Here is a 57,671-nt window from a genome sequence, read left to right on the forward strand (position 1 = left end):
ATCACCGGTGCCACACCGCACTGGCAGGCCAGCCACCGATCAGCCGCGTGAACAACGCATCAGGTCAATACACCTAGCCGAACAGCCCGGGCAGCGTGGCCTCGTGCGCGGCGCGCAGCTCGCTCAGCGGGATGCTGAACTCGCCCTGCACCTCGACGGCTTCCCCGTCGACGACGCCGATGCGGGCGGCGGGCATGCCGCGCGCCGAGCACATGTCGTTGAAGCGGACCTCCTCGCTGCGCGGAACCGCGACGAGCGCCCGTCCCTGCGACTCCGAGAAGAGGAAGACGAAGGGCGAGAGGCCGTCCGGCACGACCACGCGGGCCCCCTTGCCGCCCTTCAGGCAGGACTCCGCGAGGGCCTGGACCAGTCCGCCGTCGCTCAGGTCGTGCGCGGCGTCGATCATGCCGTCCCGCGAGGCGGCCACGAGGATCTCCGCGAGCAGCCGCTCCCGCTCCAGGTCGACGGCGGGGGGCAGGCCGCCCAGGTGACCGTGGGCCACCTGCGACCAGGCCGAACCCCCCAGCTCCTCCCTCGTCTCACCGAGCAGGTAGAGCAGGTACCCCTCGTCGGTGAAGCCGATGGGCGTACGGCGGCTCACGTCGTCGATGACGCCGAGCACCCCCACCACCGGCGTGGGGTGGATCGCGGTGTCGCCCGTCTGGTTGTACAGGGAGACGTTGCCGCCGGTCACCGGGGTGCCGAGTTCGAGGCAGGCGTCCGCCAGGCCGCGGCAGGCCTCCGCGAACTGCCACATCGCCGCCGGGTCCTCCGGCGAACCGAAGTTGAGGCAGTCGGTGACGGCGAGCGGACGGGCCCCCGTCGCGGCGACGTTGCGGTAGGACTCCGCCAGCGCGAGCTGCGCGCCCGCGTACGGGTCGAGCTTCGCGTAGCGGCCGTTGCCGTCGGTGGCGACGGCGACGCCCAGGCCCGTCTCGTCGTCGACGCGGATCATGCCGCCGTCCTCCGGCTGCGCGAGGACGGTGTCGCCGAGGACGTAGCGGTCGTACTGGTCGGTGATCCAGGACTTGGCGGCCTGGTTCGGCGACGCGATCAACGCGAGCGCGGCGGCCCGCAGCTCGTCGCCGTTCGCGGGCCGCGGCAGCGCGGCGGGGTCGTCGGCCTGCAGGCCGTCCTGCCAGGACGGACGCTCGTACGGGCGGTGGTAGACGGGGCCTTCGTGGGCGACAGTGCGGGGCGGCACGTCGACGATCTGCTCGCCGTGCCAGTAGATCTCCAGCCGGTCGCCTTCGGTGACCTCACCGATGACGGTGGCGATGACGTCCCACTTCTCGCAGATCTCGAGGAAGCGGTCGACCTTGTCCGGCTCGACGACGGCGCACATCCGCTCCTGCGACTCGCTCATCAGGATCTCCTCGGGGGAGAGCGAGGAGTCGCGCAGCGGCACCGTGTCCAGCTCCACGCGCATGCCGCCGCTGCCGGCGCTGGCCAGCTCGGAGGTGGCGCAGGAGAGTCCCGCGCCGCCGAGGTCCTGGATGCCCGCGACGAGGCGCTCGCGGAAGATCTCCAGGGTGCACTCGATGAGCAGCTTCTCCTGGAACGGGTCGCCGACCTGCACGGCGGGCCGCTTCGCCGGCCCCTCCTCGTCGAAGGTCTCCGACGCGAGGACGGAGACGCCGCCGATGCCGTCGCCGCCGGTGCGGGCGCCGTAGAGGATGACCTTGTTGCCCGTGCCGGACGCCTGCGCCAGGTGGATGTCCTCGTGCTTCATCACACCCACGCACAAGGCGTTGACCAGGGGATTCCCCTGGTAGCAGGAGTCGAAGACGGTCTCGCCCCCGATGTTGGGCAGGCCGAGGCAGTTGCCGTAGCCGCCGATGCCGGAGACGACACCGGGCAGCACCCTCCTGGTGTCGGGGTGGTCGGCGGCCCCGAAGCGCAGCGGGTCCATGACCGCGACGGGACGCGCGCCCATGGCGAGGATGTCGCGGACGATCCCGCCGATGCCGGTGGCCGCGCCCTGGTAGGGCTCGACGTAGCTGGGGTGGTTGTGCGACTCGACCTTGAAGGTGACCGCGTAGTCCTGGCCGATGTCGACGACGCCGGCGTTCTCGCCGATGCCGACGAGCAGCGCGTCCGACTCGGGTGCCTTCTCGCCGAACTGCTTCAGGTGCACCTTGCTGCTCTTGTACGAGCAGTGCTCCGACCACATCACCGAGTACATGGCCAGTTCGGCGCCCGTGGGCCGGCGCCCGAGGATGTCGCGGATCCGCGCGTACTCGTCCTCCTTGAGGCCGAGTTCGGCCCACGGCTGGTCCGTCCCGGGAGTGCCGGAGGCGTGCTCGACGGTGTCGAGGACGGGGCGCTGTGCGGGTGTCGTGCGCGTCATGCGGTGACCAGCCTCTTGAGTACCGAGGTGAAGAAGCCCAGCCCGTCGGTCGTCGGACCGGTGAGGGTCTCGACGGCGTGCTCGGGGTGCGGCATGAGGCCGACCACGTTCCCGGCCTCGTTGGTGATGCCGGCGATGTCGCGGCGCGAGCCGTTGGGGTTGCCGCCGGCGTAGCGGAAGACGACGCGGCCCTCGGCCTCCAGGGCGTCCAGCGTGCGCTCGTCGGCGACGTAGCCGCCCTCGCCGTTCTTGAGCGGGACGGTGATCTCCTGCCCCTGTTCGTAGTCGCCCGTCCAGGCGGTGTCCGCGCGCTCGACCCGGAGCCTCTGATCGCGGCAGACGAAGTGCAGGTGGTCGTTGCGGGTCAGGGCGCCGGGCAGCAGGTGCGACTCGCACAGCACCTGGAAGCCGTTGCAGATGCCCAGGACGGGCATGCCGGCACGCGCCTGCTCCAGCAGGGGCTCCATCACCGGGGAGAAACGGGCGATGGCGCCGCAGCGCAGGTAGTCGCCGTAGGAGAAGCCGCCGGGAAGCACGACGGCGTCGACCTGCCGCAGGTCCTTCTCGCGGTGCCACAGCGCGACGGGCTCGCCGCCCGCGAGGCGCACGGCCCGCTGAGCGTCCCTGTCGTCGAGCGAGCCGGGGAAGGTGACGACGCCGATGCGGCCGAGCCCCCCGCTCACGCCACGGCTCCCCGCGCGTCCCCGTAGGCGTCACCGGAGGTTCCGCCGTCCTCGACGCGGACGGTGAAGTTCTCGATCACGGTGTTCGCCAGGAACTTCTCCGCCAGTTCGTGGACGCGGGCAAGCGTCTCGTCCGAGACGGGCTCCGCCACCTCGAGTTCGAATCGCTTGCCCTGGCGGACGTCGGCGATGCCCTCGAAACCGAGACGGGGCAGTGCGCGTTGCACCGCCTGTCCCTGCGGATCGAGGATCTCCGGCTTCAGCATGACGTCGACTACGACGCGAGCCACAGGTACTCCCGGTGTGGTGGTGGTGCTCGAGGCGGGCGCCGCCGAGCGGTGCCTCACGCCTCTGTGAGTGCCGGCGCCCCCTCCGCACGTCGAACAACGCTCTGACGGCGCCGAACGACGTCAACTGCGCGGTGACGCCTCCGCAAGCCTACCGGTCCCGAGATTCTACGCGCGTTGATACGGGATGCCCGCGCTTTCCGTTCTCCCCGCCCTTCCGGGCGGACGAGTCGCAGCTCTGGGAAAAAAGCAGTGAAAAAAGTATGGTCGCGATTGCGGTCTGACACGCGAGTCGAAATACTCTCGCTTCACATTGCAAAGCATGCCGCTGTACAAAAGATAAAGACACCGACCCCAATCCTTCGGACCACTTACGTCCTCCCAGGGTCTTCGCATGCGGGCCCCGGAGAAGAGCCGAGTGATCCATTTCGCGATCCTGATGGAAGGTCCGATATCCGTGGCGCAACGCGTAGTGGTGACACTCTCCGACGATCTCGACGGCGGGGAAGCATCAGAAACGGTCTCCTTCGGACTCGACGGGAAGTCGTACGAGGTCGACCTGAACCTCGACAACGCGAAGAAACTGCGGGAAGACCTCGCACGCTTTGTGGAGGCCGGTCGCAAGCGGGCCAAATCGGGCAAGGCCTACCACCGCACCTCCGTGGCCCCCGACCCCCGCGCGGTACGGGCGTGGGCCGAATCGAACGGGTTCGAGGTGCCTGCCCGCGGCCGCATCCCGAAGAAGATCTACGACGCCTTCAACGCGTCCCACTGAACCGCGCCCGGCCCGTACGGCGGGCCGGGCGGCCCGACTTGCCATGCACCCCGGGTGATCCGCTAGAGTCTGGCGCACCGCGAAGGGAAACCTTCCGGACCACGCGGGTGTAGCTCAGTAGTAGAGCGCCCCCTTTCCAAGGGGGAGGCGCAGTGTGCGATTCCTGTCACCCGCTCTTTCTTCACCGGCCCCGGTATCCATCGGGTACAGTGAAGGACGCGCCACTCGGTGAAGCCGGGTGGAGGCACGCGGACGTAGCTCAGCTGGTAGAGCGCAACCTTGCCAAGGTTGAGGTCGCGAGTTCGAACCTCGTCGTCCGCTCCGTCAAAGAATAGGCTCCGGTTCCCACCGGGGCCTATTCGTCTTCCCGGACCTTCCGGTTCGGTTCCCCTCCGCTCCCGCCTCCTCCGGTTTCGCGGTCCGCCCCGCACCGCCCTTTGTGCGAACCGCATGGCCGTCCCATGACGTTCGTCATCCGCACTTGTGACAGCGCGCACGCCCCGGGGCCTGGTTCGCGCGGAAGGATGACTCCATGGATGCGATCGAGGTCGAAGGACTCAAACGGCGATACTCAAAAGGGTTCGAAGCCGTACGCGGAGTCTCCTTCTCCGTCCGGGAAGGGGAGATCTTCGCGCTGCTGGGGACGAACGGCGCAGGGAAGACCTCCACGGTCGAACTGCTGGAAGGACTGGCGAAGCCGAGCGGAGGGAAGGTCCGCGTGCTCGGCTTCGACCCCTACTCCGAACGTCGCGCCGTGCGGCCGCGTACGGGCGTGATGCTGCAGGAGGGCGGTTTCCCCTCCGAGTTGACCGTCACCGAGACGGTGCGCATGTGGGCGGGCTGCACGAGCGACGCGCGGCCCATCGCCGACGCGCTCGCCCAGGTCGGGCTCTCCGGACGGCGCGCTGACGTACGCGTGAAGCAGCTCTCCGGCGGTGAACGCAGGCGCCTGGACCTGGCGATGGCCCTCATAGGGCGTCCCGAGGTGCTCTTCCTGGACGAGCCGACCACCGGTATGGACCCGGAAGGACGCCGGGACACCTGGGAGCTGGTGCGCGAGCTGCGCGCCGCCGGCACCACCGTGCTGCTGACCACCCACTACCTGGAAGAGGCGGAGGCCCTCGCCGACCGGCTCGCCATCATGCGCGCCGGCCGCATCGTCACCGCCGGCACACACGAGCAGGTCGTCGCGGAGCGGCCGTCCCGCATCCGCTTCACGCTGCCGGAGGGCCTCACGCCGGCCGGGCTGCCGCCGACGCTGTCGCCCGCCGAACTGAACGGGAACCGCATCGAGATCCGCACGCCCAGCCTGCAGAGCGAGCTGACCGACCTGCTGATGTGGGCCCGCCAGAGCGGCGTCGAGCTGCAGAACCTCCACGCGCGCACCGCGACGCTGGAGGAGGTCTTCCTGGAGATCGCCCAGGAGCCGGAAGAGGACGACGCGGCGCCGGCGGAAGCCGGCCGCCACGCAGGCGACGGCGGGACGGCGCCGGAGCAGAAGGAGGTGGAGCGGGTATGACCGCGACACAGGCCGCCCCGGCGAACACGCCGGGCACCAAGATGAACACCTCGTCGGCCGCGCGGCGGATGGCCGCGCTCGGACGGGCCGAACTGACGCTGCTGTTCCGCAACAAGGCGGCGCTCTTCGTCGCGCTCGCCACCCCGATCCTGCTGACGCTCCTGATGCGCCAGACGGCCAGTGGCATGAACCTGGACGGCACCGGCCTCTCGCTGGGCACCGTCCTCGTCCCCGGCTCCATCGGCTACGTGCTGATCTTCGCCGTCTACGCCAACCTGACGGGCGCGTACGTGACCCGTCGCGAGGAGCTCGTCCTCAAGCGGCTGCGGACGGGCGAGGCGAGCGACAGCGAGATCCTTGCGGGCGCGGCGCTGCCGTCCGTGGTCCTGGGCGTGCTGCAGTGCGTCCTGCTGCTGGTCGGCGGGGCCGCCCTGATGGACCTCGGCGCACCCGAGCGTCCCGAACTCGTCGCCGCGGGTGTGATCCTGGGCATGGTGATGATGGTCGGACTGGCCGCGGTCTCCGCCACGTTCACGCGCACCACCGAGGCGTCGCAGATCACGACCTTCCCGGTGATCGCGATCTCGGCGGTGGGTTCCGGCATCGTGATCCCGCTCGACGTCTTCCCCGACACCCTCGGGGAGATCTGCTCGCTGCTGCCCGTCTCCCCGGTCATGGAGCTGGTGCGCGGCGGCTGGGCGGGCACGCTGGACGGTCCGGACTCGCTGAAGGCGCTGGGCGTCGCGGTGCTGTGGATCGTGCTGTCGATGCTGGCGGTACGCAAGTGGTTCCCTTGGGAGCCCAGGCGATAGACGGACGAGGCGGAGCCCGGAAGGCGCTCCGGTGAGGAGAGCCCGCAAGGTGATCGGCTGGTGGTTGAACCCCGGATACCGCCGGTGGCAGGAGCGCAGCAGCACCGAGCAGGTCGAAGCGTCGACGCGGTGGATGCTCATCGCGTACGCGTGGGTGATCCTGGCGGGCTTCGTCGCGCAGCTGCTGCCCAACACGGATCCCGGTCGCCTGACGTACTCCCTGGCCTGGGCGGTACTCGCGACGGGCCTGGTGCAGTGCCTGCTGTGTACGGCACTTCTGCACCAGGCCCTCGACAGCTACCTGGGCACGCGCCCCCTGCCCTGGTCCCGCTTCGGGGTGCCGGCGCTGCTGCTGGGGGCCGTCACCGCGCTCACGGTGGCACTCGTCGCCCTCGACGCCGTCGAGGGCGGGGTGACCGTGGGCCTGGCCCTGTACGGCGCCTTCGCACCCTTCGCGGTGACGTTCGGCATCACGGTGCCGCGCCGGACCGCGGCCCTGTTCCTCTGCGGCTACGTCGCCGTCACCGCGGGCTCGCTCGCCGCCGCCGGGCTGCCCTGGACGAACGTGCTGGCGGCGGCGGCGGTGATGGCCGCCGGCGGTCTGATCTCCGTCTTCACCGGCCGCTCGTCCGCCTGGTACATCGCCGTCATCCGGGAGCTGGAGGAGGCGCGCGGGGTGCAGGCGCGGCTGGCGGTCGCCGAGGAGCGGCTGCGCTTCAGCCGTGATCTGCACGACGTGATGGGGCAGAACCTCTCCGCGATAGCGCTCAAGAGCGAACTGGCGGCGCAGCTGGTGCGGCGCGGGGCGCCGGCGGACGCGTCGGTCGAGCAGATGTCGGAGGTCCAGAGCATCGCCCGTGCCTCGCAGTCCGAAGTCCGCGCGGTGGTGCGCGGATACCGGGACGCGGACCTCTCCACCGAACTCGCCGGTGCTCGCGGCATCCTGCGTGCCGCCGGAGTCGACTGCCGCGCCAAGAGCGACGACGCCCCGCTGCCCGGCCCCGTCCAGGCGGCGCTCGGCTGGGTCGTGCGCGAGGGCGCCACGAACGTGCTGCGGCACGCGGACGCCACGTGGTGCACGGTGTGGGTCGGCTCGGACGCGGACGGGAACAAGGCGCTGCTGGTGATGGAGAACGACGGCGTGCACCGCGCCGCTCGGGACCCGGAGAAGGGGCGTACCGGTTCGGGGCTCGCGGGCCTGCGGGAACGTCTCGCCGGGGTGGGAGGCACCTTGCGCTCCGCCGGGGACAGCGGGAAAGGTACGTTCCGGCTGACGGCGGAGGTCCCGATCGGCAGCCCTGCGGACGACGCCCAGGGCGCGGGCGGGAAGGAAACAGCAGAGTGAGCGCGGAGGATCTGCCGGTGTCCGGCTCCGGCGACGAGAGTGCGGCGGGCGGGGACACGCGTCCCATCCGCGTGCTTCTCGCCGACGACGAGCATCTGATCCGAGGGGCACTGGCCGCTCTGCTCGCGCTGGAGGGCGATCTGACCATCGTCGCCGAGGCTGCGTCCGGTCCCGAGGCGCTCGCGATGGCCCGGGCCCACGAACCGGACGTCGCGGTGCTCGACCTGCAGATGCCGGGCGCGGATGGTGTGAAGGTCGCGACCCAGCTCCGTGACTCGCTGCCGTCGTGCAGGATTATGATCGTCACCAGCCACGCGCGGCCCGGCCATCTCAAGCGGGCACTCGCCGTCGGCGTACGGGGCTTCGTACCGAAGACCGCGTCGGCGCAGCAGCTCGCGGAGATCATCCGGGCCGTCCACCGCGGAGTGCGGTACGTCGACCCGGAGCTGGCGGCGGACGCGATCAGCGCCGGAGACTCCCCGCTGACGGCACGGGAGGCGGAGCTGCTCGGCCTCGCCGCCGACGGCGCGCCCGTCGCCGAGATCGCGGAGCGGGCCTCGCTCACGGCGGGCACGGTGCGCAACTACCTGTCCGCGGCCACGGCGAAGCTGGGTGCCGAGAACCGGCACACGGCCGCGCGCATCGCGCGGGAGCGCGGCTGGCTGTAACGGCACAGACCGTACGCACCGGGCAATGCGGGGACGAACTCGGACGAGTTCGAACTGCGAGGCCGAAGAGGGCGCAACCGCAGCGGACTCGGATATCCCTCGCTATCCCTGAATATCCCTTGCAACCGCTGGTGCCAATTTCAAATTTCTGAGGTTTACTTGAGCTTACAGCTCAGGGAACTGGAAAACCCGACTGCCCAGTAACGAACTGGTCCAGTCCTTTGCCTTCCGTGGCATGAAGCTGTCGCGTTGCCTTGCAACAAACTGTCACGGATTCCTCTTCTGCGCCCCACCCCCGTGCTGGCATCTTCATCCTTGCGGAAGCGAGCCAGGCATTTACGGAGAGGTAAGCGTGCGCATAGATGCCCGCTTCGCTGCAGTTTACGGTGACGACCGAAAGCTCACCGAACGGGGGGAATCGCGCCCGACGACCAATCCGGGCCTTCCTGGCTTAGACCACTTTCGCGAACCACAGCCAGCCATGTCTTACACGCACAGGAGGAATTCCATGCTGGAAGCGAAGCTGAACCTTCAGATTCAGGACGAGCTCCACGAGGGCCACGACGGTGAGATCGCGGAAGAGGCCACCCCGGTTCTCGCCACCCCCGCCCTCGCCGGTGCCTTCGTCGGCGGCGCGGCCGTCGTGACCGGCGCCTACGCGGCCGGCAAGGCCGTCGGCTGACCTTCGCCCAACTGCCGGCCGAATTCCTGACCTGAGGCCGGAATCCCGTCGCAAGACTTCACCAAGAACAGGAGTGTGCGCATGAACGACATCACTTCGCACATCAACGAGTCGGCCGAGCTGGCCGCCGTCGACGCCGAGGGTGCCATCTTCGCGGACAACACCCCCGTGCTCGCCACCCCGGGTGCCTTCCTGGGCGGCGTCGCCATCGCTTCGGCGACGGTCGCGGCCTTCGAGGCGGGCCAGGGCTGATTTCAGCCCTCTCCTCGCTCACGCCGTCGTGCAGTACCCCCTTCTACAGGGCGGCGTGAAATAAGGGGACTCTCCTCCCGGTCGGCCGGCCGCAGAACCGGCCGACCGGATCCCCCGTTATCCGGTTCTTTTGATTTTTGACCACTCTGATTTTTCGCCATATCTGCCGCACCACGCCTCTTGCCAAATTCCCCACATTTCAGACCACCCCCGCACCCGGGACACCGGCACCGAGGAGACCGACGTGAAATCGCTTGCCAAAAAGCTGACCTCGACATTTCTCGGGCCGGTCCCGATCTCCCGTGACCGCACGCTCGCAATCTCCGAGCGCCTCACGGCAGTCACGTCACTCACCTCCAGCATCGAATACATCACCCACCAGCGGCAGATACGCCGCGGCGGGCTCAACGACTGGACGATCGCCCGCGGCATGCACGCCGCCTCCACACGGCCCACCCGGCGCATCCTGGACGCCGTGGGCCACCCCCGCACCACGCAGGCACTGCACATCGCCCGTATCGCGGCGGGCGCGGCGCTCCTCGCACCCGGCAACGCCCGCTGGCGAGGTGCCGCGAACATGTTCCTCGGGCTCAGCAACGCCGCCCTCTACCCGCGCCACCGCTACGGCACGGACGGCTCCGACCAGGTGTCGTCGTTCGTGCAGACGGCCGCGGGAATGGCCCGGCTCTCCACCCAACCCGCCGTGCAGGACGCCCTGTTGTGGTACGTGGCGCTGCAGGCGAACCTCTCCTACCTCGTCTCCGGCTGGGTGAAGCTGCTGGGGCAGCCGTGGCGTGACGGTTCCGCGCTCAACGGCATCATGCGCACGCGGACGTACGGGCACGAGGGCCTGTGGAAGCTCACCAACCGCTACCCCGTACCCTCCCGTTACCTCGCGCACGGCGTCCTCGCGCTGGAGTGCCTCTTCCCGGTGGCATACCTCAAGGGCGGAGCTCTCGCCCGCCCGATCATGGCCAGTGCGGCGGCGTTCCACGTGGCCAACGGCTACTTCATGGGCCTGGGCCGGTTCATCACCGCCTTCGAGGCGATGCACCCGATGGTCGCGTACACCAGCGCGCCCAAGTCGCACCCGGCGGTGGCCGGCCGCGACGACCGGGCGCTGACCGCGACCGCGTCGATGGCGGCCATCGGCATCACGATCGCCGGGTTCCTCGCCGCGATGCGCCGGATGCGGGCCACCGACCCCTGGCCGCACGGCCGCGCGCTCACCACCCGGCACGGCAACGAACTCCACTACAACGAGCGGGTCTCGGACAACGAGACGGCACCCGTCCTCGTCTTCGGCACCGGGATGACCTCCACCGCCGAGCACTTCGGCTGGATCACGGAGAAGCTCGTCGAGGACAGCGACTACGGCATCATCACCTACAGCCGCGCCGGCTACGGGCCCAGCAAGCACCGCAGCCCCGCCCCGTACAGCCTCCAGGAGTCCGTGGACGACCTGGTGGACCTGGTCCGCGGGGCCGTGGACGAGGGCCGGGACGTGTACCTCGTCGGCCACTCGCTCGGCGGTGAACTCGCCCGGCGCGCAGCGCGGGAGCTCGGCGACCGGGTCAACGGCGTCATCTACCTGGACAGTTCGCACCCGGAGGAGCTGAACCGCTCCAAGCAGCAGAAGGAGTCCGCGGAGCGCCTCAAGGACGGCCTGAACATGTTCACGCGCAGCCTGCGGGCGGGCATGGGCGCGATGCTGGTCCGCCCCCGCTGGGTGCACAACCTGCCCGCCGAGGTCCGCAGCCGCGCCTTCGCGCAGTACGCGGACAGCCGGCTGTGGCGCGCGGGCATGCGCGAATGGGACGCCACCGAGCGCGACTTCAAGTCCTTCGAGGGCGATCTGCCGTCCGTCGGTGGCCATGCGCTGGTGCTTTCGGCGCAGCGGACCGTCGACCGCGACCCGGAACAGCTGCTGATGCACAACGAACTGGCCGCCGCGCACCGGGGGGACGGGCGCATCGTCCGCAACTCCGTGCTGGAAGGCGCCGACCACGACACAATGCTCACCGACGCCCGGCTCGGTACCGACGTGGGGCGCCGCATCCTCGACTTCCTCCACGAGGTCGAAGCGAAGGAAGGCGGCGCGGGACGCAGCGGGTCCGGCGCCGAGGGGAACAAGTCCGAGGAGGCACGATGACCAGCTCGCAGACTCCCGCATCGCTGGCCGGAACGGCGGTCCGCACGGCCCGCGGCACCCGGTCCGTGCTCGCCCGCGCCTTCACCGGCCCGGGCGGCCTCACCCGCGCCGCCGGCGCCGCGATACTGCTGGGCACGCTCTCCGCGCAGCACCCGAACCCGCTGTTCAACAGGGCTCAGAAGATCGACATCTTCTCGGTGCTCTTCCCCAACTGGCGCTTCTTCGCGCCGACTCCGGCCCAGCACGACTACCACATCCTGTACCGGACCCTGGACCACGACGGGGAGACCTCTCCCTGGAAGATGGTCGAGGTCATCGTCGGCCGGAAGCTGCACCAGATGTTCTGGTTCCCGGGCCGGCGTCCCGAGAAGGCGATCTTCGACATCGTCACCGAGCTGATCACGCAGCTGGACAAGGGTTTCGGCGCGCTGAAGAAGCTCCCCTCCTACAAGATGCTCTGCGCGTTCCTGCGCCACCGGCTGCAGGAGGAGGGCAAGGCGGACGACGTGAAGGGCTTCCAGTTCACCCTCGTCCGAGCCACCGGATACGAGGAGAACGACCCCGAGGTCATCTTCGTCTCGCCCTACACCCCGATGGCCGTCGAGCCGGAACCCGCCGCGGCGGCACGCAGCTCCCGGCCGTCCTACGAATCGCACATACGGGACGACTCCCGCGAGGAAGTGCCCGTCCAGCCGGCCTGACCGAGCACAGACTGTCCGTCCCGCGAACCTGTGGGGACGGGTGAACCACAACCGGATTCCCGAAAGGGGTCACATGTCCACTGCATCGATCGTCATCGCCGTCATCGGCATCGTCATCGCCGGATACCTCGCTCTGAACCTCGCCAAGAAGAAGTAGCCCGCCGCCCCCAACGAGACCGAGAGGAGGCCCTGATGACTTCCGTGGACGACATCGGCTACGGACGCCAGTTCGGCGGCTTCTACGACAGGATCTTCCCCAGCGGTCCCTACACCGAGCCGACCGTCGCGAAGCTCGCCGCACTGCACCCCGCACCCGGCGAGCGGGCGCTCGAATTCGGCGTCGGCACCGGGCGGGTGGCGATTCCGCTGGCCCAGCGGGGCTTCCCCGTCACGGGTGTCGACTCGTCGCCCGAGATGCTGGAGCAGCTGAAGACGAAGGCGAAGGAGGCCGACGCGGACGTCGAGGCGGTGCACGGCGACATCCGCAAGTACACCGACGACGACCAGTACAAGCTCGTCTACTGCGTCTGCGCCACCTTCTCGATGCTGCTCGAGGCCGACGCCCAGCGCGATGCCATGCAGCGTGCGGCCGACCGCCTCGCGCCCGGCGGCAAGCTCGTGGTGGAGACCTCCAACGCGGGCGGTGTACGGGCGCTGCACGAAGGCCAGCAGCGCACCTCGTACTTCATCCCGTATCCCCAGCCGAACACAGGGCTGCAGACGTATTCCACCCTCCTCGACAACGGCTTGTGGCACGCTTCGCACATCTGGTTCGAGGACGGCAAGTCGTCCATCGGCTCCGAGCTGGCGAGGCTCACGACGCCGGACGAGGTGGACGCGTACGCCCAGGCCGCCGGCCTGCAGCCGGCGGACCGCTGGGCGGACTGGAAGGAGACCCCTTGGACCGAGGACTCCCCCATGTTCGTCAGCACCTACACCCGCAATTGAGGTGAGCGCCATGAGCACCCTGGAGGCGAAGGCGAGTTCCAGGACCCTCCACGTGGAGGGTCAGGACGACCGGATCGGACCGGCGCACGCGCGCAGGCGCGGCGGCGGACCCGGGCCGGCTGCCGTCTGGTATCTCGCACGGCGCCACAGGGCGCTCCTGGCCACCGGCATCGTCGTAGGGCTGATCGGCGTCACGGCGCAGCTCGCCCAGCCCTACGCGATCGGTGAACTGATCAAGCAGGCCGGGCAGAACAAGCCGCTCGCGGCCTCGATCATCCTTCTCGTCGTGCTGTTCTGCGTGGACGGGGCGTTCTCGGCACTGCAGTCGTACCTCATCGGCCGGGCCGGCGAGAACATCGTCTACGACGTGCGGATGCTGCTCACCAGACGGCTGCTGCGCGTCGACCTCACCGCGTACGGCAAGCAGCAGCAGGGCGACGTCCTCACCCGCACCGTCGCCGACACCTCGCTGGCGAAGATCGCACTCTCGCAGAGCCTCGCCCAACTGGTCATCAACGGCTTCACGGTGGCCGGCGGCGTCATCGTGATGTTCCTGATCGACGTGTGGATGATGCTGATCACCCTGGCCTGCCTCGGCATCGCCAGCGCGGTCTCCCTCTTCCTGGCGCGCAGCGTGCGCCGCGCCGCGATGGTCAACCGCGAGGACACCAGCCAGTACGGCTCGGACGTGCAGCGCGCGCTGTCGGCGCTGCCGACGGTGAAGGCGTCCCGCGCGGAGGACCGCGAGACGCACCGGATAGGCCTCCTGGCCTGGAAGGCCCGCAACTCGGGCGTGCGCGTCAACGGGCTCAACGCGCTGTTCATGCCGGCCATGAACGTGGGGACGCAGGCGGCGCTCGCCGTCGTCGTCGGCGTCGGCATGACGCGGGTGACCCGCGGCACGATGTCGATGGCCGACCTCACCGCGTTCGTGATGTACCTCTTCTACATGGTCTCCCCGCTCGTCCTTTTCTTCCTCGCCATCGGGCAGTTCCAGCAGGGGCGCGCCGCGATCCGCAGGGTCGACGAGCTCACCGTCCTCCCGCAGGAGGGCGGCGTCCTGGACAGGATGCGGCACAAGTCGAAGCCCGCTCCGGCCAAGAAGTCGCTGTCGGCGGACAAGGAGGCCGTGGAGTTCCGCGACGTCCGCTTCAGCTACAGCGCCGGGGACGACGCCGCGGAGACGCTCCGCGACGTGACCTTCTCGGTGGCGTCGCGCGGTATGACGGCCATCGTCGGCCCGTCAGGAGCGGGCAAGACCACGCTCTTCCAGCTCGTGGAGCGCTTCCACGCGCTGGACGGCGGAGCCATCCTCGTCGGCGGCAAGGACATAGAGACGATGCCGCTGAGCACGCTGCGCGGCCTGGTCGGGTACGTCCAGCAGGACACCGCCGCGATGCGCGGCACCATCCGCGAGAACGTCGTGTACGCCGAGCCGGACGCGAGCGACGAGCAGATCCGCGAAGTCCTCGAACTGGCGGGTCTCACCAAGGTCGTCGACGCGATGCCGGACGGCCTGGACACCGAACTCGGCGACCAGGGCAGCGGCCTCTCGGGCGGCCAGCGGCAGCGCCTGTGCATCGCGCGCGCACTGCTGCAGAAGCCCGCCGTGCTCCTCCTCGACGAGGCCACCTCCCACCTGGACTCCGACTCCGAGCGGGAGTTCCGCGAGACGCTCAGCAAGGTCTCCTCGCGCTGCGCCGTCATCGCGATCGCGCACCGTATCTCGACCGTCGTCGACGCGGACAAGATCGTCGTCATGGCCGACGGGCGGGTGCAGGACTCCGGCAAGCACGACGAACTGATGAAGCGGAGCGCGCTGTACCACCGGCTGGCCAACTCCCAGCTCCAGGCGGCGCACATGACGGAGCCCCCCGCGCAGGTGCCGGAGCCGGCGCACGCGGGCACCGTGAGCACCGTGGACACGGCGGAGAACACTCTGTGACACCCGATGTGGCCGTCGTCGGCACCGGCCCGAACGGCCTCGCCGCCGCGGTGACCATGGCACGGGCCGGACTGCGCGTCGAACTGTACGAAGCGGCCGAGACCGTCGGGGGCGGCCTGCGCGGCGAGGCGATCTTCGACAGCGGCATCCGCCACGACGTGTGCTCCGCCGTCCACCCGATGGCCGCCGCCTCGCCCTTCTTCCGCGAGTTCCAGCTCCCGGAGCGGGGCGTGGAACTGCTCAACCCGCCCGTCGCGTACGCGCACGCCCTCGACGACGGACGCGCCGGTCTGGCCTACGGCGATCTCGACACCACCTGCGAAGTCCTCGGAAAGGACGGGCCCGCCTGGCGCCGCCTGATGGCGCCGCTCCTCCAGCACAGCACCGGCCTGGTCGACTTCTTCATGAGCGGCCAGCGGTCCGTGCCGCGCGACCTCCTCGCGCCGCTGCTGCTCGCGGCGCGGCTGCCCGCGCACGGCACGCGGCTCGGCTCGCGGACCGGCTCGCCCGGCGGCCGCCTCCTCGGGGGCTTCCGCGAGGACGTCGCCCCGGCTCTGCTGGCGGGCGTCGCCGCGCACGCCGTCGGCAAGCTGCCGAGCCTGGCGTCCGCTTCGGTCGCGATGCTGCTCGGGCACCTCGCGCACGGTCCGGGCTGGCCCCTGCCCCGCGGCGGCAGCGAGCGCATCGCCGAGGTGATGGCCGACGACATCCGCGCGCACGGCGGGACGTTCCACACATCGACGCGCGTCACCGACCTGCGGCAGTTCGACGGCGTACGCGCTGTGTTGCTCGACACCGCACCCACACAGCTGCTGGAGATGGCGGGGGACCGGCTTCCCGCCGGCTACGCCCGGCACTTGAGGCGGTACCTGTACGGCCCCGGCGCCGCCAAGGCCGACTTCCTCGTCTCAGGGCCCGTCCCGTGGACCAACCCGGAGCTCGGACGGGCGGGAACCGTCCACCTGGGCGGGACGCGTGAAGCCGTCGCCCGCCAGGAAAACCTGACCGTACGGGGCGAACGCACAGACGAGCCCTTCGTCCTGCTCGTCGACCCCGCCGTCACCGACCCCGGGCGGGCACGTGACGGGAAGCGGCCCGTGTGGGCGTACGCCCATGTACCCAACGGCGATCCGCGCGACCCCGTCGAACTGCTGCGCACCCGCATCGAGAAGTACGCGCCCGGGTTCAGCGACACCGTCCTCGCGGCCCGCGGCATCCCCGCGAGCGAGTACGAGAAGTACAACGCGAACTACGTGGGCGGCGACATCGGAGCGGGCGCCATGACGCTCTACCAGTCGGTGGCCCGTCCGGTGCCCTACCTGGACCCGCACCGCACGCCGCTGCCGGGCGTCTTCCTCTGCTCGGCGTCCACACCGCCCGGCCCCGGTGTGCACGGCATGTCCGGGTATCTGGCCGCCCGCTCCGCGCTGCGGCACCGGTTCGGGCTGCGCGAGGCGCCGTCGCTGAGTCCCGGGCGGGCGTGACGGCGACGGGTCAGGCGGCCGGACCGAAGTCCGGCACCACCCCGTCTTTTCGGCGCCCGCCCCCGGCGCCTGGCGTCAGATCCAGCCGCGCTCGCGGGCCAGCAGCGCCGCCTGCGGACGGTTGCCCGCGCCGAGCAGCTGCATGAGGTCGGCGATGTAGCGCCGGTACGTACGGACCGAGACGCCCAGATCGCGGGCCCCCGCCTCGTCCTTGCCCCCGGAGCACATCGCCCGCAGGACCATCCGCTCCAGTTCGGACGGACCGTCCTCGCCTTCGGAGCGGCGCTCCCCCAGCAGGGCGCCGAGATCGTCCGACTCCGCCCATATCGACTCGAACATGGCGAGGATGTTGGAGACGAGCCCGCTCTCCTGCGCGAACAGCGCGCCGCGCGAGCTCTCTTCGGGGTGGACGGGCACGACGGCGGTGCGGCGGTCGTACATCTGGATCTTCGCCGTGGTGTGGCTGATCAGCCGCACCCGCGCCCCGTGCGACTCCAGTTCGCGCAGGTAGGAGACCGTCGGGGCGTGGTCCAGGGCCTTGCGGACGAGGACCGTGCGGACGCTCAGCCCCCTGCGCAGGCAGCGGAGCACCCGCGGCCGGTCCTGCTCGATGTCCTCCGGCCGGAGCGCGGTCGCCGGCTCCACCAGGGAGACCTCTTCGCGGGCGAAGAAGGCCAAGTCGTCGATCCGGTCACGGATCTTGGGCGGATCGGTGATCTGCTCGATGCCCACGACGGTCGGCGGCTGCTGGGCCGTGCTCTCCGGGCGGAGCGAGGCCACCAGCGGCTGGAGCTCGGTGACCTGCTGCAGTTTCTCGTGCAGTTCGTGGAGGCGGAGGTCCAGCAGGCGCGCCACCGCCACGTCCGGATCGGCGGCGGCCAGCCCGTCCTCGTCGGTGCCGCTCCCGGCCTCCTGCTGCGGCGTTCCGCCACCGCGCAGCAGCCCCAACTCGCGCAAACGGCCGAGCTCCTCGCGTGCCGCGTGCGGCGACAGCCGGAGCTGGTCTATCAGCCCGTCGATCCCGATCCCCGGCTCACGGAGGCACAGCCGGTATATCTGCTCCTGCTCCTCGGTGAGACCGAGATAGGACATCTCGTTGGTACTCAAGCTGGTCTCCCCCACTTCGGTCGCCTGCTGGGCCCGTGCAGTGGGTGGTCGTCAAAGCTTTGTGTCCCACGAGCCTGGACAGGAATCCGAGCATAGAAAAAACGAAGGCTTCCAACACCCCTCGGACCGGCAGCAATTCCTGGCCGGCCGTCGTGTGGGGCGCTTCTGCCCCCGTATGCACCCTCTCCATCGGAAGATTCGACTCCGGTGAGGCGGCTCTGTGTTTGGTTTATAGTGGAGCCGAGCCGCGGGGATCGAGCAGATCCGGTCGGCTCCTGCGGACGTAGCTCAGCTGGTAGAGCGCAACCTTGCCAAGGTTGAGGTCGCGAGTTCGAACCTCGTCGTCCGCTCGGCCGTGCACACGCGGTGTGCACACGGAGTAGGGGCCCCGGTCTACGGCCGGGGCCCCTACTCGTAGTCGCAGGAACGGCCTTGGGGCGGGGTGCCCTCAGGCCCAGTCGAGGCCCGTGAGCCGGGTGTAGGCCTCCACGTACTTCGCCCGTGTCTGCTCCACGATCTTCTCCGGCAGCGGCGGGGGCGGGAGTTGGCCGTTCCGGTCCCAGCCGGAATCAGACCCGGACAGCCAGTCGCGGACGAACTGCTTGTCGAACGACGGCTGCGGGCGGCCCGGCTGCCACTGGTCGGCCGGCCAGAAACGGGACGAGTCGGGGGTCAGGACCTCGTCGCCGAGGAACAGGCCGACGTGGTTCTCGGCCGGGACGCCGATGCCGTCGTCCCCGCCCGTACCGTGCCCGAACTCCAGCTTCGTGTCGGCGAGGATGATGCCGCGGTCAAGGGCCACGTCACGTGCCCGCTGGTAGACCGCGAGGGTCAACTGACGGAGCTGGGCGGCGGTCTCCGCACCCACCTCGCGCGCGACCTCCTCGTAGCTGACGTTCTCGTCGTGGTCGCCGACGGCGGCCTTCGTGGCGGGTGTGAAGATCGGGCCGGGCAACTCCGAACCGTCGGTGAGGCCTTCGGGGAGCGCGAGCCCGCAGACCGTGCGGGCCTGCTCGTACTCCGCGAGACCCGAGCCCGTGAGGTAACCGCGCGCGACGCACTCGACCGGGATCATGCGCAGCGAACGGCACACCGTCGTGCGCCCTTCCCAGTCGGCGGGTGCGCCGGCCGGAACCTCGGTGCTGATCACGTGGTTCGGCACGAGGTCCGCCAGCTGCTCGAACCACCACAGCGAGAGCTGGGTGAGGATCCGGCCCTTGTCGGGGATCTCGGTGGGAAGCACCCAGTCGTACGCCGAGACGCGGTCGCTGGCCACCATCACCAGATCGCCCGCCTCGTTCCGGTACAGGTCGCGCACCTTGCCGGTGTGCAGATGCAGCAGGCCCGGTACCTGCACTGGCTCGGGCTTCTCGACGAATCCGGACACTGCTCCTCCGGGGGTTGGCACGGCTCCGGATACCGATTGTCCCGTACGGGCCCCCGCACACACGCCGGGGCGGTCCGGTCAGGGAAGGGGCGTGCGGCCGCCGGGCCCAGCGAGCGCGCACCGGCCGCGCTTACCCGGCGTACGGGGCTGCGGGGCCGCGGGTGCGCACGGCTGGTTCGCACGGCCGGTGTGCGCGGGTGGTGCGCGTGGCCGCGGCGGTCAGCCGCTCTTGCACACGCGGTCCAGCAGGTTGGCCGTCGCCCGCTGCACGCGGGAGTCGACGTGGCCGGGCCGGTCCAGCGCGGGCGTCCAGGCGAAGGTGCCCGAGCAGAAGACCAGCGCGCCGGACGGCGCCCGGTACAGCGACGTCTCCTGGTGGCGGCGGGCACCGCCCGTGTCCTGGTACGGGGAGTGGGCGAGCAGGACGCGCTCGGTGTACTCCGGGAGGCTCGTACGGGGGAAGTAGCGGTCGGCCTCGCCGGCCACGAGGCCCGGGAGCTCGTCGCCGTCGCCCGCCCCCGTCGCCTCCCACAGCCAGTGCTCGCTGTTGCGCACGATCAGCGGGTACGGCTCCGGGACCTGGCCCGCGTACTGGACGCCCAGGACGTGCTGCTCCGGCTCGCCCCGGGAACGCCACTGGGCGGACCGGCCCGGGCCCCGGCGCTTGCGGCAGGTCAGCAGCCGGTCCGGCGACCCGCCGGGCAGCGGGTCCAAGTCCACCTGCCAGTACATGGTGTTGGCGGAGAGGAAGACGAGCGAGGTGCCGCCGTCACGGGCCCGTTCGACGGAGCGCCGCATGGGCACCGTCCAGTACTCGTCGTGCCCCGGGAAGATCACTCCGCGGTAGGCGGCGAGATCCACGCGGCCCGCGTGGACGTCGCGGGCGTCGGCGTACGCCAGGTCGTATCCGACGCGCTCGGCCCAGCGGATGAAGTCGTAGGCGTGGCCGATGTGCAGGGGGAGGCCGGCGCCCGCGTAGGGGCGGTCGAAGGAGACGGTGACGGCGGCGTCCTCCTCGCCGAGCAGGCGCCCGTCGTCGTCCCAGGCGTGGTAGAGGCTGGCGCCGTCGCGGCCGTTCTCGGGGAAGAGGTTGTAGGCCTGCCAGGTGAGGTCGGGGAGGACGACCAGCAGGTCCGCGGGGTCGCGGTCGCGGACGGTGAACGGGATGTGGGAGCGGTGCCGTCCGTCCGCGGTGGTGAGAACCGCCACATAGGCGCCTGTCGACCAGTGGGAGGGGACCTGGAGCCGCCACGAGAGCCACCAGTTGTGGCAGGAGACGGTGCGATCGGCGGTCAGGGGTGCGGGCTGCCGGATGCCGGAGAGACGGGGGCTGGTGGTGATCTTCGTCGCGCCGATGCCGCCGTAGTGGCCGACGCGGTACACGTCGACGGCGAAAGCCTGGGGAGGGTCGACAGTGATCCGGAAGTCCAGGGAGTCCCCCGGCGCGGTGCCGCCGTCGCTGCCGGCGAACCCCTTGATCTGGCAGTGCACGTCGTCGGCGGTCCTGGGGCGGCCCACCCCGGGCTGGCTGAGGGACTCGCCGGGGAGCAGGCCCTCCAGCCCCGTCTGGTCCACGTACCAGGGGACCATGCGGCCGTTGTCGAAGTACTGCTCACCGAACCGGAGCCAGGGGAGCGGCCCCTGGCCGAACGGGTCCGTGGCCGCGTGCGCGAGCGCCCCCGACTCCCAGCGCCGGATGTCTTCGGTCCCCACCTGTGACTCTCCCCAGTCCACATTTGTCGCCCCCGCGGCTTCAGCCCATCACATTACGCGAGCGCAGCATCACCCTTGGTCGCTCATTTGGCCGATACAAGCACTCGGTCTCGGACAGAGGTACTAGGTGGCCGGTCGTGCGAGACGTTCGCGCCGGAGCGGCAGCCAGGAGCGGCCGTCCCGGACGCAGGCGGGCCGCCGGGAACAGCTGCGGAAGAGGGGCGCCCGGGAACGGACGGTTCAGACGAGCCGCACCGGCTTCTCCGCTCGGACGCCGACCCTCGCGAGCCAGTTCCTCAGCGGCTGGACGTCGGCCTCCTCGACGAGCGCCAGCACGGGGCCGCTGAGATCCGCGGCGCGCTCACCGCCGACGAAGAGCGCCGGGCCGTCGAGCCAGTCCAGGCCTGCGACCGCACCGGCAGTGTCCACAGCCGCACAGCAGACGACCGCGGTGACGTGCTCCGTCATGACCTCGCGCCCGCCGCGGGGAGGCTGCAGCGGCAGCCCCATGGGCGCCGCCGCCCCCGTACCGCCCACGGCCGCGACGAGCGGGGCCACCAGCGCGGCCTCCCCCACGTTCTCCGCCTCCTCACGGGCGACCGCGGCCGCTATCCGGGCTGCCAGAGCCTCTCCGTCGGCCCCCTCGCTCCCGGACAGCCGCTCCATGACACGGGACAGCGTGGGCCCCGGGAGAGCTCCCGCGCCGTCCGACCCGGCCCGCCCGGCACCCCGGGCGCCGGGCCCGTCCAGCGCGTCGAGCTCGGTGAAGAGACGGGCGGCATGGGTACGCCATATGCGGTCCACGACCTCCTCCGGGTACTCCTGCCAGTCCACCGGAGACCAGCCGGGGCCGGATTCGGCCGGACCGCCGTGGAAGAGGCGGGCCGCCAGCAGCGAGATCGACTCGTCGACCGCGCCGGGGGAGTCGAGCAGGTCGCAGGCCGGCCGCTCCCCGAGGCGGGAGGTGAAGCCCCCCGCGAGGCTGTCCCGGTGCGAGAGCTCCGTCAGAGCGGAGACCACGCCGGCGTCCAGCCGGGCGGGCCACCGGCCGATGCGCCAGGCGGGCAGGGCGACGCGCGTCAGGAGGCGGTCCCAGCCGGCGTAGGCGAGACCGACCTGCTCCTGGGCGGACGTGCGCAGTGCGTGATCCACACCCTGTGCACGGTGGGCCGCCGCCGCGGCCACGCCGCGCTCCATCTCGGCGGCGTGCGGCACGCAGGCACGGAGCATGAGGCGGGCGCAGCCGCCCGCGAAGCGCAGGCCGAGGCGCCGCAGGACCCCAGCCGGCCCGGCCCCCGCGTCGGCGGGGTGCTCGGCCACGGCGACGGCGGCGTCGAGGCCGCGCACGAACCGCCGCGCAGCGGCTATGTCGGGATGCGCCGAGGGACCTGTACCCGCCACGACGGGGGCGAGCAGCGCCCGCAGCTCCGCGACCCGCATCCACCACAGGAAGGGCGACCCGATCACCAGGACGGGAGCCGGACGCCGGCGGACGCGGAGGGCCGTCCCGGCGCCACCGCCCGCACCGGAGCCCGCGCCCGCTGTCCCGTCGGCGTCGGCGGTGTGCGAGCGGTGGGTGCGGTCCTCCAGCCAGCTGTCGCAGTCTGGGGTGAGGGCGAGGGCCGACGGCGCGGGGACGTCCAGACGGTCGGCCAGCTCGCGCACCAGGTTGTACAGGTCGGGGGCGGAGCGTTCGTCGAGGGCGACCGTGGGCGCCACCGCCGGCCTGGCCCGCACGATCACGGCGCCGACCGCGGCCGCGACGCCGAGCACCGCCAGCGCCACGGCGGTCACCGCCCAGCGCACGCCCTGCCACTCCGGGCCGATGCTGCCCGTGCGCTCCCCTGCGAAGAGGACGACCGCCGCTGCCGCGGGCACCAGGGCGAGAGCGAGGGCCGCGCCGCGGATGCGGAGCACGGAGAGTGCGTGTGAGCGCGCCGAGCGCGCGCCTGCCTGCCGGCCCACCACGAACTGCTCACCCCCAGACAGTCTGCTCGGGCCTTCCGGCCCTCGGATCTCCCCACTGTGGCACCGCGCGATGACAGCGCAACGTGCGCGGGGCCAGTCGGGGAGGAGCCATACGGCTTGCGCGGAACCCTAGTTGGGGCCTCCGGACGCGTCAGCCGCTCCGCGGCGCGGTCACTCGATGGAATGGCTTTGGGCAGAGCTCTTGCGTTGTCGAGGGTGAGCGAGGTGTCCCTTATGCGGCTAAAGCCCCGGGTGCCGCATGGGCTGCCGCGGCCCACGGGAGCGGCGTACCGCGGCCCGGCAGCCACGGACGCTGCGGCGTCGGGGGCCGAAGGCGACAGGAGCACCCGGGGCACTCGTGGTCGGCGTCCGCCTCACCCCCGCACCAGCACCGACCCCGCCACGGAGCCGCAAGCGCCGTCAGCCTGCTCCGCTGCCTCCGCTGCGGTCTACTCCGCGGCCTTCGCCGCGGCGCCTACTCCGCGGCCTTCGCCGCGATGTCCCTGCGGTGGTGCGAGCCGTCGAGGCCGATACGCCCGACGGCGGCGTAGGCGCGCTCACGCGCCTCCCTGAGCCCGTCGCCCGTCGCGGTGACGGAGAGGACGCGTCCTCCCGCGCTCACCACGCGGTTCCCGGCGTCGCGCTTCGTCCCGGCGTGCAGCACGTACGCGCCGGGTGCGTCCCGTTCGGCCACCTCTTCGAGACCTTCGACGACGTCGCCGGTGCGCGGCGCCGACGGGTAGTCCCTGGCCGCCACGACGACGGTGACCGCCGCCTCGTCGCTCCACCGCAGCGGCGGGAACTCCGCCAGCCGCCCGGTGGCCGCCGCGTACAGCAGACCCGCGAGCGGAGTGCGGAGCCTGGCCAGCACGGCCTGCGTCTCCGGGTCGCCGAAGCGCGCGTTGAACTCGATGACGCGCAGCCCGCGCGAGGTGAGGGCGAGCCCGGCGTAGAGCAGCCCCGAGAAAGGCGTCCCCCGCCGGCGCATCTCGTCGACCGTCGGCTGGAGGACCGACTGCTCGATCTCCCGCACGAGGCCGGGGTCCGCCCACGGCAGCGGCGAATAGGCGCCCATTCCGCCGGTGTTGGGGCCCTCGTCGCCGTCGTAGGCCCGCTTGAAGTCCTGCGCGGGCTGGAGCGGGACCACGCTCTCGCCGTCCGTGACGGCGAACAGCGAGACCTCCGGACCGTCGAGGAACTCCTCCACGACGACCCGTTCGCAGGCGCGGGCGTGTGCGCGGGCCTCCTCGACGTCGCCGGTCACGACGACGCCCTTGCCGGCGGCGAGTCCGTCGTCCTTGACGACGTACGGCGGGCCGAACGCATCGAGCGCGGCGTCGGCCTCCTCGGGGGTGGTGCAGACGTGGCTGCGTGCCGTGGGCACGCCCGCCGCGGCCATCACGTCCTTCGCGAAGGCCTTCGACCCCTCCAGCCGTGCGGCCTCGGCCGACGGGCCGAACACGGCGATGCCCCTCGCGCGTACGGCGTCCGCGACGCCGGCGACCAGGGGGGCCTCCGGCCCGATGACGACGAGATCCGCCTTCACCTGCGGCGTCTCCGCGAGAACCGAGACGGCCGCGCCGTCCAGGGCGTCGACCGCGTGGAGCGTCGCGACCTCGGCGATCCCGGCGTTGCCGGGCGCGCAGTGCAGGGCGGTGACCTCGGGGTCGAGCGAAAGAGAGCGGCACAGGGCGTGTTCGCGGGCGCCGCCGCCGATGACCAGAATCCTCACGGGAGCAGCCTAGACGGGGCGGAACCGTCCCCTGTCCGCACCCTGTCGCGCCCGGTGCCGGGACGCGCCTTCGAGGGACAGCGCCCCTCTGTGAACTCTTTCGGGTGAGAGACGGACGACCGCCGAATCCGCCCAGGTGCTGAACAGTGCCCCTGTACCGGGCAGTTCGGAAGGAAAGCGGCATTGCGTGCCCACGCGTGGCGGTAGGAAGATCCCCCGAGCGTTCCGAAGGCGGAGTGCCGGGGGGAGGCGTGATGTCGGGTGGCCTGATGCGGGGTGCTGTGGGGAGTGGCGCGGTGAGTCAGCCGGAGATGCGGTGCGAGGGCGCCTGCCGGAAGGGGCGGGCAGAGCGTGCGGTCGCGGAGGGCCGCGGCTTCCCCCTCGGCGATTGGAACGACCCCGCCCGGCGGCTCGACGAGCTCTACGCGTGGGTGGAGCAGCGTGCCCTGCACCTCGCCGACTCGTATCTCGCCGACCGCGTCCGCAAGCGCCGCGGGGCCCGGCTCCTACGGGCGGGAGCGGCGCTCGGGGCGACGGCGGGCGCGGTCGTGCCGGTGCTCGCACTCACCGGGACGCTGCCCGGAACGGCTGCGGCCTGGGGCTATCTCGCGCTGCTGGGGGCGGCCGTCTGCCTCGGCGCCGACCGCTGCTCCGGGCTGACGACGGGCTGGATGCGGGACGTCGCGACGGCGCAGGCCGTCCAACGGCGGCTGGAGACGCTGCAGTACGACTGGGCGTCGGAGGCGATCCGCGAGGTGCTCGGCCCGACGGAGGGCAGCGCGGGGGACGCCGCGGACCGCGGCCTCGCCCTGCTGCGCCGCTTCACGGAGGACGTCTCGGAGATCGTGCGCGCCGAGACGGCCGACTGGATGCTCGAATCGGGTGCGGGCCGCTTACCCCTGCGGCCGCAGTGGGCGGCAGCCCGCCCCTCGCGCTCGCACGAGGCGTGCCGCCAGCCGCAGAGCGGCCGCTCCCCGTTCGCGCGCGGCCCCCGCCCGGCCATGCCGCGCCAGCGCCCACCGGAGGATCCGCACTGACGCGGCCGGGCTCCGGCCCGCACGGGCCGTGGCCTGAACTCGGCTGTCCCGCAAGGCCGGTTCGAGAGCACCTCCTCGCAAGTCCCGGAGGCCCGGTTCCGGAACCCGGGACACCCGGAACTGCCGGACACCCGGGGCTGCCGGACACTCGGGACTGCCGTGCGCCGGAGGCCGCTCAGCTGAAGACGATCATGGAGCCCTGCGCCAGGCTCCGCGTCGCCGCCGCGTGCAGTCCCAGCCACACGTGCCGCTCCCGCGCGAACGGCCCCTGCCCGTAGTCGACCGGGGAGTCCGCGGGCTCCTCGAGGTCGGTGGGGCGCGACGGCGCGGGCGGCGTGGGCGGAGGGTTGGCGGCGTCGATGCCCAGGCACGGCGCCACGGACTCCAGTTCGCGCAGCAGCCCGTGGCTGGACCCGAGCGGACCGCCGCCCTCCAGCAACTCCTCGTCCGCGAGCGGCGCGTTGAAGTCGACGGGGACGTAGGCGCCCGCGTGGTCGTAGTGCCACACGAGGTGCGACTGCTGCGCCGTGGCCTCGAACATCTCCAGCAACTGCTCGTAGTCGCCGCCGAGTTCGTCGACGGGCGTGACCTCCAGCCCGCACAGCTGCAGCAGGTGGGCGCGACGGAGGAAGTGCAGCGCCTCGTAGTCGAAGCCGGCGACGGGGGCGACCTCGCCGGAGAGGCCCGGCATGTAGTTGTAGACGGGCACGGGAGGCAGGCCCGCGTCCGTCAGCACCTTGTCGTACGCAGCGATCTCCTCGGCGAACGGATTGTCCGTGCTGTGGCACAGCACGTCGACGAGGGGGACCAGCCAGAGATCACATGCCAAGGGGTGCTCCCATCCACGGCTCGGGGTCGCAACAGCGTAGTGCCCGGTGTTGATGCCCCGTCGCGGCAGGCTCCGCACGTCTCGAGAGGGTCACGGTGCCAGCGGGATCGCCGGTCCGTCGGCCAGCGCCAGCGCGTGCCGGTGGTATTCGGCCACGATGCGCCGCGCCTCGATCGCGTCGCGCTGCTCCACCGCGTCGACGAGTTCCCGGTAGCCGGACCAGAGCCGCGTGGCGATCTCTCCCCCGCGGCGCAGGCAGGGCACGCAGAAGACCCAGCACTGGGTGCGGAGCCGGTCGAGGAAGTCCAGGATGTACGGGTTGCCCGCGAGGGCGCCCAACTCCCGCCAGTAGCGCAGGTCGTAGCCGATCAGCACGTCGAGGTCCCCGGATCGCGCGGCCCGTACCGCGGCTTCGGCCCGGCGGCGCACGGACGCGAGCGCCGCCGGGTCCATCTCGTACTCCCGGTGCGGCCCTGCCGCGCCGCCCGCCGCCGCCTCCGCCGTCCGTACGGCCTCCGCCTCGACGAAGCCGTGGAAGAGCCCGTCCATCACGATCATCCGCGCGTGCACCATGGCGCGGTAGTCGTCGATCGTGAACCGGTGGACGCGGAAGCCGCGGTGCTGCTCGACGTCGAGCAGACCCTGCGCCGCCAGATCGACCATCGCCTCACGCACGGGCGTCGCGGAGACGCCGTACTGCTCGGCGATCTCCTTGACCGTGAAGTGGCTCCCGGCCGGCAGGCGCGCGGCCAGGATCTCGTCGCGCAAGGCGGAGGCCAACTGCGCACGCAGGGTGCTGCGTTTGATCATCAGCGTGGACTCTGTCCCCTCAGCCGCGCGCGGACGCGCCGGCTTCCGCGGTATGGGCGTCCGCGACGCTCAGGGCCTCGTCCAGCACGGCCAGGCCCTCCTTGGCCTCGGACTCGCTGATGTTGCACGGCGGCACCACGTGGGTGCGGTTCATGTTGACGAACGGCCACAGGCCGCCGCGCTTGCACGCCGCCGCGAACTCGGCCATGGGCGCGTTGTCCGGCCCGCTCGCGTTGTACGGCACCAGCGGCTCGCGCGTCGCCTTGTCACGTACGAGGTCGAGCGCCCAGAAGGTGCCCATGCCGCGCACCTCGCCGACCGACGGGTGGCGCTCCGCGATCTCCCGCAGGGCGGGGCCGATGACGCTCTCGCCGATGCGGGCGGAGTTCTCCACGATGCCCTCCTCGGCCATCGTGTTGATCGTCGCCACGGCCGAGCCGCAGGCCAGGGGGTGACCGGAGTAGGTCAGCCCGCCCGGGTAGGGCCGCCTGTCGAACCTCGCGGCGATCTCCCCGTTGATCGCGACGCCGCCGAGCGGGACGTAGCCGGAGTTGACGCCCTTCGCGAAGGTGATCAGGTCGGGCGTGACGCCGAAGTGGTCGGCGGCGAACCAGGCGCCAGAGCGGCCGAATCCGGCCATCACCTCGTCGAGGATGAAGACGATGCCGTGGCGGTCGCAGATATCGCGGACGCCGGCGAGGTAGCCGGGCGGCGGCACGAGCACGCCCGCGGTCCCGGCGATGGTCTCCAGGATGATCGCCGCGATCGTGCCGGGTCCCTCGTAGGCGATGGTCTCCTCGAGGTGGGCGAGCGCGCGCTGGCTCTCCTGCTCCTCGGTCTCGGCGTAGAAGTGCGAGCGGTACAAGTGCGGACCGAAGAAGTGCACCGCGCCTGCCGCGCCGGTGTCGTTGGCCCAGCGCCGCGGGTCGCCCGTCAGGTGGATCGCGGCCGCGGTGTGGCCGTGGTACGAGCGGTAGGCGCTCATCACCTTGGGGCGGCCGGTGTGCAGCTTGGCCATGCGTACGGCGTTCTCCACCGCCTCGGCGCCGCCGTTGGTCCAGAAGATCTTGTCGAGGTCGCCGGGCGTGCGCTCCGCCACGAGCCGCGCGGCCTCCGCCCGTACGTCGACGGCGAAGCCGGGCGCCATCGTGCACATGCGGCCGGCCTGCTCCTGGATCGCGGCGACGACCTTGGGGTGCTGGTGCCCGATGTTGGTGTTGACCAGCTGGGACGAGAAGTCCAGGTAGCGGTTGCCGTCGTAGTCCCAGAAGTACGAGCCCTCACCTCCCGCCACGGGGAGGGGCTCGATCAGCCCCTGCGCCGACCACGAGTGGAAGACGTGTGCGCGGTCTGCGGCCCGTACGGCCTCGCCGGCAGCCGGGTCGGGAACGGTTGTACGCGGGGACGTGCTGGTCACGTGCAGGCTCCTCAGCTTCGGGATCACCCTTGGGGGAGGGCGCCGGGTGGGACGGCCCACAGCCTAGGGATGAGTTTTCGCCCCGTCTTCCCCGGGACCGAACTATGTGGTTTTCCACCAGAACTGCGGGGCTCCCTACCCGTGCGGCCAGGTGCGATCGCGTAACAGATCAGCGACGAGCAGGCCGGAACTTTACTCCCCGCGTAGAGTCCGGACGGCGGGAGGGCAGGGGGCTGCGAGCCTCCCGGCAGGCGATGGGGGAGAGGTAGGCGCGATGGAACGGCTCAGTGCCGGCGACCCGCGATCGATCGGCGGCTTCCGGCTGCTGGGGACATTGGGCGAGGGCGGCATGGGGCGGGTCTACCTGGCCCGTTCCAAGCGCGGCCGGACCGTCGCCGTGAAGGTCGTCAAGGGCGAACTCGCCCGGCAGCCCGACTTCCGCCGCCGTTTCGCACAGGAGATCACCGCCGCCCGCAGGGTGGGCGAGGCGTGGACGGCGCCGGTCCTGGAGGCCGACACCGAGGCGGAGACCCCCTGGGTCGCCACGGGGTACATCGCCGGACCGTCGCTGGCGCAGGTGGTCGACGAGCAGTACGGCCCGCTGCCGGCGAAGTCGGTGTCCGCGCTCGCCTCCGGGCTGGTGCGGGCGCTGCGGGACATCCACAACGCGGGGCTCGTCCATCGCGACCTCAAGCCGTCCAACATCCTCATCACCATCGACGGCCCGCGCGTCATCGACTTCGGCATCGCCCGCGCCCTGGACTCCGCCGTGCAGTCGGCGGGCGGGCTGACCAGCACCGGCGCGCTGGTGGGGTCGCCCGGCTTCATGTCACCGGAGCAGGTGCGGGGGCAGCAGGTCACACCCGCCAGCGACATCTTCTGCCTGGGCGCCGTGCTCGCGTACGCGGCGACGGGACGGATGCCCTTCGGCACCGCCGACAGCGGCGTGCACGCGCTCCTCTTCCGCATCGCCTCCGAGGAGCCCGATCTCACCGGGCTGTCGGGCGAGTTGCACGACATGGTCGCCGCGTGCCTCACCAAGGACGCGGCGCACCGCCCCTCCCTGGAGGAGCTGGCGAAGCGCACGGAGGACGAACTGGCCGGCGCCTGGCTGCCGGGCGAGGTCCTCGCCCAGCTCGGACGCCATGCCGTCCAGCTGCTGGACAGCGAGGACCCGGACACCGAGACCGGCGCCATCCCCGTGGCCGACGCCGCCGCGGGCACCACGGCGGCGCCTGCGTCCTCGCACACGCCTCCCGCCCCGTCCTCCGCCGTCCCGGCACCGCAGGGTGTCTACGGGCCGTCCACACCGCCGCCCGGCGCGTACGGCCCGCCCGCGAGCGCTCCGTACCACCCGCAGCCGCAGCCCCCGCACTGGCAACAGCAGCCGGGGCCGGGAGCGTTCCAGCAGAACAACGGCGTTCCCGCCGCCGGGCCGGGGACTCCCCCGCCGCCGGGGCCGGGGCAGCGCCGCGCGGTGTCGCCGCGCAAGCTGGGCAACGCCGTCACCGTCTTCCTCGGCTTGTCGGTGGTCTCCGACGTCATCGGGATGTTCGTGAACAGCATGGTGAGCGCGGCGCTGGAGGACGACGGACGCTTCGAGGGCGGCTCGGGGAGCCTGGAGGGCGTGGACGGGTTCGTCGCCCTCAAGAGCGCCTCGGTGACGCTGGAGGTCTTCGACGCCTTCGTCGTCATCCCCCTCATCGTGCTGTGGACGATGTGGTTCTGGCGGGCCCGTGTGAACGCGGAGATCTTCGCCCCCGGACGCGTCCGCTACGCGGCGGGCACGGCGGCGGCGGCGTGGTTCCTGCCGGTGGCCAACCTGTTCATTCCCAAGCAGGTGCTCAACGACGTCTGGGCGGCGAGCAACCAGACCCCGCAGTGGTACGGGCAAGGGCCGGGTCCCGCCCCGCGGCGCGCCCTCGTCCAGTGGTGGTGGCTGCTGTGGCTGTGCTGCCTCTTCGCGGGCGTGGCGGCCAGTTATGACAGCTGGTACAACATGGGCGACCTGGACGGCGCTCAGAACATACTCGGACTGGTGCTGCTCGCGGAGTTCGTCAGCGTCCCGGCGGCGGTCCTCGCGATCATCCTCGTCAACCGTCTCACCGCCCTCCAGGACAGGCGAATCTCCGGCCGGCTCTGACCGCGGGGGGCCTCCCCTCCACCCCCGCCCCCGCCTCGTCTCGTCCCGGTCCGGTCCGGCACCTCTGCGTCCCGGTCCCGTCGCGCGCGCCGTCTGCCGTCCCGTCGGCTCGTACCTCGGGCTCTCGTGAACCACGCCCGCGTCTACCGGCGTTCGCGTGCTCCGGTGGGACGGCGCCCCCGTACACCCCGCGAACAGGGGGGACCTGACGCGGAATTCACATCGGGCAGAGCGCCACACGGCCGTCCAACCCCGGACAGCGCCCCCTCCGCGACCATCAAACGGGAACCGGTGCGCAGCCCGACCGTGACCTTCGTAATCGACAGTGAGGAGGGACCGATGGACCGGCCGCAGATTCCACGTGGGGGAAGAACATGGCACAGCTGGCGGCGGACGACCCGCGTTCAGTGGGCGGTTACCGGCTGTTGAGCAAGCTCGGCGCCGGCGGCATGGGCAGCGTGTACCTGGCACGGTCGGGGGGCGGGCGCACCGTCGCGGTGAAGCTCATCAAGGCCGAACTCGCCGCCGAGTCCGAGTTCCGCTCGCGCTTCCGGCTCGAGGTCGAAGCGGCACGGCGCGTGGGGGAGCGCTGGACCGCACCCGTGCTGGACGCCGACACCGAGGCCGAGACGCCGTGGGTGGCCACCGGTTACATCGCCGGTCCCTCCCTGGAGCAGGTGATCTCCAGCCGCGTCCAGCAGGGCCACGGACCGCTCCCGGAGAACTCCGTCCGCACCCTCGCCTACGGCCTCGCCAGCGCCCTGCTCGACATCCACGGCGCGGGCGTCGTCCACCGCGACCTGAAGCCCTCCAACGTGCTCGTGACGATCGACGGCCCGCGCGTCATCGACTTCGGCATCGTCCGCGCCCTGGACGCGCTTCCGGACTCGACGGTGACCAGCACGGGCGTCGTCGTGGGCTCCCCGAGCTACATGTCGCCGGAGCAGATCCGCGCGCAGCAGGTGACGCCCGCCAGCGACGTGTTCTGCATGGGCTCCGTGCTCGCCTTCGCGGCGACGGGGCGGCCGCCGTTCGGCAGCACGAGCGGCGGCATGCACGCGGTGATGTTCAACATCGCCACCGAGGACCCCGACCTGGAGGGCATCGAGGAACCGCTGCGCGGGCTGATCGCCTCCTGCCTGGCCAAGGACCCCGCGGACCGGCCCGCGCCCGAGGACGTCATCGCGGGCGTGCAGCCCATCTCGACCGGCACCGCCGCCGCGCCGTGGCTCCCGGCCACGCTCATCGCCGAACTGGGGCGGCACGCCGTCCAGTTGCTCGACACGGACACCCCGCCCTCCGGTTCGGGAGCCCCCTCGGGCGTCCCCGATGCGGAGAGCGGGCAGAGCGGGTCGACGTCCGCGCCCCGTGTACTCCCCGAGGACCCGACCTCGGCACTCCCGCAGCCCGCCCGGCAGCAGGCCCCCGCGCCGTCGACGGCCTCACGGTCCCGCCGGCGCTACGCCGCCGCGGGCGCGGCCGCCGTGATCGTCGCCGGTGCCGCCTTCTTCGCGTCGGGCGCCGAACTCCCCCTGGTAGGCGAGGACGAGCCGAACCAGACCTCCGGGTCCTCGGACATCCCCGACAGCTACGTGGGCACCTGGAGCGGGCCCGTCGTACGGGACGGCGAACCCACGGGCCAGTACCGGCGGTTCACCATCTCCCGGGGCAAGATCGGAGAGGTCGTCGCCAACAGCTTCAGCCTCGGCACGGACTACGAGTGCAAGAGCGACGCGAAGCTCGTGTCCGTCGGCAAGTCGCTGGAGCTGGACACCAGGGTCATCAAGAGCGTCGGCAGGAAGTGCTCCGCGCTGGGCTCGCACACCGTCACCAGCAACTCCGACTCGACGCTGACGTGGCAGGCGGCGGGCCGCAGCGCGACGCTCAAGCGCGTCGAGCAGCCGGAGAAGCTGCCCGAGGAGTACGTCGGCACGTGGCAGCGGCAGCTTCCCGGCGGCGGCACGCAGCGGGTCACCATCGAGCAGTTGCGGGAGGGCAGCCCCATGTCGGTGGCCATGGTCTCCGAGAGCAGCACGCTGCACTGCGAGGCGAAGGCGGACATCTTCTCCGTGGGCGGCGACGGCGAGCCCGTGCGGCTCGGCCCGCCCCTCGTCGACAAGGAGGCCTCGTCCGGCGAGTGCCGGACCGGGCCGCCGTCGACGCTGAGCGTCGAGGACGGCAGCATGCGCCGCGCGTTCGCCGAGGGCGACACGGAGTTCGACTACACCCCCGCCCAGTGACGGCGGAGCGGACGGACGGCGTGCTCGGCACCCGGTCCGCCCGCGCCGCCGCCCGCTCCGGCTACTTCGTCTCCAGGTCCCGGCGCCGGAAGCCCGCCAGCCCCACGGCCAGCAGCACGGCCGCGGTGGCGGAGAGCAGCAGCACCGGCGTCCAGTCCATGTCCTCGGACGGCAGCCGGGGCACGTGGCCGAAGGGCGAGAGGTCGTTCATCCAGCCGGGAAGCCGCAGGATCTGGCCCAGGTATCCGGCGAGGAAGGCGTATACGGGCACGCTCCAGGCCGCGGCGGCCGCCCGCGGGACCCAGCCGTAGATCAGCGCCGTCACCCCGGCCGTGACCCACAGGGCCGGTGCATAGGCCAGCGCGGCCGCGGTGAGCGACAGCACCAGGCCGCGGTCGCCCGTGGAGGCCGCCCCCGTCAGGCCGAAGCCCAGCCCCGCCAGCAGCAGCGTGAGAGTGCCGCCGAGCAGTGCGACGGCGAGGTGGCTCCACATCCACCGCACGCGGGACAGCCCCGTCGACAGCAGCGGTTCGGCCCGTCCCGCGCTCTCCTCCGCGCGGGGCCGCAGCGAGGCGATGACCACGAACACGGCCGCCAGCACCGCGAGGACGATCATGACGGTGGAGGCGAACGACTCCACGAAGCCTGTGCCGCCCGCCTCGGCCAGCGCCTCCTTCACCACGTCGACGCCTTCGAGCATCTCCTCCACGTCGCCCAGGAGCGAGCCGTACATCGCCCCCAGCAGCAACGCCCCGCAGCAGAAACCGGCCAGCATGCCGCGCTGGAGCCGCAGCGCGAAGCCCAGCGGACGGACGAGCGCCGCGGAGGCGGTCCGGCGTCCGGGGCGCGGCCTGCGCAGGCCCGCTCCCACGTCACGCCGGCCGCTGAGCACGTACGCCCCGGCGGCGGCGGCGGACGCGGCGCCGAACATCAGCAGCAGCGGCCACCACCGGTCGCCGGCGAACGGGTAGCTGCGCTGCGCCCACCCGATGGGAGAGGCCCAGGAGAGCGTGCCGTCGCCCACGTCCCCGGCCGCCCGCAGCACGAACGCCAGGCCGATCACGCCGATCGCCATGCCGGAGCCGCCGCGCGCGTGCTCGCTGATCTGCGCCGTCACCGCCGCGACCGCGGCGAAGAAGACGCCCAGGCCGCCGAAGACGGCCCCGTAGAGCAGCGCCCCCTGCCACGTCGTCCCGTCGGCGCCGGACCCGCCGAGGGTGAGGCCGAGCAGCGCGGCCAGCAGCACGTCGGCGATCACCGCGACGGTGAGGGCCGCCGTCAGCGCCGCGTGCCGGCCCACGACGGCCGAGCGGAGCAGCTCCGCCCGCCCGGTCTCCTCCTCGGTGCGCGTGTGCCGTACGACGATCAGGACGCTCATCAGGGCCACCAGCACGCCGTAGAAGCCGAGCACCTGATGGCTGAGCATGGCGCCCGCCTCGTAGCCGCCGTCGAGGTAGTGACGCGGTCCGGTCATGGCGAGCCCGGCCGGGCTCGCCATCGTCTTCGCGAGGGAGGCACGGGCTTCGGCGCCGCCGTAGAGCCCGGTCAGCTCGCTGAGCGTGGAGACGTGGGCGAGCAGCAGCGCGGCGACCCAGACGGGCACGCGGACGCGGTCGCGCCGCAGCATGAAGCGGAGCAGCGTCCCCGTACCCGCGAGCGCGCCGCCGTCCGCGCCGGCGGAGGCGGGGGCCGACGTCCCGGCCTGTGGTGTGTCTTCGACGGGCGGCCGTGCGCCGCCCGCCTCGGTTCCGGTGCTCATCGGGCCGTACCCCCGGCCCCGTTGAGGGCGGCCAGCTCGTCGCCGTAGTGCCGCAGCATCAGCTCCTCGAGCGTGGGCGGATGGCTGGTGAGGCTGCGCACGCCGGCGCCGGAGAGGTGGCGTACGGCCGCGTCGAGGTGCTCGCCGTCGACGGCGAAGTGCACGCGGCCGCCCTCGGTGCGCAGGCCGTGGACCCCGGGCAGCTCCCCGAGACCTTCGACGGGCCGGGCGGTCTCCGCCTCGATGGTGGTGCGCGTGAGGTGGCGCAGGTCGCTGAGCGTCCCGGACTGGACGATCCGGCCGAGCCTGATGATGCTCACGCGGTCGCACAGCTTCTCCACCTGGGCGAGGATGTGGCTCGACAGCAGCACCGTCTTCCCCGCGGCCCTGGCCTGGAGCACGACGTCCTGGAAGACGACCTCCATGAGCGGGTCGAGGCCCGCCGTCGGTTCGTCGAGGAGCAGCAGCTCCGCGTCCGACGCGAGCGCGGCGACGATGGCCACCTTCTGGCGGTTGCCCTTGGAGTAGGCGCGCCCCTTCTTCGTCGGGTCGAGGTCGAAGCGCTCGATCAGTTCGTCGCGGCGGGCGGGGTCGATGCCGCCGCGGAGCCGGGCGAGCAGGTCGATGGCCTCGCCGCCGGTCAGCCCGGGCCACAGTTCGACGTCTCCGGGCACGTAGGCGAGGCGGCGGTGCAGGCTGACGGCGTCGTCCCACGGGTCGTGCCCGAGGAGCCGTGCCGTGCCGGCGTCCGCGCGGAGCAGGCCGAGCAGCACGCGGATGGCCGTCGACTTCCCGGCGCCGTTGGGACCCAGGAATCCGTGGACCTCGCCTCTCCCGACGGAGAGGTCCAGCCCGTCGAGGGCGCGTGTGCGCCCGAAGGTCTTCACGAGACCGGAGACGGAGATGGCGGTGGTGGCTGTGTCCATACTCGCGAAGCTACGCTTCTTTCAGAAATTTGTGAAGTTGCAGAAGCGATAGGATCTGCCCAGGCGACTGAGCAGGGAGAACAGGGAGAAGCTGACCGGTGACCGCAGAGCGACCAGAGCACGGGCCCGGGAGAACGGCCGCACCCGGGGCGGGGACGGGCGGCCGGTCCTCCGCGGGGCGGTCCTCGGACGAGGGGCCACCGGCCACGGTGCGGCAGGAAGCGGAGCGGCAGGCCATGGAGCAGCAGGAAGCGGAGCGGCAGGACGAGCGGAATGTGGAGCCGCCGGCCGAGGAGCAGCGGTCGGACGAGCTGCGCCAGTACGACGAGGTCGCCTCGGCGTTCGTGGAGCGCTTCGCCGCCGACATGACCGAGGCGGGGATGCAGCGCATGGCCGCGCGGATCTTCGCCTGCCTGCTCAGCTCCGAGGACGGCTCCCTGAGCTCGGCGCAGCTCGCGGAGCGGCTGCGCGTCAGCCCGGCCGCGGTCTCGGGGGCGGTCCGCTACCTCTCCCAGGTCCACATGGTCAGCCGGGAGCGCGAACCGGGCTCCCGACGCGAGCTCTACCGCGTGCACGAGAACGTCTGGCACGAGGCGCTCGTCGACCGGGACCGGATCCTCGGCCGCTGGGCGAAGACGCTGCGTACGGGCGAGGCGAGCATCGGCCCGGACACCCCCGCGGGCCGCCGCATCCGCGAGACCTGCGACTTCCTGGAGTTCATGCAGCAGGAGCTGTCGCAGATGCTGGAGCGCTGGCGCGCGCACCGCGCGTCCCGGGACGCGCACGAGGCACCCCGGGACGGGTGAGCGATGAGCGGGCCTGCCGGGCGTCCGGTCAGACGTCCTTGGCCCGGCTGAAGAACTCCTCGAAGGTGAGGACGCCGTCCGTGTCGGCGTCCCGGGTCCTGAGGATCGCCTCGGCGAGCCCGACCGTGTACTCGCGGTCGCCCAGCTCCACCATGGCCTGCTGGAACTCCACCGCGGTGACGAATCCGTCGCCGTCACGGTCGAACTTTTCGAAGGTCTTGCGTGCTGCTTCTTCGTCGGCCACGAGACGTTCCTCCGCTGGTCGGGTTATAGGCCCGTTCAGACTAGACGGCGCCCTCCGCGGCCCGGATGCGAACTCCCTTCCGAGACCCGCCCCTACGGCACGTGCCCTCCAGGCCCCCGCCGGCGCGGGCCCTACCGCGGCCGGCCGACCGGCAGCACGAGGCTCCACGCCCGCGCCAGCGCCGTCCATGTACGGACCCTCACCGGGCCGCCCACCAGCGCGTCCGCGCGGTAGTGGAAGTCCGGCCCGGAGACCGTCACCGCCCTCGCCCGCACCCGGACCGGCCCGGAGCGGTCCTCGCGCGGCCGCACCGTCACCTGCGCGAGTCCGGCGTGCGCGCCCGCCCCGGGTTGCACCGACACCTCCATGACCGGCTCGTCGAGGTCGGCCAGCAGCACGCCGTCCGCCTCGACCCGCAGCCGCTGCGGCGGCACCGGCACGTCACCGCGCACCCCGCGGCCCACGCGCACCGCCCGCACCGAGCGCGAGAGCGAACGGCGGGTACGGGAGAGTCCCGGCAGGCCGGAGAGGGCCTGGACCACCGGTGCTCCCTGCCCGGCCCGGTCGCCGGCCTTCTCCCCGCGGGCCCTCTCCCCGCCGGGAGAGCCGCGGCCGCCCGGCCCCGGGCCGCCGCGCTCCGCCGGCCTGCCGGGGATGCGCAGGTCGCCCAGTACGACGCCCCCGCTGTCGTCCGTCAGCAGTCCGAGCCGGCGCGGCGCACCGTCCAGGACCGTACGGGCAGCCGAGACCGCGTCCGGGGGCACGCCCAGGCCGCAGGCGAGACGCACCCGCTCGGCGGCGCCCACCGGCACCACCGACAGGGCCACGTCGTCCAACTCGCGTTCGCGGTGCAGCAGTCGGACCGCCCGGAGCAGCGCTCTGTCGTCGCCCACCACCACGGGACGCCGGCTGCCCCGGCGTACGAGCGCCCGCTCCGCCTCCTCGGGCGTCTCGGGCAGGCACACCTTCACACCGGGCGCTCGCGCGCTCAGCACGTCACGCGCGATGCGCACGGACTCCCCGTCCCACAGCCGGGCGGCGGGGTCGATGACCACGAGCAGCGGGAGCTGCGAGGTCCCCGTGGGGTCTGGAGCCGACACCTTGTTCCTCTCTCAGGTAACCTCTCGGTGCAAGAGCCCCTGTCGCTGTTGCGCCAGGGGCTGTATCTATCTGGGGCACCGGTCCGCGGCTCTTGCGATGGCAAAACCGCCACGCACGTGGGACATGCCCCGCCCGGAAGGGGTGTACGCCTGTGCCCGCACTCGTGCTGCTCGGTGCTCAGTGGGGTGACGAGGGCAAGGGGAAAGCGACCGACCTCCTCGGAGGCTCGGTGGACTACGTGGTGCGCTACCAGGGCGGCAACAACGCCGGCCACACGGTCGTCGTGGGCGACCAGAAGTACGCGCTGCACCTGCTCCCTTCGGGCATCCTCTCCCCGGGGTGCACCCCCGTCATCGGCAACGGCGTCGTCGTCGACCCTTCGGTCCTGCTCTCCGAGCTGAGCGGGCTGGAAGAGCGCGGCGTCGACACCTCCAAGCTGCTGCTCAGCGGAAACGCCCACCTGATCACGCCGTACCACACCGAGGTCGACAAGGTGACGGAACGGTTCCTCGGCAAGCGGAAGATCGGCACGACGGGCCGCGGCATCGGCCCCGCATACGCCGACAAGATCAACCGGGTGGGCATCCGCGTCCAGGACCTCTTCGACGAGTCGATCCTCACGCAGAAGGTCGAGGCCGCCCTCGACTTCAAGAACCAGGTGCTCGCGAAGCTCTACAACCGGCGCGCGATCCGCACCGAGCAGATCGTCGAGGAGCTCCTCGGCTACGCGGACGCGCTGCGCGGCTACGTCGCCGACACCACGCTGATCCTGAACGACGCCGTCGACGAGGGCAAGGTCGTCCTGTTCGAGGGCGGGCAGGGCACGCTGCTCGACGTCGACCACGGCACGTATCCCTTCGTCACCTCCTCCAACCCCACGGCGGGCGGCGCGTGCACGGGAGCGGGCGTCGGCCCGACGAAGATCAGCCGGGTCATCGGCATCCTGAAGGCGTACACGACCCGCGTCGGCGCGGGCCCCTTCCCGACGGAGCTGCTCGACGCCGACGGCGAGGCACTGCGCACCATCGGCGGCGAACGCGGCGTCACCACCGGCCGCGACCGCCGCTGCGGCTGGTTCGACGCCGTCATCGCCCGGTACGCGACCCGCGTCAACGGCCTCACCGACTTCTTCCTCACCAAGCTCGACGTCCTGACGGGGTGGGAGCGCATCCCCGTCTGCGTCGGCTACGAGGTCGACGGCCGGCGGATCGACGAACTCCCGTACAGCCAGAGCGACTTCCACCACGCCAAGCCCGTGTACGAGTACCTGCCGGGCTGGTCGGAGGACATCACCAAGGTGAAGACCTTCGACGACCTGCCGAAGAACGCGCAGGGCTACGTCAAGGCGCTGGAGGAGATGTCCGGAGCACCCGTCTCGGCGATCGGGGTGGGCCCGGGCCGGGACGAGACGATCCAGATCAACTCCTTCCTCTGACCGGGAGGTTCAGCGCCCCGGCACCCGGTCCGGGGTGCCGGGGCGCAGGTCCCCGACCACCACGCCCATGTCCCCGACTTCGAGGAAGGACGGTGCCGCAGTGGCGGCGAACTCCCCCCTTGTCGACGCCCTCGGCCTCCAGCCCCACCCCGAGGGCGGCTGGTTCCGTGAGACGTGGCGCAGCGGCGTCCCGACGCACCCCGAGGGGTACGACGGCGAGCGGGCGAGCGCGACGGCCATCTACTTCCTGCTCGGCCCCGGGGAGGAGTCGCGCTGGCACGTGGTGCGCTCCGCGGAGATCTGGCTCTGGCACTCCGGGTCGCCGCTGCACCTCCAGCTCGGCAGGGACGGTGCCGTGCCCGACGACGCCCCCGCCACCGTGACGCTCGGCCCGGACGTCGCAAGCGGCCACGTACCGCAGGCAGTCGTGCCCCCGGGCGTCTGGCAGCGCGCCCGTCCCACGGACGGGGACGGGGAGACGCTGGTCAGCTGCGTGGTCTCACCGGGGTTCGACTTCGCCGACTTCCGCATGCTGCCCTGACGGCGGCCGGCCGGGGCGAGGCGTCCCGGCTGCCGCGTCCTGGAGCGGCCGCGTCAGACGGGTCTCCGCGCCACCGCGTCGGCCAGCACCCCGAACGCGGGGCTGCCCGGCACGAAGGGCGCGTAATGCCCCACTCCCGGCAGCAGGTTGAGGCGCACGCCCCAGTCGTTCGCGTAGCGGCGCGACAGCTCCACCGGCACCACGTCGTCGGCGGTGCCGTGCAGGATCTCGACGGGAACGCGCGGCGGCAGCCTCATCGGATCGGCCTCCGGAAGGCGGCGGGCCAGCTCTCCCTCGCCGCCGAGGAATCCGGCCACCGCACCGTCGCTGAGGCGCAGCGCGTGAGCACGCTCCAGGTCGGCGACGGGCGAGACAGCGACGATCCGGCTCCCGGCCCGCTCCGCTGCCGAAGCGGCCCACAGTGCCAGCTGGCCTCCCGCCGAATGCCCCAGCAGCACAGCGGGCGGGCCCAGCGCCTCCAGCGCGGCGGCCACGTCCTCCGCGGTGACGGGCCACCCGCCGCCGCCCCCCGTGCGCCGGTACTCGACGAGTTCGACCCGGACCCCGCGCTCCGCCAGAGCGGCGGCGAACGGCGAGAGGTGACTCCTGTCGTACGCTTCGCGCCAGAAGCCGCCGTGCAGCACCGTCACGCGCGGCCCCGGCCCGCCCGTCCCGTAGAAGTCGACCACCTGGGACGGGTGTTCGCCGTACGCGACGGTGCGTTCCGGCGGAACCGGCCGCAGCGACAGCAGTGCCCGCTCCTCCGCACCGCTCAACCCCTCAACTCCTCAACTCCGCGGCTTTCCGGCCGCTTTCGGCTCCTCGCCCGCTCACCGCTCGCCTTCGACTGCCCGCACGGCCTCCCCCAGCGCGGCCGCCGCGCGCTCCGCGTCGCCGAACGACGTGTAGAGCGGGGTGAATCCGAAGCGCAGCACGCCCGGCCGGCGGAAGTCGCCGAGGACGCCGCGCTCGTGGAGCGCCGCCATCACCCGCTCCGCGTCGGCCCTCAGCTCCCCCTCACAGAGCAACGAGACCTGGCTGCCCCGCAGTTCGTGAGACTCCGGGGTCAGCGAGGTGACTCTGCCCTCCGGAACGTGGGCACGAACCCGCGTCAGGAAGAAGTCCGTCAGGGCGAGGCTCTTGGCGCGTACCGCCGCCATGTCGACGCCCTCCCAGACCCGCAGCGCCTCCTCCAGGGCGAGCATGGAGAGGATGTCGGGAGTGCCGACCCTGCCGCGTGACGCCCCTTCGGCCGGCTCGTAGCCGGACGCCATGGCGAACGGGTCCCGGTGGGAGGTCCAGCCCGGCAGCGGGGAGTCGAAACGGGGCTGCAGCTCCCGCCGCACGTACAGGAACGCAGGCGCGCCGGGCCCGCCGTTGAGGTACTTGTACGTGCAGCCGACCGCGAAGTCGGCGCCTTGCGCGTCCAGTTCGACGGGCAGCGCCCCCACGCTGTGGCAGACGTCCCATACGATGCGGCCGCCCGCGCGGTGCACGCCGACGGTGGCGGCAGCGGGGTCGTGCAACTCCCCCGTCCGGTAGTCGACATGGTTGACGAGGGCGGCGGCGGTCGCGGGACCCGCGGCCTCCGCCATCTGCGCCGCGGGCACTGCGCGCACCTGCGAACCCGTCATGCGTGCCGCGGACTCCGCGATGTAGCCGTCGGTCGGGAACGTGGCCGCGTCGACCAGGATCTCCGTGCGGGCGGGCTGCCCGGCGGGGGTGTCCTCCCGCGCGACGCGCACCGCGGCGACCAGGGATTTGAAGACGTTGACGCTCGTGGAGTCACCCACGACCACCTGCCCCGGGGCGGCGCCGAGGAGAGGGGCGATGCGGTCGCCCGTCCGCTCCGGCGCGTTCCACCAGTCCGACTCGGACCACGAGCGGATGAGCAGGCGCCCCCACTCGCGCTCCACCACGTCCGCCAGCCGATCCGGAACCGAACGCGGCAGCGCGCCGAGGGAGTTGCCGTCCAGGTAGACGGTGCCCTCCTCCAGGGCGAAAAGCTTCCTGCAGGCGGCGAGTTCGTCCGCGGCGTCGAGGACCGCTGCTTCGAGTTGTCCTGCCTCCGGCTCAGACACGGCTGCGGGCCGTCCACAGCTCCGGGAAGACGTTCTTGGCGGCGCGCTTCTCCAGCCACGCCACGCCCGCCGATCCGCCCGTGCCGACCTTGGAGCCCATCGCCCGCCGGGTGGCGACCAGATGGTCGTTGCGCCATCGCCAGACGAGTTCGGCGACCTCCGTCAACGCCTCGCCGAGCCGCACCACTTCGCCCTCGGGGCGCTGCGCGTAGGCGTCGGCCCAGACGGTCTCCACCTGGGCGTCGGGCTGGTAGAGCTTCGAGACGTCCCGGTCGAGGACGTCGGCGGGGATCTCCTCACCGCGCCGCGCGAGGAACCTCAGCACCTCGTCGTAGAGGCTCGGTTCGTGCAGCGCCTTCTCCAACTCGGCGTGCACGCGCGGCGCACCGCGGTGCGGCACGAGCATGGACGCCGACTTCTCGCCCAGCAGGAACTCCATCCGCCGGTACATGGCCGACTGGAAACCGGAGCCCTCACCGAGCGCGGAGCGGTAGGAGTTGAACTGCGCGGGCGTCAGATGCGCCAGCGGCTCCCAGGACGCGTTCAGCGACGACAGTTCGTACGTGGACCGCTTCAGCGCGGCCATCGCGCCCGGCAGGTCGTCCTGCCTGAGGCACTGCGCGGCGGTCTGCCACTCGTGGACGATGAGCGTGAACCACAGCTCCATGACCTGCGTGGTGACGAGGAAGGCCATCTCACCCGGGTCGTCGGAGAGCGGGTGCTGGAGGTGGGTGAGGACGTCGGCCTGGACGTAGTCCTCGTAGGGCGTCGTGCCCTCGAAATCGAGATGTGGGGCCTGCGTGCCGGCCTCGGGGTCGTCGACGGCGTGGGACATCGCTGTCTCCTCAACGTGGTGTCCGGGTAGCGGTCCGCTCCTTATCTGTAGGCAATGGAGCCCCGGTCCCCTCAGGCCCGCCACCGGACGCGGTCGTACGGGCCTGACAACATCATCGGTGAGGCGGCCCGCCGCGACAAGGGCAGCTGGTCAGCGCCGTTGTCATATGCCACCGCCCCCTCCGGAAGACTCCCCGGGGGAGCCCTCCGGACGGGGGTGGAGCGGGCTGGGCCCTTCGGTCCGCCTGCACCCCGGGCCCGCTCCGTCGCGGCCCGGGCGCGGCCTCAGGAGAGGGTGGCCGCCGCGGTGGGCGAGCTCTCCTTGAGGAAGGTCGAGCAGCGCTCGTACTCCTCCTGCTCGCCGATCGCGTGCGCCGCCCGCGCGAGCGCGTGCAGCGCCCGCAGGAAGCCCCGGTTCGGCTCGTGCTCGAACGGCACGGGTCCGTGGCCCTTCCATCCGCTGCGGCGCAGCGCGTCCAGGCCGCGGTGGTAGCCGGTACGCGCGTAGGCGTACGACTCGACGACACGTCCCGCCTCGAAGGCGTCGTCCGCGAGCAGCGCCCACGCCAGCGAGGACGTGGGGTACTTCGCGGCGACCTCCACGGGCGCCGTGCCGGAGGCCAGCAGTTCACGCGGCTCCGGGTCGTCGGGCAGGTGAGTCGGGGGCGGGCCCCCGAGCAGGTTCTCGTGGATGCTCATGTTTTCCAGTCTGCCTTGTGTGTCGGGGCGCAGCTGCCGTACGGGGACAGACCGCGGGCAGCGGCAGGGCCGGACACGCCCCGCGGTGCGGACGGTCCGGCCCCGGCTCTCTGCTGCGCTGCTGGTCTGCCCCTGTGCGGGCAGCGCGGGGGGTGCTACTTGAGGCGGGTACCGGTCGAGCGCAGGTTCGCGCACGCCTTCTGCACGCGCTCCGCCATGCCCTTCTCGGCCGCCTTGCCCCAGCTGCGGGGGTCGTAGGTCTTCTTGTCGCCGACCTCGCCGTCGATCTTCAGCACGCCGTCGTAGTTGCGGAACATGTGGTCCGCGACCGGGCGCGAGAAGGCGTACTGGGTGTCGGTGTCGAGGTTCATCTTCACCACGCCGTTCTCCAGCGCGGTGGCGATCTCCGTGTCCGTGGAGCCGGAACCGCCGTGGAAGACGAAGTCGAACGGGCTCTGCTTGCCGAACTTGGCGCCGACGCCGTCCTGCAGGTCCTTCAGCAGCTCGGGGCGGAGCACGACGTTGCCGGGCTTGTACACGCCGTGCACGTTGCCGAACGAGGCGGCCAGCAGGTAGCGGCCCTTCTCGCCCAGGCCCAGAGCCTCGGCGGTGCGCAGCGCGTCGTCGACCGTGGTGTACAGGTCGTCGTTGATCTCGTGGCTGACGCCGTCCTCCTCGCCGCCGGTCGGGGTGATCTCGACCTCGAGGATGATCTTCGCCGCCGCGGCCTCGGCGAGGAGCTCCTCGCCGATCTCCAGGTTGTCCTTGAGCGTCTCGGCCGAGCCGTCCCACATGTGGGACTGGAAGAGGGGGTTCTGCCCGGCGGCAACCCGCTCCTTGGAGACGGCGAGCAGCGGACGCACGTAACCGTCCAGCTTGTTCTTCGGGCAGTGGTCCGTGTGCAGAGCGATGTTGACCGGGTACTTCTCGGCGACGATGTGCGCGAACTCGGCCAGCGCCACGGCACCGCTGACCATGTCCTTGCTGTACTGCCCGCCCAGGAACTCCGCACCGCCGGTGGAGATCTGGACGATGCCGTCGCTCTCCGCCTCCGCGAAACCACGGAGCGCCGCGTGCAGGGTCTGCGTCGAGGTGACGTTGATGGCGGGGTAGGCGAACTTGCCCGCCTTGGCCCGGTCGAACATCTCGTTGTAGACCTCAGGGGTCGCGATGGGCATCTGTCCGCTCCTTGGGGTACGTGATCGGCTCTTGTGGAGAGTTCGGGTCGGTCAACGGAACGACGTCATCGTCGCTCCCCATCCTCCCAGACGGGCGCCCGTGCCAGGCGTGCGGTTCACGAGTGCACGAAAGCCCTGCGCCGTACGGCGGACCGTGTGCGCGGTTTCACGTGGAACACGTCCCAACACCCGGCTCCCGTCCGGTGATTGAGCTACGGGAGCAGCACGCCCGGCCCTCGCCGCACCGGAGGCGGACCCGCGCGGGCCCCGGGCCCGCCCGTCACAGGGCCCCGGACGGACGCCCGGTCGAGGGCACCCGGCGGGCGTCCGTGAGGCCGGCGCGGGGCCCGTCACGCCAGTTCGAGGTCCGTCAGCCCGAACGCGTACAGGTACGGCAGCCCCGCCTCCGCGATCGCCGCGGCAGCGCCCCGCTCCACGATCGTCGCCACCGCGACGACCTCGGCGCCCGCCTCGCGGGCCGCCTCGACAGCCGTCAGCGGGGACCCGCCTGTGGTGGAGGTGTCCTCCACGATCAGCACCCGCCGTCCGCGGACGTCCGGACCCTCGATGCGCCGCTGCAGGCCGTGCGCCTTGCCCGCCTTCCGCACCACGAACGCGTCCAGTCGGCGGCCCCGGGCCGCCGCGGCGTGCAGCATCGCCGAGGCCACCGGGTCGGCGCCGAGGGTGAGGCCGCCTACGGCGTCGAAGTCGAGTTCCGCGGTCAGGTCGAGCATGACCTGGCCGGCCAGCGGGGCGGCGTCACCGTCGAGGGTGATGCGCCGCAGATCGATGTAGAAGTCAGCCTCCTGCCCGGAGGAGAGCGTGACCTTGCCGTGTACGACGGCCTTGTCCTTGACCTGCTGGAGCAGCGCCGCACGCGCACCCGTGGGGGAGGCGAGGGGGGACGCTCCGGGAGAGGAGGATGCAGTGCTCATGGCCCCCGAGCCTAAGCGGAGGGGACCGCGCCGCGATGGCTGGGCGGGCGCCGCGCGCGACGGCACGCGCGCGGCGGGCCCGCGCACGGGCCTACGGTGCGGGCTGCCAGCTCCAGGTCGTGGAGACCTCCAGCGGCTGGATGGGCGTCACGAGGTGGGGGTGCGTGTTGAGCCCGTTGGGCGGCCCCGTCTGGGGCTCGACGCAGACCGCGTCGGGCTGCTCGTCGTACACGACGACCCACTCCGCACGGCTGGCCACGTTCAGCTGCAGCTTCTTCGGCCACGTCAGCGTCACGTCGACGCCCTGCGGCATGCCGAAGCAGTCGTCCCACGGGCCGGGCCGGGGCTCGATGCGCTTGCCCGTCGGCAGATGGTCGACTCCACGCTCCTCCTGCCACTCGGGGCTGAAGTCGATGCGCACGTCGCCGCTGCCGTCGCCGAGGTTGCGCAGGAACCACGGGTGCCAGCCCGCCTGCGCGGGGAAGCTCGCGTCGGACGCCTCCACGCCGAGCGTGAGGGTGAGCGAGTCCCCCTTCTCCGACAGCTCGACGACCTGGGTCACCAGGCCCTCCCAGGGCCACGGGTCGGACAGCCGGTAGGTGAAGGCCGCGGAGCGCTCGTCCTGCCGCGCCGTCTTCCAGACGCCTTCGCGCACGGTGCCGTGGATCGCGTGCGGACCGCTGTCCAGAGGGAGTTGGTACAGCTCGCCGCCGCTGCGGAAGCGGCCGTGCTCCGTGCGCCCGCACCACGGGACCATCACGAACGAGCCGTACCTCTTGCCCTGCCGGAGCAGTTCCGTACCGCTGACCTTGAGAGACGCGAGGCGGCAGCCCCGGTGCGGTTCTACCGTCAGCTCGGCGTTGCCCGCGCGGAGCGTGACGTCTGCGTCAGTGGTGGCGGTATGAGTCATGACGCGACCATAAACCTCGCCACTTCCCCTCACCGCTCGACCTGGCCAGGCCGCAGGCGTGACAGCGGCGGCCCGCGGACCGGCCGGCGCCCGGCCGCCGCGGCGGCGGCCGGTGAGCGGCCCGGCTTCAGCGACGGCGGCGCAGGGCCCGGCCGATGAAGACGGCCCCCGCGACGACGGCCGCGGCAGCCGGTGCGACCCAGCGGACGGCCGCCGAGTTGGCGATCGGCTCGGGCACGGGGACGGGGGCGTAGCGCCCGCGGGGCGGCGCGTGGTCGACCTCCTCGGCGCTGCGGCCGATCATGGTGCGGCGCGCGTGCGCGGCCTCCGCCTCGGCGGCCGCTTTCGCCTCCGCGTCGGTCACGTCGGTCTCCTCGCCCGCGTCCTCGTCGTACAGCGGATCCAGCGACGACGGCGGCACCTCCGCCTCGAAGACGCCGCCGCGCTCCGGGCCGTCCGCGTCGGACGGCTCGCCCGGGGCGGCGTCCTCACCGGACTTCTCCCCGGTCCCGTCCTCGGGCCTGTCCTCGGCCTTCTTCCCGGAAGCGCCGGCCGTGCCGTCCTTGCCGCCGGGCTTGCTGCCTTCCTTGCCGCCCTTGCCGCCCTTGCCGCCGGCGCCGGGCTCGGCGGCGCCGTCGCCGGACGCCGCTTCGGAGGAGTCCGGGGCGGGGTTGGGGATGCCGGGGATGACGCGCTCGTTGTCGTCCGGCTCTCCGATGCCGCCGGCCTGCGGGGTCTCGGCCGGTGAGGTCTCGGCCTGCGGGGTCTCGGCCTCGGCGGCGGGGGCGGCCGGGGAGTCCAGCGCCTGCGGCTCGTCCTGCTCGATGCTCTCGGCGAGCGCCTTGCCGAACCGTTCCAGCAGCCGCTGTCCCGCGGAGGCGGCCGTCTTGTCCTCGAACTCGGCGATGCGGCCGTCGGCCTTGACCGTCCCGGTGAAGACGAGCCTGGTGCCCTCGCCGTCCTTGGCACGGCGGGGCACGACGGTGAGCTTCAGCCGCACCGAGCCGCTGCCGCGCGCCTCCGTCCCGCTGCCCTCGACGGCGAACTCCTCGCCCTTCGGGGTGACGGTCAGGCTGCCGCGGTACGTGATCGTGGAGTTGCCGATCCGGAGCCGCAGCCGGCCCTCCGCCGCACCCGAGCCGGAGGCCCCGGCGGTGCCTCCCTCCGGTGCGTCGATCTGCAGTCCGGGGACGCAGCCCGCGACGCGATCGGGCTCGGCGAGAGCCGCGCGTACCGAACCGACGGAAAACGGAACGTTCACCTCGTGCTCCATAGTCGGGAGCCTACCCACCACACCCCGTACATGTGACCGGTCGATCGCATATCTCCGCGCGCCGCACCCTCCCGTACCACCCGGGGCGCGGGGCGGTTCGCGTCATCCGTAGCGCGGTCGGGTCAGCGTCGAGGGCGGAAGTCCGTCCACGCGTCCGCGCGGTGCGCGCAGGAGCGGCGGATCGGCGGCGCCCGTCCGGGAGCTGACGGCCCGTGGCCTCGGCAGCCGCGCATCTCCGCCGGGGGAGCGCCGGGCCAGGACGAAGCCCCAGTCCCGCGGGGCCGAGACGGCGTACGGGGAGGTGCGCAGACCGGCTGAGCGAAGGGTCGCCTCCACCGTCCAGTACGTCTCCGGGTGCGCGGCGGCGGCGCCCGCGTGGACGGCGAACCGTCCCTGCGGGGCCAGTGCCCGGCGGACCAGCCCGTAGAACTCCTGCGAATACAGCTTCGCGTCGACGCCCTGGCCGGGGGCGGGCAGATCGGTGACGACGACGTCGTAGGCAGCCGGACCGCTGCCCGCGCCGTGTGCGTGCTCGCGCAGGCGCAGGAAGGCGTCACCCCCGCGCACCCGCACCCTCGGGTCGTCGAAGGCGCCGTCGTTGAGCCCCCGGAGACCGGGATCGGTGCGCGCCAACCGCACGACACCGGGGTCCGCTTCGAGGACCGTCACCTTCTCCACGCCTTCGTGGCGCAGCACTTCGCGCAGCGCCAGCCCGTCTCCCCCGCCGAGGAGGAGCACCCGCGCGTTGGGCCCGCCCGCCATGGCCGGTCCGACGAGGGCCGAGTGGTAGCGGTAGCCGTCCGCGGAGCACACCCGCAGGCGCCCGTCCAGGAACAGCTGCAGCGGCTTGCCGCCGCGGCGGTGCGCGGTCGGATCGGCGTCGCCCGTCAGCACGGCCTCCTGGGTGCCGGTTCGGACGGCGACGCGCAGGTCCTCCCCGTACACCGCCCGGCGTGCCTCCCGCTCGAAGACGCCCACGAACGCGGTCCCGGCGACGAGGAGCACGATCACGGCACCGTTCACGGCGAGCAGCCCCCACCGCATACGCACCCCCACGTCGTGCCGGAAGAGCCACAGGACGACGACCCCGCCCGCCGAGGCGTTGACGACGCCCGTCAGCAGAGCCCCCGTCAACTGTCCGAAGAACGGCAGCAGAAGGAAGGGGAAGAGCAGTCCGCCCACGAGCGCGCCCACGTAGTCGGCGGCGAAGAGGTCGGCGAGGGCTCCGCCCGCGTCCTGGCGGCGGATGCGCTGGATGAGGGTCATCAGGAGCGGCATCTCGGCGCCGATCAGCACGCCGATGGCGAGGGAGAAGCCGACGAGCGCCGTCCAGGCGCCGCCGAGCCAGGCGAAGCTGGCGTAGAGCGCCATCGCCGAACCGCCCCCGACGACGGCCAGCACGGCCTCGACGAGGACGAACCCGGTCGCCGCGCGGCACCGCAGCCGCTTCGCCAGCAGCGACCCGATGCCCATCGCGAAGACCATGACGGACAGCACGACGGACGCGTGGGTCACCGAGTCGCCCGCCAAGTAGGAGGCGAGCGCGACGAGTTCGAGCTCGTAGACGAGTCCGCAGGCCGCGCAGACGAACACGGAGGCCAGTACGAGTCCGCGTCCCAGCCCGGCGGGCACGGGCAGCCGCACGTCGTCGGCTGGTTCGAGGAGGCGGTCGCTCATGCCGTGAACGTTACGTGACGGTGCGAACACTCTCCGGAACGCACGCGAGCGTCTCCGCGGCGCTCCCCGCGCGGCGATGCGCACGAGAGGAGGGGCGGCGGCACGGCTTCGGCGGCCGGTCCCAACTCTCAGGCCGGGGCGGGACGTCGGGACGCGCGGACACCCGCGGGGAGCACCGTGTGCGCGGTGACGCCGCGGCCGGACTCCGGTGCCTGCGCCGACGCGCGGGCGGGCACCCCGACCCGGGTCCGGGTGGAGACCAGGGTGCCCTCCTGCGGGTAGGAGTGCCACGTACGCCAGTGGACCTGCCCTGACTGCCGCCGCACCAGCAGCGCGGTGAAGGCGTCGGGCGAGCCGGGGAACGTACCGGCAAGGCCGTTGGGGTGGTCCGAGACCAGCGCGAGCAGTTCCTGCGCACGGCCGGCGAAGGACGCGGGCGTCAACTTCTCGACGTTGGCGGCGAATTCGTACTCCCACGCGCCGACGCGTTTCGAGACGCCCAGCGGCAGCGGCGTACTGCTGCCCGGCATGCAGGCGACGGTCTCCGAGCAGCTTCCGCCGTCATCCTCGAGCAGCACCTGATGCGAGGCGCCGAGGAGGCGCAACTGCACTGCGGCGCCGTCGAGTTCGAGCTCCCTGACGGCCAGCGCCGGCAGGGGTTCCCGTCCGAGGACCCACGCGAGGTCGCCGGAACGGGTGTCGGTGTACGGGGTGGAGAGAGTGGTGAGCATGGGTCGGCTCCGCAAGCACACGGTGGAGGAGCGAGCCGGCACGCCCCCGGGACACAGCCAGGGTCGGCTTCGCCGGCTCGAACCCACGCCAGCTTTCAGTGATACTGAATCACCGAATCATGAAATGTGTACTTCCACAGACTTTTCGATGCCTACCTCCGGGTTTCCATCCCCCCGAGTGCCGGACAGTTCAGATGTTCAACTGCCGTACGGCGACCGGGAGGACGGAACCCGAGGCTCCGAGTGCTCCGCCCCGGCGGGGCTCAGCTGCCGCCGCCACCGCCGCAGCCGCCACCGCCGCCGCCACCGCACGAGGAGGACGAGCCGCAGGAAGAGCCCCCGCCGTCAGACGACGAACCGCCGCCGCAGGACGACGAACCGACCTCTCCCGCACCGGCCCACCACCCGCCGTCACCGGACGACGAAGAGCCCGTGGCCCCGCGGCGGCGCCGGCTCGAGGCCGGGCGCGTACCGCCGCCCCTCCTCGACGCGGCGATGGCCGCGAAGGTCACAGCGGCCAGGATCATGACAAAGAAGATCAACACGATGACCAGCGTCACGTCGGGTCCCCCATCTTTAAGCAGTGCGGCCCCCCGCACCGTCAGTTGCACACAGACGTCCCCTGACGCCCGCGGATAGTCGCCGTCTCCGGCGTGACGGGCTCCTGCCCGGGCTTTCCGGCCCCCAAAGCAGAGTTGAGGAAGTTCAGAGCCTTGTCGCGGGGCATCGGCCCCTGGCCTGCTCAGAGGGGCCGTTCAGGGGCCGTCCGCGCCTCACTGGGCCGCCTGTGGGCCGTGATCTCCCGGATGCAAACGACGTGCTTCTAGATCACACGGCGCCGTATCCGCCACACCACCACACCGATCAGGATCGCAGCGACGGCGACGAACAGGGTCGCCTCGATGAACTGGAACGTCCAGAACCGGTCGGCCGGGTGGTAGACCCTGAACTGCTGGATGTCCCGTGCGTGCAGGAACTGGTTGAGGTTGGTGCCTGCCCGGTTGGCGGCGGCCTCCAGGTCGTAGTACTTGGTCACGCTCAGCCTGCGCCCGGTGGCGTCTGCATAGCCGTGTTCGATCACCCAGTCAGCGAAGCCGGACATGGGCCGGTGCCCCGCCTGGTCCTTCGAGCCGCCGACGGGGACCGGCTCCCTGGTGGTGAGCGGCGTGGCGTACGCGGGACGGGCCAGCAGCGCCACCGACATCCGGGTGGCGAGGAACGCACCGAACGCGACGCCGAACGCGGGCAGGCCGCGCCGCAGGATCGCCCCGGCGGCGGTGGCGAGGCCGAACGCGAACAGCGCGTACGCCACCGGAACAAGTCCCTCCAGGTCGAAGGCGTCGTACTGGAAGCGCCCTTCCCACGCGTCGAACGGCTGGCGGAACCAGGTGAGCACCGCGGTGAACATCCCGGTGAGCGCGACGGTGACGCCGGCCAGTGCCGCGAGCTTGGCCACCAGCCAGCGCATCCGCGGCACGGCCTGCGTCCAGGCGAGCTGCCAGGTGCCGTCCTCCAGTTCGCGCGCGAGCAGTGGCGCACCGAGGAACGCACCGATGACGACGGGGACCAGATAGAAGGCCGCCAGGAGGTTCTCGACGTACCCGTACTCCTCGTCGAGCCGACGGAAGGAGGCCTCGCAGGCTTCGTTGATACCGGCCTCTCCCGCACACCGGGCGGGATCGCCGGGGAACAGGTCGTGGGCCTGTGTCCCGAGTATGAGCAGGGCAAGGCCGAACATGCCGACAAGCAGACCCAGGACGCATACCTCGGTCCGGTGCTGGCGCCAGATCAACCACGTCATGCCGCCCTCCCCGACGCGACCGCGGCGCTCGGCTCGGACGGCCGGCGCAGGTACGCCAGCACCAGCTCCTCCAGCGCGATCGGCTGAGCCTGCCACCCGGGCGCTGCCGGGATCGCGCCGTCGCGTACCAGCAGGGTCGTGTGCCGGTCGCTGTGGACGGCCTCCACGACGGCGCCGGCCCGGTCGGGGTCGGTGGCCGTGCGCGGGCCGACGAGCAGCCGATGCTCGTCGAGAAGGGTGTCGATGTCACCGGTGAGCGTGACCCGGCCGTGGTTGAGCACGATCAAGTGGTCGCACACGCGCTCCAACTCGTGCACGACGTGGGAGGAGAACAGGACGGTCACCCCGCCCTCGGCCACCGCGCCCATGAGGACCTGCAAGAACTCGTGCCGAGCCAGCGGGTCGAGGCTGGCCACCGGCTCGTCGAGGACGAGCAGGTCCGGCCGCTTCGCCAGGGCCAGAGCCAACGCGACCTGGGCCTGCTGCCCGCCGGAGAGCGTACCGGCCCTGCGGTCGAGCGGGATGCCCAACTTCGCCAGCCGGCGCTCGGCCAGCCCCTGGTCGAACCGCAGGTTGCAGGCCCGGCCGAAACGGAGCATCTCGGCGACGGTGAAGCGCTTGTACAGCGGGTGGTCCTGGGCCAGGAACCCGACCCGGGCCAGAGTCTGCGAGGTGCTGGCGGTGACGTCGTGGCCGAGGACCTCCACCGTGCCGGTGCTCGGTGCCAGCAACCCGACGACCAGGCGGAGCAGCGTGGTCTTGCCCGCGCCGTTCGGCCCGACCAGGGCTATCACGCCGCCCGCCGGCAGGGCCAGGGTGCAGTCGCGCAGCGCCCAGCCCTTCCGGTACCGCTTGCCCACACCGTCGGTGCGCACCGCGAACTCGGTCGCTGTCATGCCACGTCCTCATTCCTCGTCTGCTGATGGACGGAAGTAAGAAGCGCGTTGACCGCCTGCTCGTCGAGGCCGGCCGCGTAGGCGCGGCGCAGCCAGGCCGCCAGGCCGCGGCGCAGCGACGTGTACGTCGATGCCGACATCACGGCCGACTGCTGTTCATTGACGAACGTGCCCTGGCCGGGCCGGCCGGCGACCAGGTTCTCCTGCTCCATCTGCCGGTACGCCTTGGCGACGGTGTTCGGATTGATCGCCAGGTCCTCGGCCACCTCGCGGATGAGCGGGAGACGGTCACCGGGCTGGAGGAAGCCCAGCAGCACCGCCTGGCGGACCTGCTGAACGAGTTGCAGGTACGGCGGCACGCCGGAGTGGGTGTCGAGCCGGAAGACGAACACGTGAGCTCCTTACTGCTTTACTAGTATCGTAGTTAAGCAGCTGGCCGGCGCTCAAGAGGGCCGACGCATGACCGCGGCACCAGGACCAGGCGCAGGCCTCACCGGTCCGCCGGCGCGTACCCGCGCGCCGAGGCGGCGGAAGCGCGGCGGTTGAAGCATCGTTCGACGACGATGCGGGCGCGTCAGTTCTCTGCGTCGACTCCTGACGGTCCGCAGCCGTGGCGACCGCGGTTGCGCCGGTGCCGCCGCCGCTCAGCCCGCCTCGGAATCGGCACTGGGGGCGTGATCGTCCGTCTCGTCATGTCCGTATCGCCCCCACCCCCGGCCCGTGTCCGCGGCGTACTGGTGGGCGCGAACGGTGGTGGAGCCGATCTGCACCAGCCAGTCGAGGCCGCCGACCGCACCCGCGCGGGCCTGGATCTGCTGCAGGGCTCCGGTGAAACGCACCGTCCAAGTGCGCCGTCGAGGGCCTAGCGGGCCCGGTAGCAGAGGCCGAGGCCGTGCGGTCGGTCTTGACGCGGTCGGTCTTGACGGTCTTGCCATCGGCGTTGACCTCGGTCTTGAACCAGCGGTCTTGGATGTGGGCGGCCTGATGACGCCACAGATCCTCAGGACCCAGCGTCTCGTGTGTCCAACCTCAGGGGTCCAGGCCCGATGGCTCGTGACAGAACCCGGACCCCACACGTAACTGGCGGTAACTCCCCGGCGATACAAATAGTCCCGAAAGCAGGAGCGAGCTTACTGACCACACGCACCGCCCGCACGACACATTTCTGGGGGACACCATGAAGAAGTACACGCGTGCCACCTTTTTCACCGCTCCCGGCGTCGCCACCGCTCTCTCACTCACTGCCTGCGGCGGTGACGACTCGGATATCGGCGGCTCAGGCAAAGGGAGTGCCGTCCGCGGGGCCTCAGTTCTTGGAATGCGAGCAGGTTCTTTCCAGCGCTGAACGGCCGAGAGCGAAGGTGACGAAGTGAAGAGGATGCACGCAATGAGACGCCGAGTACCGCGGGGGCTCCTGGCGTCCGTCATGGCCTGTGTTCTGGGTGCAGGAGCGTGGCTGGGCACGGCTGCGCCGACCAACGCCATCGAGGGCGGTTGGGAAAGCGACGGCCGCGAACCGTTCACCTCCATGGCACAGATCTGGGTGGGTAAGAACCCTGAAGAGACGGACAACCGGTTCGTCTGCTCGGGGTCTGTCACGAGCTGGAAGAATGTTCTGACCGCCCAACACTGCTTCGAGGGACTCACAGAAGAACAGCGCAAATGGGTCTACGTGAAGACAGGGGACAAGCGCAAAAACAAGGGCGCGGTGTATCGCATCACTGACAGAGTCAGCCGAGGCGATCTGGCGGTGCTCACTTTGAACGCGGGGAGTGGCGGGATAGAGACCTATGGAGAGCCCTACGCCGAACTGGGGCCGAACAAGCGCCCGTGGCTGAAGGACAAGCCCGAGTCCTTTGGGTGGGGCAAGACCTGTTACACGTGTGACGTGGCCCCATGGCTCAAAGGCGTCAGCACCAAGGTGATCGACAACGAGTACGACCTGCGCGACGCCATGGGCGGTCTTGCCTACAAGGTCCGGGCCATCGATGGCCGCATCAGGAGGGGAGACTCCGGCGGACCGAACGGCCACTGGGGGAACGGCGGCAGCACGCGGGTGGTGACCGGAGTGGCCTCGACCTCCGAACAGGATGGCAGCAAGCCTGCCAACGCAACCATGTCCGCGACCTACGACAAGAAGGGTTGCAGGCCCGACAGCACCTGCGTCCATGACTGGCTGCAGAAGGAGGCCGGGATGGTGGTCCACGAGGAAGGGCACACGGACCTCCGGCGCCACGTGATGCCGCTGGGTGACTCGATCACCTACGGCAAGGAGAGCTCCGACGGGAACGGCTACCGCGACGAGCTGCACGACGCCCTCGAAAAGGAATCAGGCAAGGGGAACGTCGACTTCGTCGGCAATGTACGCAACGGCTCCATGCCCGACCGGGAAAATGAGGGGCATCCAGGCAAGCGCATCGATGAGATCGCTGATTACGCCAAGTGCTCCGTGTCTCAGCATCAGCCGAACGTGATCACGCTGCACGCGGGGAGCAATGACTTCAACCAGCGCCACGAACTGGCGACGGCGCATGTGCGCATGAAGGACCTCATCGAACAGGTGCTGGAGGACTCGCCGAAGGCGGTGGTCGTGGTCGCGAAGGTCATTCCGACCGGGAAACCCGGTATGCAGCCTCGCATCGACGCGTTCAACGCCAAGCTGCCCGGCATCGTCTCCGAGCTTCGTGCGGACGGCAAGCACGTGGTGCTGACCGACACCAGTGACGTCAAGGTCAGCGACGGCCTGGAGAACGACGCCCACCCCAACGACGAGGGCTACGCCAAACTCGGGTACGACTTCGCCAGAGGAATCAGGGAAGCCGCGGACAAGGGGTGGATCGAGAAGCCCGCTCCGCAGAAGCCGGACGCCGGGTGCGATGCGGATGAGAGCAAGGCGGGTCCGGGCTGGCGCGCTTTGGGTGTCGTCGCTCCCGGTATGACTTATCCGTCGGGCCGTACCGACCTCGCGGACTTCGACGGCGACGGCCGCGACGACTACGTGCGCGTCTCCGGTGACGGCGAGGTGCGGATCGCGTTGAACCGCAAGGACCGGCCCGGGAAACCGCGCTGGAAAGAGGTCGGATCCGGCATCGATCTGGCCGGCTGGGGCGGTCGGACAGTTCGCTTCGCCGACATCGACGGCGACGGAGCGGACGACATCGTCATGGTCCCGGAGAAGAGCGAAAACGCCGCCTCCGTGCGCGTCCACCTCAACAACGGGGTCACCGCCGGTGAAATGGGCTGGACGCAGCCGCACGCGGTCAAGTTGCGCCTCACCGACGTCCCGCAGGAAGCGGTGCGTTTCGCCGATGTCAACGGGGACGGCCGCGACGACTATCTCCGGGTAGGCGAGGACGGCTCCGTCCACGCCTACTACAACCTGGAGGGAGACGAGCCCGGCGAGTACTGGAAGTGGAAGGAGCACCGGAACTGGGCTCCCGGCGTCTTCTACGGCTCCCGAAGCAAGCTGCGCCTGGCGGACGTCAACGCTGACGGCAAGGCCGACTACCTCATGGTCGGCAAGCGCGGAGCGGTGCACGCCTACATCAACAACGGCGGGCGGGGCCACGGAGGCTTCACCGAACACCGCTACTTCGTCAAGGAGACCGGATACCCCGGCGGCAAGTCGGCGTTCCGCGACATCAGCGGCGACGGAAAGGCCGATTACGTCGTCGTCTACGACGGCGGATCCGTCCGGGCCTGGCTCAACCGGGGCGGCAACACGTAGGACTCACCTCACTGGGTCCTCATCGGATGGACCGCCTCTCCCGTGGGGCCTGGTGCGAGCCCGCACCAGGCCCCACGGCCTTTCGCACAACCGCCCGGCCGCACCTGTGTTCCATCAGGCGGGCCGTTCCGCGGCGCAGCTTCACGGCGACCTTCTCGCTCGTCACCGTTGAACTCGCGATGCTGGTGAGGGCGAGGAAGTCCGCTGCTTCGGGTTCGTAGCGTCGGTGGAGGCGGCGCCATCCGGGGAGCCAGGCCATGGTGCCTGGCAGGCCACATACCCGGCGTGGACGGCGCACTCCGACGTATCAGGCAATGTCACGGCCCTGCTACACGGTCAACAGGGCGCGAACCCCGCATCGACGGGCTCGCGTCCTGTGGGGTGAAAACGATGTCAGCGCTCCCAGAACGGCCGCTCTCGCGGTCCCGGGGCCATCGGCCGTAATTCGCTCGGCCATGAGAACAAAGGAGCCCGTACGTGTCTCGCACTCGCTCACGTTTGATCGCCCTGCCGCTCGCAGCGGCCGCTGTGAGTCTCGGCTTAGCCGGATACCAGGCCTCAGCGGCAGAACCGGTGTCGACCCACGGCCTGCCGGCACCGTGTCTGTCGGACGCGGAGACCCTGGTGGGCGACCTCGACGGGGACGCCCATGTGGACAAGGTCAACAACCCCTGGCTGAGCGGCACCAAGACGACGGTTCAATGGGGCAACGGGGACGGCACCTACTCCGCCCCGGTCTCTGTCGCATCCCTCGTCGGTACGCAGAAGGGTGAGGTCACGACCGCGGCGGTCGCAGACTTCCAGGGCGACGGGACGCTGGATCTGGTCGTCAACGTCGTCGAGCCCTCAAGCGGCGACGACCCCTCGGCCCCGCGCATCTCGGAGTACCGGCCCGGCCCGCTGGACCGCGGCGACCTGGGCTCGGCCGACGCCCAGCAGACCGATATCGGCGAAGCTCAGCAGCTGCGGATCGCCGACTACAACAAGGACGAGCGCCCGGACCTGGCGGTCCTGGCCAACACAGGCGACGGCGTGCGCGAGCGCACGGTGCGGCTCACCAACGCGGACGGCACCCCTGGGGCCAACGACGCCGACGCGAACAACAAGTACGGCGAGATCGGCACACCGGCC

General features: G+C 71.5%; 49 protein-coding genes and 3 tRNA genes (1 of these 52 running past the window's edge). 23 read left to right on the top strand and 29 right to left on the bottom strand.

Annotation, left to right across the window (positions count from 1 at the left end; genetic code table 11):
• Window positions 1-73: 73 nt before the first annotated feature.
• From purL to purS, 3 genes are read right to left on the bottom strand one after another with little or no spacing between them, the layout of a single operon-like run.
• The gene (gene purL, locus IEY56_RS24355) at window positions 74-2,350 is read right to left on the bottom strand and encodes a phosphoribosylformylglycinamidine synthase subunit PurL (protein WP_189039425.1); all 2,277 of its coding nucleotides are present in this window, start codon (window positions 2,348-2,350) and stop codon (window positions 74-76) included.
• Complete coding sequence (gene purQ / locus IEY56_RS24360; RefSeq protein WP_189039426.1) at window positions 2,347-3,033, bottom strand: phosphoribosylformylglycinamidine synthase subunit PurQ; 687 nt, start codon at window positions 3,031-3,033, stop codon at window positions 2,347-2,349. Before purQ ends, purL begins: the two co-directional genes overlap by 4 nt.
• Entirely contained in the window at window positions 3,030-3,323 is a 294-nt protein-coding gene (gene purS, locus IEY56_RS24365) for a phosphoribosylformylglycinamidine synthase subunit PurS (protein ID WP_189039427.1), read from the bottom strand. The genes purQ and purS overlap by 4 nt, the downstream gene beginning before the upstream one ends.
• Before the next feature lie 454 nt (window positions 3,324-3,777).
• On the opposite strand from purS, the gene IEY56_RS24370 reads away from it, so the two are divergent.
• The 14 genes from IEY56_RS24370 (at window position 3,778) to IEY56_RS24435 (ending at window position 16,603) form a co-directional block, all read left to right on the top strand.
• Window positions 3,778-4,095: a histone-like nucleoid-structuring protein Lsr2 gene (locus tag IEY56_RS24370; protein ID WP_189039428.1), complete on the top strand. Its 318-nt coding sequence runs from the start codon at window positions 3,778-3,780 to the stop codon at window positions 4,093-4,095.
• Between the two features lie 103 nt (window positions 4,096-4,198).
• A tRNA-Gly gene (locus IEY56_RS24375) sits at window positions 4,199-4,270 on the top strand.
• A 73-nt stretch (window positions 4,271-4,343) separates the two neighbouring features.
• Window positions 4,344-4,416 (top strand) — tRNA-Gly (locus IEY56_RS24380).
• A gap of 211 nt (window positions 4,417-4,627) precedes the next feature.
• The gene (locus IEY56_RS24385) at window positions 4,628-5,614 is read left to right on the top strand and encodes an ABC transporter ATP-binding protein (RefSeq protein ID WP_189039429.1); all 987 of its coding nucleotides are present in this window, start codon (window positions 4,628-4,630) and stop codon (window positions 5,612-5,614) included.
• Entirely contained in the window at window positions 5,611-6,426 is an 816-nt protein-coding gene (locus tag IEY56_RS24390; RefSeq protein ID WP_189039430.1) for an ABC transporter permease, read from the top strand. The genes IEY56_RS24385 and IEY56_RS24390 overlap by 4 nt, the downstream gene beginning before the upstream one ends.
• Window positions 6,427-6,457: 31 nt before the next feature.
• Complete coding sequence (locus tag IEY56_RS24395; protein WP_229712168.1) at window positions 6,458-7,771, top strand: sensor histidine kinase; 1,314 nt, start codon at window positions 6,458-6,460, stop codon at window positions 7,769-7,771.
• Between the two features lie 17 nt (window positions 7,772-7,788).
• Window positions 7,789-8,439: a response regulator transcription factor gene (locus tag IEY56_RS24400; protein WP_189039502.1), complete on the top strand. Its 651-nt coding sequence runs from the start codon at window positions 7,789-7,791 to the stop codon at window positions 8,437-8,439.
• A gap of 508 nt (window positions 8,440-8,947) precedes the next feature.
• Window positions 8,948-9,121, top strand: a complete 174-nt coding sequence (locus IEY56_RS24405; protein ID WP_158715429.1) for a hypothetical protein — start codon at window positions 8,948-8,950, stop codon at window positions 9,119-9,121.
• 81 nt (window positions 9,122-9,202) lie between these two features.
• The gene (locus IEY56_RS24410; protein WP_158715428.1) at window positions 9,203-9,373 is read left to right on the top strand and encodes a hypothetical protein; all 171 of its coding nucleotides are present in this window, start codon (window positions 9,203-9,205) and stop codon (window positions 9,371-9,373) included.
• 244 nt (window positions 9,374-9,617) lie between these two features.
• Window positions 9,618-11,525, top strand: a complete 1,908-nt coding sequence (locus tag IEY56_RS24415) for an alpha/beta fold hydrolase (RefSeq protein ID WP_189039431.1) — start codon at window positions 9,618-9,620, stop codon at window positions 11,523-11,525.
• A complete protein-coding gene (locus IEY56_RS24420; RefSeq protein WP_189039432.1) occupies window positions 11,522-12,226 on the top strand; it encodes a hypothetical protein in 705 nt (234 codons plus the stop codon). The genes IEY56_RS24415 and IEY56_RS24420 overlap by 4 nt, the downstream gene beginning before the upstream one ends.
• Window positions 12,227-12,418: 192 nt before the next feature.
• Window positions 12,419-13,174, top strand: coding sequence for a class I SAM-dependent methyltransferase (locus tag IEY56_RS24425; RefSeq protein WP_189039433.1), 756 nt, complete (start codon window positions 12,419-12,421; stop codon window positions 13,172-13,174).
• Between the two features lie 10 nt (window positions 13,175-13,184).
• A complete protein-coding gene (locus tag IEY56_RS24430) occupies window positions 13,185-15,119 on the top strand; it encodes an ABC transporter ATP-binding protein (RefSeq protein ID WP_189039434.1) in 1,935 nt (644 codons plus the stop codon).
• Complete coding sequence (locus tag IEY56_RS24435) at window positions 15,116-16,603, top strand: phytoene desaturase family protein (protein ID WP_189039435.1); 1,488 nt, start codon at window positions 15,116-15,118, stop codon at window positions 16,601-16,603. The genes IEY56_RS24430 and IEY56_RS24435 overlap by 4 nt, the downstream gene beginning before the upstream one ends.
• A gap of 75 nt (window positions 16,604-16,678) precedes the next feature.
• On the opposite strand, the gene IEY56_RS24440 is transcribed toward IEY56_RS24435, so the two are convergent.
• Window positions 16,679-17,710 (bottom strand): helix-turn-helix transcriptional regulator, encoded by a 1,032-nt coding sequence (locus tag IEY56_RS24440; protein ID WP_189039436.1) that lies wholly within the window; start codon window positions 17,708-17,710, stop codon window positions 16,679-16,681.
• A 277-nt stretch (window positions 17,711-17,987) separates the two neighbouring features.
• Here IEY56_RS24440 and IEY56_RS24445 point away from each other — a divergent pair.
• Window positions 17,988-18,060, top strand: a tRNA-Gly gene (locus IEY56_RS24445).
• A gap of 98 nt (window positions 18,061-18,158) precedes the next feature.
• Here IEY56_RS24445 and IEY56_RS24450 read toward each other — a convergent pair.
• From IEY56_RS24450 to purD, 4 genes are all read right to left on the bottom strand, one after another.
• Window positions 18,159-19,097, bottom strand: a complete 939-nt coding sequence (locus IEY56_RS24450; RefSeq protein ID WP_189039437.1) for a phosphoribosylaminoimidazolesuccinocarboxamide synthase — start codon at window positions 19,095-19,097, stop codon at window positions 18,159-18,161.
• A 219-nt stretch (window positions 19,098-19,316) separates the two neighbouring features.
• Complete coding sequence (locus IEY56_RS24455; RefSeq protein WP_189039438.1) at window positions 19,317-20,810, bottom strand: N,N-dimethylformamidase beta subunit family domain-containing protein; 1,494 nt, start codon at window positions 20,808-20,810, stop codon at window positions 19,317-19,319.
• A 240-nt stretch (window positions 20,811-21,050) separates the two neighbouring features.
• Window positions 21,051-22,799: a hypothetical protein gene (locus tag IEY56_RS24460; RefSeq protein ID WP_189039503.1), complete on the bottom strand. Its 1,749-nt coding sequence runs from the start codon at window positions 22,797-22,799 to the stop codon at window positions 21,051-21,053.
• Between the two features lie 454 nt (window positions 22,800-23,253).
• Window positions 23,254-24,510, bottom strand: a complete 1,257-nt coding sequence (purD, locus tag IEY56_RS24465; RefSeq protein ID WP_189039439.1) for a phosphoribosylamine--glycine ligase — start codon at window positions 24,508-24,510, stop codon at window positions 23,254-23,256.
• A 296-nt stretch (window positions 24,511-24,806) separates the two neighbouring features.
• Between purD and IEY56_RS24470 the strand changes: the two genes are divergently transcribed.
• The gene (locus IEY56_RS24470; protein WP_229712169.1) at window positions 24,807-25,547 is read left to right on the top strand and encodes an SLATT domain-containing protein; all 741 of its coding nucleotides are present in this window, start codon (window positions 24,807-24,809) and stop codon (window positions 25,545-25,547) included.
• 175 nt (window positions 25,548-25,722) lie between these two features.
• On the opposite strand, the gene IEY56_RS24475 is transcribed toward IEY56_RS24470, so the two are convergent.
• From IEY56_RS24475 to IEY56_RS24485, 3 genes are all read right to left on the bottom strand, one after another.
• Entirely contained in the window at window positions 25,723-26,376 is a 654-nt protein-coding gene (locus IEY56_RS24475) for a putative DNA-mimic protein (protein WP_189039440.1), read from the bottom strand.
• A gap of 90 nt (window positions 26,377-26,466) precedes the next feature.
• The gene (locus IEY56_RS24480) at window positions 26,467-27,186 is read right to left on the bottom strand and encodes a GntR family transcriptional regulator (protein ID WP_189039441.1); all 720 of its coding nucleotides are present in this window, start codon (window positions 27,184-27,186) and stop codon (window positions 26,467-26,469) included.
• 19 nt (window positions 27,187-27,205) lie between these two features.
• On the bottom strand, window positions 27,206-28,609 hold the full coding sequence (locus tag IEY56_RS24485) for an aspartate aminotransferase family protein (RefSeq protein WP_373292181.1): 1,404 nt from the start codon (window positions 28,607-28,609) through the stop codon (window positions 27,206-27,208).
• Between the two features lie 268 nt (window positions 28,610-28,877).
• Here IEY56_RS24485 and IEY56_RS24490 point away from each other — a divergent pair, with 268 nt between their 5' ends.
• Together IEY56_RS24490 and IEY56_RS24495 are read left to right on the top strand one after the other, a co-directional pair.
• Window positions 28,878-30,746 carry a protein kinase domain-containing protein gene (locus IEY56_RS24490; protein ID WP_189039443.1) on the top strand — a complete coding sequence of 623 codons (1,869 nt, stop codon included), beginning with the start codon at window positions 28,878-28,880 and terminating at the stop codon, window positions 30,744-30,746.
• Between the two features lie 374 nt (window positions 30,747-31,120).
• Window positions 31,121-32,986, top strand: coding sequence for a serine/threonine-protein kinase (locus IEY56_RS24495; RefSeq protein WP_189039444.1), 1,866 nt, complete (start codon window positions 31,121-31,123; stop codon window positions 32,984-32,986).
• 61 nt (window positions 32,987-33,047) lie between these two features.
• On the opposite strand, the gene IEY56_RS24500 is transcribed toward IEY56_RS24495, so the two are convergent.
• Both IEY56_RS24500 and IEY56_RS24505 read right to left on the bottom strand, forming a co-directional pair.
• Window positions 33,048-34,745, bottom strand: coding sequence for an ABC transporter permease (locus IEY56_RS24500; protein WP_189039445.1), 1,698 nt, complete (start codon window positions 34,743-34,745; stop codon window positions 33,048-33,050).
• Complete coding sequence (locus IEY56_RS24505; protein ID WP_189039446.1) at window positions 34,742-35,671, bottom strand: ABC transporter ATP-binding protein; 930 nt, start codon at window positions 35,669-35,671, stop codon at window positions 34,742-34,744. Before IEY56_RS24505 ends, IEY56_RS24500 begins: the two co-directional genes overlap by 4 nt.
• A gap of 236 nt (window positions 35,672-35,907) precedes the next feature.
• Between IEY56_RS24505 and IEY56_RS24510 the strand changes: the two genes are divergently transcribed.
• Window positions 35,908-36,477, top strand: a complete 570-nt coding sequence (locus tag IEY56_RS24510) for a GbsR/MarR family transcriptional regulator (RefSeq protein WP_189039447.1) — start codon at window positions 35,908-35,910, stop codon at window positions 36,475-36,477.
• Window positions 36,478-36,505: 28 nt separating this feature from the next.
• Here the strand turns inward: IEY56_RS24510 and IEY56_RS24515 are convergent, their stop codons facing one another.
• Together IEY56_RS24515 and IEY56_RS24520 are read right to left on the bottom strand one after the other, a co-directional pair.
• Window positions 36,506-36,721: an EF-hand domain-containing protein gene (locus IEY56_RS24515; protein WP_189039448.1), complete on the bottom strand. Its 216-nt coding sequence runs from the start codon at window positions 36,719-36,721 to the stop codon at window positions 36,506-36,508.
• A 131-nt stretch (window positions 36,722-36,852) separates the two neighbouring features.
• Window positions 36,853-37,821, bottom strand: coding sequence for a hypothetical protein (locus IEY56_RS24520; RefSeq protein WP_229712170.1), 969 nt, complete (start codon window positions 37,819-37,821; stop codon window positions 36,853-36,855).
• Between the two features lie 152 nt (window positions 37,822-37,973).
• Between IEY56_RS24520 and IEY56_RS24525 the strand changes: the two genes are divergently transcribed.
• Both IEY56_RS24525 and IEY56_RS24530 read left to right on the top strand, forming a co-directional pair.
• The gene (locus IEY56_RS24525) at window positions 37,974-39,257 is read left to right on the top strand and encodes an adenylosuccinate synthase (RefSeq protein WP_189039449.1); all 1,284 of its coding nucleotides are present in this window, start codon (window positions 37,974-37,976) and stop codon (window positions 39,255-39,257) included.
• Window positions 39,258-39,357: 100 nt separating this feature from the next.
• Window positions 39,358-39,798, top strand: a complete 441-nt coding sequence (locus tag IEY56_RS24530) for a cupin domain-containing protein (RefSeq protein ID WP_229712171.1) — start codon at window positions 39,358-39,360, stop codon at window positions 39,796-39,798.
• A 53-nt stretch (window positions 39,799-39,851) separates the two neighbouring features.
• Here the strand turns inward: IEY56_RS24530 and IEY56_RS24535 are convergent, their stop codons facing one another.
• From IEY56_RS24535 to IEY56_RS24600, 14 genes are all read right to left on the bottom strand, one after another.
• Window positions 39,852-40,574, bottom strand: coding sequence for an alpha/beta hydrolase family protein (locus IEY56_RS24535; protein ID WP_189039451.1), 723 nt, complete (start codon window positions 40,572-40,574; stop codon window positions 39,852-39,854).
• 54 nt (window positions 40,575-40,628) lie between these two features.
• On the bottom strand, window positions 40,629-41,879 hold the full coding sequence (gene kynU, locus IEY56_RS24540; protein ID WP_189039452.1) for a kynureninase: 1,251 nt from the start codon (window positions 41,877-41,879) through the stop codon (window positions 40,629-40,631).
• Window positions 41,872-42,714 carry a tryptophan 2,3-dioxygenase family protein gene (locus tag IEY56_RS24545; RefSeq protein WP_189039453.1) on the bottom strand — a complete coding sequence of 281 codons (843 nt, stop codon included), beginning with the start codon at window positions 42,712-42,714 and terminating at the stop codon, window positions 41,872-41,874. The genes kynU and IEY56_RS24545 overlap by 8 nt, the downstream gene beginning before the upstream one ends.
• A 284-nt stretch (window positions 42,715-42,998) precedes the next feature.
• Window positions 42,999-43,412 carry a DUF3151 domain-containing protein gene (locus IEY56_RS24550; protein WP_045863833.1) on the bottom strand — a complete coding sequence of 138 codons (414 nt, stop codon included), beginning with the start codon at window positions 43,410-43,412 and terminating at the stop codon, window positions 42,999-43,001.
• Between the two features lie 155 nt (window positions 43,413-43,567).
• A complete protein-coding gene (gene fbaA, locus IEY56_RS24555) occupies window positions 43,568-44,590 on the bottom strand; it encodes a class II fructose-bisphosphate aldolase (RefSeq protein WP_189039454.1) in 1,023 nt (340 codons plus the stop codon).
• Window positions 44,591-44,940: 350 nt separating this feature from the next.
• Window positions 44,941-45,525 carry an orotate phosphoribosyltransferase gene (pyrE, locus tag IEY56_RS24560; RefSeq protein WP_189039455.1) on the bottom strand — a complete coding sequence of 195 codons (585 nt, stop codon included), beginning with the start codon at window positions 45,523-45,525 and terminating at the stop codon, window positions 44,941-44,943.
• Between the two features lie 91 nt (window positions 45,526-45,616).
• Window positions 45,617-46,435 (bottom strand): aldose epimerase family protein, encoded by an 819-nt coding sequence (locus tag IEY56_RS24565; protein ID WP_189039456.1) that lies wholly within the window; start codon window positions 46,433-46,435, stop codon window positions 45,617-45,619.
• 127 nt (window positions 46,436-46,562) lie between these two features.
• Window positions 46,563-47,696: an SRPBCC family protein gene (locus IEY56_RS24570; RefSeq protein WP_229712172.1), complete on the bottom strand. Its 1,134-nt coding sequence runs from the start codon at window positions 47,694-47,696 to the stop codon at window positions 46,563-46,565.
• A 114-nt stretch (window positions 47,697-47,810) separates the two neighbouring features.
• Window positions 47,811-49,385, bottom strand: a complete 1,575-nt coding sequence (locus IEY56_RS24575) for a polyamine aminopropyltransferase (protein WP_189039458.1) — start codon at window positions 49,383-49,385, stop codon at window positions 47,811-47,813.
• Between the two features lie 128 nt (window positions 49,386-49,513).
• Complete coding sequence (locus IEY56_RS24580; RefSeq protein WP_189039459.1) at window positions 49,514-50,116, bottom strand: DUF2617 family protein; 603 nt, start codon at window positions 50,114-50,116, stop codon at window positions 49,514-49,516.
• Between the two features lie 823 nt (window positions 50,117-50,939).
• A complete protein-coding gene (locus tag IEY56_RS24585) occupies window positions 50,940-51,917 on the bottom strand; it encodes an ABC-2 membrane transporter-related protein (RefSeq protein WP_189039460.1) in 978 nt (325 codons plus the stop codon).
• The gene (locus IEY56_RS24590; RefSeq protein ID WP_189039461.1) at window positions 51,914-52,813 is read right to left on the bottom strand and encodes an ABC transporter ATP-binding protein; all 900 of its coding nucleotides are present in this window, start codon (window positions 52,811-52,813) and stop codon (window positions 51,914-51,916) included. Before IEY56_RS24590 ends, IEY56_RS24585 begins: the two co-directional genes overlap by 4 nt.
• Complete coding sequence (locus IEY56_RS24595; protein ID WP_045865758.1) at window positions 52,810-53,205, bottom strand: GntR family transcriptional regulator; 396 nt, start codon at window positions 53,203-53,205, stop codon at window positions 52,810-52,812. Before IEY56_RS24595 ends, IEY56_RS24590 begins: the two co-directional genes overlap by 4 nt.
• Window positions 53,206-53,457: 252 nt before the next feature.
• Entirely contained in the window at window positions 53,458-53,652 is a 195-nt protein-coding gene (locus tag IEY56_RS24600) for a hypothetical protein (protein ID WP_189039462.1), read from the bottom strand.
• 587 nt (window positions 53,653-54,239) lie between these two features.
• On the opposite strand from IEY56_RS24600, the gene IEY56_RS24605 reads away from it, so the two are divergent.
• Both IEY56_RS24605 and IEY56_RS24610 read left to right on the top strand, forming a co-directional pair.
• Window positions 54,240-56,540, top strand: a complete 2,301-nt coding sequence (locus IEY56_RS24605) for an FG-GAP-like repeat-containing protein (RefSeq protein ID WP_189039463.1) — start codon at window positions 54,240-54,242, stop codon at window positions 56,538-56,540.
• Window positions 56,541-57,164: 624 nt separating this feature from the next.
• Window positions 57,165-57,671: the 5' portion of an FG-GAP repeat domain-containing protein gene (locus tag IEY56_RS24610; RefSeq protein ID WP_229712173.1), read on the top strand. 57 nt of this gene lie beyond the right edge of the window; 507 of the gene's 564 nt are visible here — the first part of the coding sequence; its start codon is at window positions 57,165-57,167; its stop codon lies off the right edge, out of view.

The organism is Streptomyces daqingensis (genome assembly GCF_014645895.1).
In the GTDB taxonomy this organism is placed as follows: Bacteria; Actinomycetota; Actinomycetes; order Streptomycetales; family Streptomycetaceae; genus Streptomyces; species Streptomyces daqingensis.

What these genes read in the sequence shown, in the direction of transcription:
- IEY56_RS24500 (WP_189039445.1), bottom strand. Translation starts at nt 34,745, where the DNA reads ATGAGCACCGGAACCGAGGCGGGCGGCGCACGGCCGCCCGTCGAAGAC.
- IEY56_RS24405 (WP_158715429.1), top strand. Translation starts at nt 8,948, where the DNA reads ATGCTGGAAGCGAAGCTGAACCTTCAGATTCAGGACGAGCTCCACGAG.
- IEY56_RS24565 (WP_189039456.1), bottom strand. Translation starts at nt 46,435, where the DNA reads ATGACTCATACCGCCACCACTGACGCAGACGTCACGCTCCGCGCGGGC.
- IEY56_RS24580 (WP_189039459.1), bottom strand. Translation starts at nt 50,116, where the DNA reads ATGCTCACCACTCTCTCCACCCCGTACACCGACACCCGTTCCGGCGAC.
- IEY56_RS24420 (WP_189039432.1), top strand. Translation starts at nt 11,522, where the DNA reads ATGACCAGCTCGCAGACTCCCGCATCGCTGGCCGGAACGGCGGTCCGC.
- IEY56_RS24425 (WP_189039433.1), top strand. Translation starts at nt 12,419, where the DNA reads ATGACTTCCGTGGACGACATCGGCTACGGACGCCAGTTCGGCGGCTTC.
- pyrE (WP_189039455.1), bottom strand. Translation starts at nt 45,525, where the DNA reads ATGAGCACTGCATCCTCCTCTCCCGGAGCGTCCCCCCTCGCCTCCCCC.
- IEY56_RS24410 (WP_158715428.1), top strand. Translation starts at nt 9,203, where the DNA reads ATGAACGACATCACTTCGCACATCAACGAGTCGGCCGAGCTGGCCGCC.
- fbaA (WP_189039454.1), bottom strand. Translation starts at nt 44,590, where the DNA reads ATGCCCATCGCGACCCCTGAGGTCTACAACGAGATGTTCGACCGGGCC.
- IEY56_RS24575 (WP_189039458.1), bottom strand. Translation starts at nt 49,385, where the DNA reads ATGAGCGACCGCCTCCTCGAACCAGCCGACGACGTGCGGCTGCCCGTG.
- IEY56_RS24590 (WP_189039461.1), bottom strand. Translation starts at nt 52,813, where the DNA reads ATGACAGCGACCGAGTTCGCGGTGCGCACCGACGGTGTGGGCAAGCGG.
- IEY56_RS24390 (WP_189039430.1), top strand. Translation starts at nt 5,611, where the DNA reads ATGACCGCGACACAGGCCGCCCCGGCGAACACGCCGGGCACCAAGATG.
- IEY56_RS24585 (WP_189039460.1), bottom strand. Translation starts at nt 51,917, where the DNA reads ATGACGTGGTTGATCTGGCGCCAGCACCGGACCGAGGTATGCGTCCTG.
- IEY56_RS24505 (WP_189039446.1), bottom strand. Translation starts at nt 35,671, where the DNA reads ATGGACACAGCCACCACCGCCATCTCCGTCTCCGGTCTCGTGAAGACC.
- IEY56_RS24510 (WP_189039447.1), top strand. Translation starts at nt 35,908, where the DNA reads ATGGAGCAGCAGGAAGCGGAGCGGCAGGACGAGCGGAATGTGGAGCCG.
- purL (WP_189039425.1), bottom strand. Translation starts at nt 2,350, where the DNA reads ATGACGCGCACGACACCCGCACAGCGCCCCGTCCTCGACACCGTCGAG.
- IEY56_RS24545 (WP_189039453.1), bottom strand. Translation starts at nt 42,714, where the DNA reads ATGTCCCACGCCGTCGACGACCCCGAGGCCGGCACGCAGGCCCCACAT.
- IEY56_RS24480 (WP_189039441.1), bottom strand. Translation starts at nt 27,186, where the DNA reads ATGATCAAACGCAGCACCCTGCGTGCGCAGTTGGCCTCCGCCTTGCGC.
- IEY56_RS24605 (WP_189039463.1), top strand. Translation starts at nt 54,240, where the DNA reads ATGGCCTGTGTTCTGGGTGCAGGAGCGTGGCTGGGCACGGCTGCGCCG.
- IEY56_RS24490 (WP_189039443.1), top strand. Translation starts at nt 28,878, where the DNA reads ATGGAACGGCTCAGTGCCGGCGACCCGCGATCGATCGGCGGCTTCCGG.
- IEY56_RS24385 (WP_189039429.1), top strand. Translation starts at nt 4,628, where the DNA reads ATGGATGCGATCGAGGTCGAAGGACTCAAACGGCGATACTCAAAAGGG.
- IEY56_RS24495 (WP_189039444.1), top strand. Translation starts at nt 31,121, where the DNA reads ATGGCACAGCTGGCGGCGGACGACCCGCGTTCAGTGGGCGGTTACCGG.
- IEY56_RS24550 (WP_045863833.1), bottom strand. Translation starts at nt 43,412, where the DNA reads ATGAGCATCCACGAGAACCTGCTCGGGGGCCCGCCCCCGACTCACCTG.
- IEY56_RS24430 (WP_189039434.1), top strand. Translation starts at nt 13,185, where the DNA reads ATGAGCACCCTGGAGGCGAAGGCGAGTTCCAGGACCCTCCACGTGGAG.